Origin of the sequence: Oerskovia douganii, assembly GCF_015142735.1 — a bacterium.
GTDB lineage: Bacteria > Actinomycetota > Actinomycetes > Actinomycetales > Cellulomonadaceae > Oerskovia > Oerskovia douganii.
Window position 1 is genome coordinate 7,066 of record NZ_JACSPN010000013.1, and the last position, 47,936, is coordinate 55,001.

General features: G+C 73.8%; 40 protein-coding genes, 1 tRNA gene and 1 pseudogene. 26 read left to right on the top strand and 16 right to left on the bottom strand.

From position 1 onward, the window contains the following. Positions 1 to 30 precede the first annotated feature (30 nt). A complete protein-coding gene (locus H9623_RS10825) occupies positions 31 to 1,749 on the bottom strand; it encodes a DEAD/DEAH box helicase (protein ID WP_193720061.1) in 1,719 nt (572 codons plus the stop codon). A 457-nt stretch (positions 1,750 to 2,206) separates the two neighbouring features. Here H9623_RS10825 and H9623_RS10830 point away from each other — a divergent pair, with 457 nt between their 5' ends. Then, complete coding sequence (locus H9623_RS10830) at positions 2,207 to 2,944, top strand: ferritin-like fold-containing protein (protein ID WP_193720062.1); 738 nt, start codon at positions 2,207 to 2,209, stop codon at positions 2,942 to 2,944. A 130-nt stretch (positions 2,945 to 3,074) separates the two neighbouring features. On the opposite strand, the gene H9623_RS10835 is transcribed toward H9623_RS10830, so the two are convergent. From H9623_RS10835 to H9623_RS10850, 4 genes are all read right to left on the bottom strand, one after another. Continuing rightward, a complete protein-coding gene (locus H9623_RS10835; RefSeq protein ID WP_193720063.1) occupies positions 3,075 to 3,839 on the bottom strand; it encodes an SAM-dependent methyltransferase in 765 nt (254 codons plus the stop codon). A gap of 115 nt (positions 3,840 to 3,954) precedes the next feature. Then, positions 3,955 to 4,788, bottom strand: a complete 834-nt coding sequence (locus tag H9623_RS10840) for an MBL fold metallo-hydrolase (RefSeq protein ID WP_193720064.1) — start codon at positions 4,786 to 4,788, stop codon at positions 3,955 to 3,957. A 142-nt stretch (positions 4,789 to 4,930) separates the two neighbouring features. Next, complete coding sequence (locus tag H9623_RS10845) at positions 4,931 to 5,155, bottom strand: DUF3107 domain-containing protein (protein ID WP_193720065.1); 225 nt, start codon at positions 5,153 to 5,155, stop codon at positions 4,931 to 4,933. A 144-nt stretch (positions 5,156 to 5,299) separates the two neighbouring features. Next, a complete protein-coding gene (locus tag H9623_RS10850; protein WP_193720066.1) occupies positions 5,300 to 5,983 on the bottom strand; it encodes a TetR/AcrR family transcriptional regulator in 684 nt (227 codons plus the stop codon). A 57-nt stretch (positions 5,984 to 6,040) separates the two neighbouring features. Here H9623_RS10850 and H9623_RS10855 point away from each other — a divergent pair, with 57 nt between their 5' ends. The 3 genes from H9623_RS10855 to H9623_RS10865 all read left to right on the top strand — a co-directional run bounded on the left by H9623_RS10855 (position 6,041) and on the right by H9623_RS10865 (position 14,241). Beyond that, positions 6,041 to 7,081, top strand: a complete 1,041-nt coding sequence (locus tag H9623_RS10855; RefSeq protein ID WP_321575394.1) for a DUF3152 domain-containing protein — start codon at positions 6,041 to 6,043, stop codon at positions 7,079 to 7,081. Positions 7,082 to 7,180: 99 nt separating this feature from the next. Continuing rightward, complete coding sequence (locus H9623_RS10860) at positions 7,181 to 10,618, top strand: ATP-dependent helicase (protein WP_227748533.1); 3,438 nt, start codon at positions 7,181 to 7,183, stop codon at positions 10,616 to 10,618. A gap of 119 nt (positions 10,619 to 10,737) precedes the next feature. Continuing rightward, positions 10,738 to 14,241 (top strand): ATP-dependent DNA helicase, encoded by a 3,504-nt coding sequence (locus tag H9623_RS10865; RefSeq protein ID WP_193720140.1) that lies wholly within the window; start codon positions 10,738 to 10,740, stop codon positions 14,239 to 14,241. 41 nt (positions 14,242 to 14,282) lie between these two features. On the opposite strand, the gene H9623_RS10870 is transcribed toward H9623_RS10865, so the two are convergent. Next, positions 14,283 to 15,206 (bottom strand): phosphotransferase, encoded by a 924-nt coding sequence (locus H9623_RS10870; RefSeq protein ID WP_193720067.1) that lies wholly within the window; start codon positions 15,204 to 15,206, stop codon positions 14,283 to 14,285. Positions 15,207 to 15,315: 109 nt separating this feature from the next. Here H9623_RS10870 and nudC point away from each other — a divergent pair, with 109 nt between their 5' ends. Both nudC and H9623_RS10880 read left to right on the top strand, forming a co-directional pair. Then, positions 15,316 to 16,407: an NAD(+) diphosphatase gene (gene nudC / locus H9623_RS10875; protein ID WP_321575396.1), complete on the top strand. Its 1,092-nt coding sequence runs from the start codon at positions 15,316 to 15,318 to the stop codon at positions 16,405 to 16,407. 92 nt (positions 16,408 to 16,499) lie between these two features. After that, positions 16,500 to 17,552, top strand: a complete 1,053-nt coding sequence (locus tag H9623_RS10880; protein ID WP_193720068.1) for a DUF2776 family protein — start codon at positions 16,500 to 16,502, stop codon at positions 17,550 to 17,552. Between the two features lie 136 nt (positions 17,553 to 17,688). Here the strand turns inward: H9623_RS10880 and H9623_RS10885 are convergent, their stop codons facing one another. Then, positions 17,689 to 17,955 carry a mycoredoxin gene (locus H9623_RS10885; RefSeq protein ID WP_068625587.1) on the bottom strand — a complete coding sequence of 89 codons (267 nt, stop codon included), beginning with the start codon at positions 17,953 to 17,955 and terminating at the stop codon, positions 17,689 to 17,691. Between the two features lie 209 nt (positions 17,956 to 18,164). Here H9623_RS10885 and H9623_RS10890 point away from each other — a divergent pair, with 209 nt between their 5' ends. Together H9623_RS10890 and H9623_RS20010 are read left to right on the top strand one after the other, a co-directional pair. Further along, positions 18,165 to 20,186 (top strand): ATP-dependent DNA helicase UvrD2, encoded by a 2,022-nt coding sequence (locus tag H9623_RS10890; RefSeq protein ID WP_193720069.1) that lies wholly within the window; start codon positions 18,165 to 18,167, stop codon positions 20,184 to 20,186. A 463-nt stretch (positions 20,187 to 20,649) separates the two neighbouring features. After that, positions 20,650 to 21,087: a WhiB family transcriptional regulator gene (locus tag H9623_RS20010; protein WP_193720070.1), complete on the top strand. Its 438-nt coding sequence runs from the start codon at positions 20,650 to 20,652 to the stop codon at positions 21,085 to 21,087. Here H9623_RS20010 and H9623_RS10900 read toward each other — a convergent pair. Then, a complete protein-coding gene (locus H9623_RS10900) occupies positions 21,073 to 22,167 on the bottom strand; it encodes a ThiF family adenylyltransferase (RefSeq protein WP_193720071.1) in 1,095 nt (364 codons plus the stop codon). The two genes, H9623_RS20010 and H9623_RS10900, sit on opposite strands and share 15 nt — an antisense overlap. Positions 22,168 to 22,322: 155 nt before the next feature. On the opposite strand from H9623_RS10900, the pseudogene H9623_RS10905 reads away from it, so the two are divergent. Continuing rightward, a pseudogene (locus H9623_RS10905) lies at positions 22,323 to 22,916 on the top strand (SprT-like domain-containing protein); the annotation flags it as partial. Between the two features lie 167 nt (positions 22,917 to 23,083). On the opposite strand, the gene H9623_RS10910 reads toward H9623_RS10905, so the two are convergent. After that, entirely contained in the window at positions 23,084 to 24,613 is a 1,530-nt protein-coding gene (locus H9623_RS10910; protein WP_193720073.1) for a zinc-dependent metalloprotease, read from the bottom strand. 69 nt (positions 24,614 to 24,682) lie between these two features. On the opposite strand from H9623_RS10910, the gene H9623_RS10915 reads away from it, so the two are divergent. Both H9623_RS10915 and H9623_RS10920 read left to right on the top strand, forming a co-directional pair. Continuing rightward, entirely contained in the window at positions 24,683 to 25,768 is a 1,086-nt protein-coding gene (locus H9623_RS10915) for a Rossmann-fold NAD(P)-binding domain-containing protein (protein WP_193720074.1), read from the top strand. 152 nt (positions 25,769 to 25,920) lie between these two features. Continuing rightward, positions 25,921 to 27,063, top strand: coding sequence for a YlbL family protein (locus H9623_RS10920; protein WP_321575397.1), 1,143 nt, complete (start codon positions 25,921 to 25,923; stop codon positions 27,061 to 27,063). 144 nt (positions 27,064 to 27,207) lie between these two features. Here H9623_RS10920 and H9623_RS10925 read toward each other — a convergent pair whose 3' ends face one another. Next, positions 27,208 to 27,822, bottom strand: a complete 615-nt coding sequence (locus H9623_RS10925; protein ID WP_227748523.1) for a PPA1309 family protein — start codon at positions 27,820 to 27,822, stop codon at positions 27,208 to 27,210. 228 nt (positions 27,823 to 28,050) lie between these two features. On the opposite strand from H9623_RS10925, the gene H9623_RS10930 reads away from it, so the two are divergent. The 3 genes from H9623_RS10930 (at position 28,051) to H9623_RS10940 (ending at position 32,432) form a co-directional block, all read left to right on the top strand. Beyond that, positions 28,051 to 31,080: a UPF0182 family membrane protein gene (locus H9623_RS10930; protein WP_193720075.1), complete on the top strand. Its 3,030-nt coding sequence runs from the start codon at positions 28,051 to 28,053 to the stop codon at positions 31,078 to 31,080. 153 nt (positions 31,081 to 31,233) lie between these two features. Further along, on the top strand, positions 31,234 to 32,277 hold the full coding sequence (locus tag H9623_RS10935) for an aldose 1-epimerase (RefSeq protein ID WP_193720076.1): 1,044 nt from the start codon (positions 31,234 to 31,236) through the stop codon (positions 32,275 to 32,277). 81 nt (positions 32,278 to 32,358) lie between these two features. After that, positions 32,359 to 32,432, top strand: a tRNA-Met gene (locus H9623_RS10940). Positions 32,433 to 32,505: 73 nt separating this feature from the next. Here H9623_RS10940 and H9623_RS10945 read toward each other — a convergent pair. Next, positions 32,506 to 33,129, bottom strand: coding sequence for an NADPH-dependent F420 reductase (locus H9623_RS10945; protein WP_193720077.1), 624 nt, complete (start codon positions 33,127 to 33,129; stop codon positions 32,506 to 32,508). A 111-nt stretch (positions 33,130 to 33,240) separates the two neighbouring features. Between H9623_RS10945 and H9623_RS10950 the strand changes: the two genes are divergently transcribed. The 9 genes from H9623_RS10950 to H9623_RS10990 all read left to right on the top strand — a co-directional run bounded on the left by H9623_RS10950 (position 33,241) and on the right by H9623_RS10990 (position 39,685). Further along, positions 33,241 to 33,735, top strand: a complete 495-nt coding sequence (locus H9623_RS10950; protein WP_193720078.1) for a MarR family winged helix-turn-helix transcriptional regulator — start codon at positions 33,241 to 33,243, stop codon at positions 33,733 to 33,735. Positions 33,736 to 33,886: 151 nt separating this feature from the next. Beyond that, positions 33,887 to 34,747 carry an ABC transporter substrate-binding protein gene (locus H9623_RS10955; protein ID WP_193720079.1) on the top strand — a complete coding sequence of 287 codons (861 nt, stop codon included), beginning with the start codon at positions 33,887 to 33,889 and terminating at the stop codon, positions 34,745 to 34,747. 43 nt (positions 34,748 to 34,790) lie between these two features. Beyond that, entirely contained in the window at positions 34,791 to 35,687 is an 897-nt protein-coding gene (locus H9623_RS10960) for an amino acid ABC transporter permease (RefSeq protein WP_193720144.1), read from the top strand. Continuing rightward, positions 35,684 to 36,415, top strand: a complete 732-nt coding sequence (locus H9623_RS10965; protein ID WP_193720080.1) for an amino acid ABC transporter ATP-binding protein — start codon at positions 35,684 to 35,686, stop codon at positions 36,413 to 36,415. Before H9623_RS10960 ends, H9623_RS10965 begins: the two co-directional genes overlap by 4 nt. Before the next feature lie 130 nt (positions 36,416 to 36,545). Beyond that, positions 36,546 to 37,031 (top strand): dsRBD fold-containing protein, encoded by a 486-nt coding sequence (locus H9623_RS10970; protein ID WP_193720081.1) that lies wholly within the window; start codon positions 36,546 to 36,548, stop codon positions 37,029 to 37,031. A gap of 84 nt (positions 37,032 to 37,115) precedes the next feature. Beyond that, positions 37,116 to 38,252: a DUF2235 domain-containing protein gene (locus H9623_RS10975; protein ID WP_193720082.1), complete on the top strand. Its 1,137-nt coding sequence runs from the start codon at positions 37,116 to 37,118 to the stop codon at positions 38,250 to 38,252. 100 nt (positions 38,253 to 38,352) lie between these two features. After that, positions 38,353 to 38,778, top strand: coding sequence for a DUF1761 domain-containing protein (locus tag H9623_RS10980; RefSeq protein ID WP_193720083.1), 426 nt, complete (start codon positions 38,353 to 38,355; stop codon positions 38,776 to 38,778). After that, complete coding sequence (locus H9623_RS10985) at positions 38,769 to 39,047, top strand: acylphosphatase (protein ID WP_321575398.1); 279 nt, start codon at positions 38,769 to 38,771, stop codon at positions 39,045 to 39,047. Before H9623_RS10980 ends, H9623_RS10985 begins: the two co-directional genes overlap by 10 nt. A gap of 11 nt (positions 39,048 to 39,058) precedes the next feature. After that, positions 39,059 to 39,685 carry a DsbA family protein gene (locus H9623_RS10990; RefSeq protein ID WP_193720084.1) on the top strand — a complete coding sequence of 209 codons (627 nt, stop codon included), beginning with the start codon at positions 39,059 to 39,061 and terminating at the stop codon, positions 39,683 to 39,685. Positions 39,686 to 39,782: 97 nt separating this feature from the next. Here the strand turns inward: H9623_RS10990 and H9623_RS10995 are convergent, their stop codons facing one another. Continuing rightward, positions 39,783 to 41,378 carry an MFS transporter gene (locus H9623_RS10995; protein WP_227748524.1) on the bottom strand — a complete coding sequence of 532 codons (1,596 nt, stop codon included), beginning with the start codon at positions 41,376 to 41,378 and terminating at the stop codon, positions 39,783 to 39,785. A 154-nt stretch (positions 41,379 to 41,532) separates the two neighbouring features. Beyond that, complete coding sequence (gene nhaA, locus H9623_RS11000; protein ID WP_321575399.1) at positions 41,533 to 42,975, bottom strand: Na+/H+ antiporter NhaA; 1,443 nt, start codon at positions 42,973 to 42,975, stop codon at positions 41,533 to 41,535. A 132-nt stretch (positions 42,976 to 43,107) separates the two neighbouring features. On the opposite strand from nhaA, the gene H9623_RS11005 reads away from it, so the two are divergent. Then, positions 43,108 to 44,457: a molybdopterin molybdotransferase MoeA gene (locus tag H9623_RS11005; protein ID WP_321575400.1), complete on the top strand. Its 1,350-nt coding sequence runs from the start codon at positions 43,108 to 43,110 to the stop codon at positions 44,455 to 44,457. Beyond that, positions 44,454 to 44,909 (top strand): molybdenum cofactor biosynthesis protein MoaE, encoded by a 456-nt coding sequence (locus tag H9623_RS11010; protein WP_456093953.1) that lies wholly within the window; start codon positions 44,454 to 44,456, stop codon positions 44,907 to 44,909. Before H9623_RS11005 ends, H9623_RS11010 begins: the two co-directional genes overlap by 4 nt. A 39-nt stretch (positions 44,910 to 44,948) precedes the next feature. Here H9623_RS11010 and H9623_RS11015 read toward each other — a convergent pair whose 3' ends face one another. From H9623_RS11015 to H9623_RS11025, 3 genes are all read right to left on the bottom strand, one after another. Next, a complete protein-coding gene (locus H9623_RS11015) occupies positions 44,949 to 45,185 on the bottom strand; it encodes a hypothetical protein (RefSeq protein WP_193720085.1) in 237 nt (78 codons plus the stop codon). A gap of 95 nt (positions 45,186 to 45,280) precedes the next feature. Beyond that, a complete protein-coding gene (moaA, locus tag H9623_RS11020) occupies positions 45,281 to 46,399 on the bottom strand; it encodes a GTP 3',8-cyclase MoaA (RefSeq protein WP_193720086.1) in 1,119 nt (372 codons plus the stop codon). A 47-nt stretch (positions 46,400 to 46,446) separates the two neighbouring features. Next, on the bottom strand, positions 46,447 to 46,857 hold the full coding sequence (locus H9623_RS11025) for a winged helix-turn-helix transcriptional regulator (protein WP_321575401.1): 411 nt from the start codon (positions 46,855 to 46,857) through the stop codon (positions 46,447 to 46,449). A gap of 127 nt (positions 46,858 to 46,984) precedes the next feature. Here H9623_RS11025 and H9623_RS11030 point away from each other — a divergent pair, with 127 nt between their 5' ends. Continuing rightward, on the top strand, positions 46,985 to 47,866 hold the full coding sequence (locus H9623_RS11030; RefSeq protein ID WP_193720087.1) for an SDR family oxidoreductase: 882 nt from the start codon (positions 46,985 to 46,987) through the stop codon (positions 47,864 to 47,866). The last annotated feature ends 70 nt before the right edge of the window (positions 47,867 to 47,936 follow it).

The following is a 47,936-nucleotide window of genomic DNA, read 5'->3' on the forward strand; positions in this document are numbered from 1 at the left end:
CCGCCCCCCCGTCAGGTGGTGCTCAGGGGATCACTCGGTGGGAGCCGGTGCCCCCGACGCCCCGGTGCCCGACGCGCCACCGTGCGTGCGGCGACGGTTGCGCTGGCGGCGCGGACGCGACGGAGCGCCCTCGACCGGGCCGCCCGCGGCGGGAGCCTCGGTGCGGCCGGGCTGCGCCTCGGCGGTGGAGGCCGTCGCGCCCGAACGCTGTGCGCCCTCGCGGCCGCCCGAGCGGGCTGCGTCGCGCGAGCCGGAGCGCCCGCTGTCGCGGCCGCCCGAGCGGCCTGCGTCGCGCGAGCCCGAGCGCCCCGCGTCGCGTCCGCCGCGTGCCGACGACGGCGAGCCGCCGCGCTTGCCGGTCTCGCCCAGGTCCTCGAGCTTCTCGGCGTCCAGGCCCGCACGGGTCTGCGCGGACTTGGGCAGGCGGCCCTTGGTGCCCTCGGGGATGTTGAGATCCGTGTACAGGTGCGGCGACGTCGAGTACGTCTCGACGGGCTCCGGGATGTCCAGGTCCAGCGCCTTGTTGATGAGCGACCAGCGAGGCACGTCGTCCCAGTCGACGAACGTGACGGCCGTGCCCTTGTTGCCCGCGCGGCCCGTGCGGCCCGTGCGGTGCAGGTAGGTCTTCTCGTCCTCGGGGCACTGGTAGTTCACGACGTGCGTGACGTCGTCGACGTCGATGCCGCGGGCCGCGACGTCGGTCGCGACCAGCACGTCGATCTTGCCCGAGCGGAACGCGCGCAGCGCCTGCTCGCGGGCACCCTGGCCCAGGTCGCCGTGGATCGCGCCTGACGCGAAGCCGCGGTCGGCGAGCTCGTCGGCGACCTTGGCGGCCGTGCGCTTGGTGCGCGCGAACACGATGGTCAGGCCGCGGCCCTCCGACTGGAGGATGCGCGCGAGGACCTCGACCTTGTCGAGGGCGTGCGCACGGTAGACGACCTGCTTGATGTTCTTGACGGTCTGGCCGCCGTCGTCCGGGTCGTTGGCCCGGATGTGCGTCGGCTGCGTCATGTAGCGGCGGGCCATCGAGACGACCGCGCCCGGCATGGTCGCCGAGAACAGCATGGTGTGGCGAGCCGCGGGCGTGCGCGAGAGGAGCTTCTCGACGTCGGGCAGGAAGCCCAGGTCGAGCATCTCGTCGGCCTCGTCGAGCACGACGCAGCGAGCGCGCGTGAGGTTGAGGTGCCCCTGGTTCATGAGGTCGATCATGCGGCCGGGGGTCCCGACGACGACCTCGACGCCCGCGTTGAGCGTCGCGATCTGCGGCTCGTACGCGCGCCCGCCGTAGAGCTGGATGATGCGGACGCTGCGCTTGGCCGACGCGGCCTCGAGGTCGCCCGCGACCTGCACCGCGAGCTCGCGGGTCGGGACGATCACGAGAGCCTGCGGCTTGCCGGGGGCGGGAAGCTGGTCGAAGCCCTCCTCGCCCGGGGCGACGACGCGGTGCAGCAGCGGCACGCCGAAGCCGAGCGTCTTGCCGGTGCCGGTCTTGGCCTGGCCGATGATGTCGTGGCCCGACATCGCGACCGGCAGGGTCATGGCCTGGATGGGGAAGGGATGGGTGATGCCGGCGTCGGCCAGCGCCTCGACGATCTCCGGGCGGACGCCGAAGTCCGCGAAGGAGACGTCCTTGGCCTGGATGGTCGACGAGAGGGTGCCCTGGGCGTCGTCGGCAGGGAGGTCGGCAGAGGTCTCGGCAGGGCTGAGGTCGAGCTCGGTCGGCTCGATCGGTGTTTCGGTGGTGGTCACTGGTGCCTCGTGGTTCTGATGTCTGGCGCGAGGCGCCGCACGTGCGTGATCGACCCGACGGTTCGGCGGGTCCACGATGCTCCGGGAAGTCCCAGGCAGGTACGGTCTCTCGCGCCTAGTGGCCGGCAGCCGATCGTGGGTATTCGCCGCGAAGACGTCGTCGGGGGTCGTCGGCCGTGAGGCGCGAACCCCGGTTCCGCCCGCGCGCACCGACCGAGGTCGGCGTCGTGCAGTGTCGTTCGCAAGTCTTTCGGCACGGGGTGGGGCTCTGGGAGCGCCCACCGGGGGCCGGGGGATTCGGACGACCGGGCAACCGATGTACCCATCCATACTATCGGACGGCGCCCTCAGGGCGGGACGACGCGCGGTGGGGGGACGGTCGCGCCGCGATCCGCGTCGCTGTGGAGGTCGCTGTGGAGCACGCCGCGCGCTCGGGGGGCTCGACTATCCTGGCCGGATGAGCGAGCCCCAGCACCAGGACCTGACCGACGGTACGGAGAGGCTCGCGACCCACCGCGACGTGATCGGTCTCCTGGGGCTCATCGCCTATACCGAGCTGTCGACGTTCGGGCGCCTCGCGGCCGACGCGGCGAACGCCCCGACCCTCGCGCAGCGCCACCAGCTCTCGCGGCACGCCGGCAAGATGCTCGCCCGCCACGAGCGCGTGCTCGAGCGCATCGCCGACCTGGGCGGTGACCCCGAGGCCGAGATGGGCGCGTTCGACGGCATCTTCGACGACTTCGAGAGCCGTACCCCGGCGAGCACCTGGTGGGAGGGGGTGCTCAAGGGCTACGTCGGGCACGGTGTCGCCGACGACTTCTGCCGGCTCGCGGCCGACGGGCTCGACGACGACTCGCGCGACCTGGTCCTGGAGATCCTGTCCGACGGTGTGGACTCCGAGCGCTCGGCCACCGTCATCGCCGACGCCGCGGCGGCCGACCCCGTGCTCGCCTCGCGTCTCGCGCTGTGGGGGCGACGCCTCGTGGGAGAGGCCCTCGGTCTGGTGCAGACGCTGCTCGCGGAGCGTGACGGGCTCAGCCGCCTCCTCGCGGACGGCGCGAGCCACCGCACCGACGCGGGGACACCCGGTGCGGCCGACGCGACGGGCAGCGCAGCGGACCGGCAGGCCTGGGTGTTCTCGCAGCTCACGGCCGAGCACACGCGCCGCATGGCGCGGCTGGGCCTCGCGGCCTGAGCGGTCGGCTCGGACCGGGGGCTCCCCTCGGGACGACGCGCCCATTCGTCCGTGAACCCGCTCAGGGCACGCCTTCCACGTGACGGCGTGCCCGGCCCGGCATCGATGACGGTGGCCGGGAGACGGATCTTCAGGGACTCGTGACGGTGGCCCGGCCCGGGTGCAGGACCAGCGTGACGAACCCGAGTCCGCCGCGGTATCCCTTGAGCCAGCCGTCGCGGTGCTTCTCGACCTCGGAGAGCACCGCGTGCGCCTCGGGGTGGTCCGGGTTCTCGACCGCCCAGCGGGCGGGTGCCCCCGTCCACGCCCACTCGTAGTCGTCCCACTCCTCCTGCGTGCTGACGTGCCCGTGCACGGTCACCCACCCGTGCCGCGTCGCGAGGTCGACCGTGCCGGGCAGGTCGAGGTACTCGTCCGCCGAGAGGCCCCCGAGGCCGTCGAGGACCGCCGCTGTCGGAGGGGCGGGCCAGAAGCAGTCGCCGAGCAGGAGCAGTCCGTCGGCGGCGAGGTGGCTGCGGGCGGCCTCGAGCGTGGGGCCCAGGCCCCCGAACGCGTACGCCGCGCCCACGCTGAGCACCGCGTCGAACGGCGCCTGGCTCACGTACTCCCGGACGTCGCCCTGGACCAGCGTCAGCCGGTCCGCCACGCCCACGGCAGCCGCCTTGGCCCGCGTCTCCTCGAACCCGACGTCGGAGGTGTCCACCCCCACCGCGGTGAGGCCGGGTTCCCGGCCCAGCGCCCGCAGCAGCCACGTGCCGTCGCCGCACCCGAGGTCGAGAACGCTGCGTCGGCCCCCGGTGGTCCGGTCGAGCAGGCTCTCGACGCGGGCATCGCTCAGCGGAGACGCGATCGGGTGCTCGGAGTGTGCCAGGCGCACGAGTGTGGATCGTCCCATCCCCGGACCCTATGCGAGGAGCACCGGTCGGCACCGGGATCTCTCGCGGTGCGAGCAGGACGACGACCTTCACCGGGACGCCGGGGCATCGTCGGGCGTCGCGGCACCGGAGCCTCTAGCCGGGCAGCTCGTGCTCTCTGCGTCGTGCGACGCTCTGCGCCTGCCCCTCGTGGATGTCGCTCACCCATTCCCAGCCGGGCCTGGCCGACGGGCCGATCCGCGGGTCGTCGGGAGCGGTCCCGTCGCGCAGGGCACGGACGTACGCCCGGTCCAGGTCGATCCGCGCACGTACCTGATCGGCTCCGCAGACGGACCCGTGGCCGGGAACGAGGACGGTGACGTCGTCCGCCACGCCCTCGAGCGCCCTGAGGCCCACGAGGTACTCCTCGATCGGATCGTCGGTCGCTCCGAAGTCGTCGAGCATGGGGACGAAGAGGTCGGAGAGCATGTCGCCGGCGACGAGGACGCCGCGCGCCTCGATCAGCAGGGCCGCATGACCCGGAGCGTGGGCCGGATGCTCGACGATGCGGACGTCCGGGCCGTCCCACGGGATCTGCACGGTTCCGACGGGCAGGCCGGTGACGAGGCCGTACCCGTCCAGCGGTGTCTCGTCTGCGATCTCCGGTGGCAGGCCCTCGGCGGCGCGCTCCCTCCAGTCCGGCTGCGAACGCACGTCGCGCAGGACGGCCGCGCAGCGGGCCGTCCCGTAGCGGGGGGCGTCGCCGAGCCCCGGGTGCCAGAGCACGTGGTCCCAGTCGGGATGTGTCGAGAACCCGGCCACGACCGGCAGGCCCAGCTCGCGCAGGTCGTCGGCCAGGCAGGTCATCTCGGAGCGCGTCAGCCCCGGGTCGACGACCAGGACGCCGCCCCGGCCCTGTACGACGACGGTGTTGTTCTGGAGCAGCTCGCTCTGATGAACCAGTACGCCCTGGGCTACCTGCGTCAGCATGGGGTGCTTCCTCTCGCTCGTCCGACACCTGGTCTGACCGTGGTGCGCGGCAGAACTCATCGCCGGGCGGACGACGAGGGCGGGGCCCCGGCTGAGTCAGCCGGGGCCCCGCCCGTGTCCTGCGCGCGTCGTCCGCGGGACGTCAGAGAGAGCCGAAGCCCACCCGACGCTGCTCCTCGGTGCCGATCTCGACGTAGCCGATCGACGCCGTCGGGACGATGACGCGGCGCCCGCGCGAGTCGAGCAGCTCGAGGGCCGGTCCACCGGCCAGCGCGGCCGAGACCGCTGCCGCGACGGCGTCCTTGGTCTCGTCCGTCTCGACCACGAGCTCGCGGGCCAGGTTCTGCACACCGATGGTGACTTCCACGTGATTCTCCTTCGCGAGCGTCGCCCGCGGGGTGATCCCGCCGGCCACTTGTCGACAACTCCTCCGATACTAACGAGATTCCCGGACGCCCCGGGCGCTCCCTCGCTGGTGGCGGGGGTGCGAGGGGGTGCAGGAGCGGGAGAGTCAGGCCTCGCGGCGGATCATCCCGTGGACGCCGCGCCACGCGAGGGCCGGGACGAGTCGGGTGAGCTCGTCGCTCGTGACGTCGCTGTCGGCCCGGGCGGCTTCTCCCGCGGCGTTGCGGGCGATCGCGGTGCACGTGCGTGCGACGACGATCGCCTCGTGCTCGGTGAGCGTCGTCAGCCGGCCGAGCACGACCGCGAACTCACGGGCGTTGACCTCGTCGGGCTCGAGCACGCGAGCCCGGACCCCCGGGTCGCGCATGACGTCCGACTCGAACAGCAGGCCGGCGGAAGGGCCGGCGCTGCGCGCGTACTCGACGTAGGCCCGCACGATGCCCTCGATCACGGCGAGCCCGTCCAGCGCGAGCGCGTCCTCGTCCGCGGACGACGTCCCCGGTGCCGGGGCGCGGAACGGGGCGAGGACGGTGCGGACCGTGCGGACGAGGGCCGCGCCCTGCTCGTCGACGAGGGCCAGGTACAGGTCGAGCTTGGACGGGAAGTGCCGGTAGAGGACAGGCTTGCTGACGCCCGCCCCCTCGGCGATGTCGTCCATGGTGATGTGGTGGTAGCCGTGGTCGGAGAACAGGCGTTCGGCGATCGTGAGGAGCTGCGCGCGCCGTTCGCCGCGAGGCATCCGTGCGCGCCCGGTACTGGTGGTTCTCGGCTTCTCTGCTACCCCCGACATGCCGCGATAGTACGGGTCCCGGGGAGGCGAGGTGACCGAGGGTGCGATCATGGACACGTGAATTCCCAGGGAGCGCCCGTCGACGGTTCGCAGGCGCACCCGCAGGCGTCCCCGGGGGAGGGGGAAGGGCCAGGTCAGACGCCCTTTCCCGGCCCGACGGCGGCGCACACCTCCCGAGGTCCGCGCGACGGGGCGCGTCCCGGCCGTGCGCTGCGGCGGCGGCGCAGGGCGCGTCGCGGGGCGGGCGCCGCGCTCGTCGTGGTCGGTGTCCTGGGCGGGCTCGTGGCGGGTGTCCTCGGGGCGGGAGCCCCGACGGGTCCTACGCCGCCCGCACCCTCGGGTGCGACGGAGGCCGGTGGAGGCGACGGCGTCGGGCCCGCGGACGCCCCGCTCGACGCCGCGACGGAGCCGTCCGTGGACGGTGCCACGGGCGCGGACGGGGCGACGGAGGCTCGGTCCGAGGACGTCGCGAGCCGGTCGGTCCGCGACCCGCAGCTCGGCGTCGACGGCTCAGGGGTGCTGCCGCTCACGCTCGAGCGGGTCGTCGAGGACGGGTCTGGTCTGGTCGGGCGCGAGGTGGTGACGGACCTCGGGGGAGTCCTGGCGGTCGTGCCGGCCGAGGTGCCCGCGCCGGGGGCGGGGACGGTCCGGACGGTGCGCGTCGAGGTCGAGCAGGGACTGCCCGTGGACGGTGAGACGTTCGCGGACGCCGTGCTCGCGACCCTGAACGACCCGCGCGGGTGGGGCCCGGTCGACGGCGTGACGTTCGCGCGGACGGGCGGGGACACGGACGTCCGCGTGGTCCTGGCAAGTCCCGCGACGACCGACCGGCTGTGCGCGCCGCTCGACACCGGGGGCGTGTACTCGTGCGGCGTGACGGGCGTGGCGGTCCTCAACTTCAGGCGCTGGGTCGAGGGCGCGTCGGACTTCGGCGGCGACCTGGAGCTGTACCGCCACTACCTGGTGAACCACGAGGTGGGGCACGTGCTGGGGCACGGGCACGTGGGCTGCCCGGCGCCCGGTGCGCTCGCGCCCGTCATGGTCCAGCAGTCCATGTCGACCGAGGGATGCCTGCCCAACGGGTGGCCGACGCTGTAGCCCTCGCTGCGCGGCCCGGGCGCCCGGCCCCGGCGCCCGGCGTGGCGCCCGGCGGGGTCCCGTCGGAGTGTGGGTGCCTCGTGATGAGATCTTCGGGTGCTGCACCACCCCGACCTCCGTCTCGTCCTGCCGGACACCGCCTCCGCGGCGCCGGTCCGGCTCGACGCGACCCAGCGTGCCGCGCTCGACGCGGCTCGCACGGCGCCCGCCACGCTCGTCGTCGGGGCTCCGGGCACGGGCAAGACGACCGTGGCGATCGAGGTGGCCGCCCAGGCGCTGAGCGAGGGGGCGGACCCGGCGCGGGTCCTGGTGATCGCGGCGTCGCGGCGCTCCGCGGCCGAGGTGCGCGACAGGCTGTCGGCACGAGCGGACCGGACGGTCAGCGCCCCCATGGTGCGTACGGCTGCCGCCGCGGCGTTCGCGGTGCTGCGGGCGCGGGCCGCGGCGGTCGGCGAGCCGCCGCCCACCCTGATCTCCGGACCCGAGCAGGACCTCCTCCTGGCCGAGCTCCTCGCGGGGCACCTGGACGGGGAGGGCGTCCCGCTGCGCCTGCCGGACGGGCTGCCGGAGGAGGTCCTTGCCCTGCGCGGCCTGCGCCAGGAGCTGCGCGACCTGCTGATGCGTGCGGCCGAGCGTGGCCTGACGCCCGCTGACCTCGACGACCTGGGCGCGCAGCACGACCGCCCCGAGTGGAGGACGGCCGCGCAGGTCTACCAGGAGTACCTCGACGTGACGGCGCTGCGCGTCGGCACCCCGGACCTGGGCTCGCGCTACGACCCCGCGGTCGTGGTCGACGAGGCCGCCGAGGCGCTGCTCGCCTGGGAGGACGAGGTCACCGGCGCGCCCCGGCCCACGTGGGACCTCGTCGTCGTGGACGACTACCAAGAGGCCACCATCGCGACCGCGCGCTTCCTGCGCGTGGTGCACGACGACGGCGCTCGCCTCGTGCTGCTCGCGGACCCGGACACCGCGGTCCAGACGTTCCGTGGTGCGAGCCCGGCCCTGGTCGGGCGGGCGGCGGCGCCCGTGCGACGGCGTGCCGCGGCGGGCGAGTTCGACGCGCGCGTCGAGGTCCTGGGCACGGCGTGGCGACAGGAGGGGGAGCTGCGCGACGTCACCCGGACCGTGACGACCCAGATCGGGACCGTGGCGGGTGCGGTCCACCGTGGGGCCGGGGCCTCGCCCGTTCCCGCGCCGGAGGACGGCGTGCCGCGCGGGGCGTCGGTCGCACTGCTCGGCAGCGGTGCGGAGGAGGCCGCGTACGTGGCCCGCGAGCTGCGCGCCGAGCACCTGCTGCACGGCACGCCCTGGGGCCGCATGGCCGTGGTCTGCCGTGCCGGGGCACAGCTCGCGACCCTGCGGCGCGCGCTCATCGCGGCCTCGGTGCCCGTCGGCATCCTCGGCTCGGACGTCCCGCTGCGCGAGGAGCCCGCGGTCACGCCGCTGCTCGCGATCATGCGGGTCGCGGTGGGCCTGCCGCCCGCCGGGTACTCCCGCGGGCTCGACGGCGTGCGCGGCACCGCCGGGATCGACGACGCCGTGACCCGCGACGTCGGCGACCCCGCCGAGACCCTGATCGAGCGTGAGCCGGCCACGACGGGCGCCGGGTTCGACGAGCTCGACCCCGTGACCGCAGCGGCGCTCGTGACCTCGCCCGTGGGCGGGCTCGACGTGGTGTCGTTGCGCCGCCTCCGGCGGGCGCTGCGGGCGGAGGAGCTCGGCTCGGGCGGCGGGAGGACCTCCGACGCGCTGCTGGTCGAGGTCCTGCTCGACGAGTCGCGCGCCGCGACGCTGCCCGCGAGCGTGCGTCGTGGCGCCGTGTCCGTCGCCCGGGTCGTCGCCGCCGGCCGCGAGGCGGTGCTGGCCCCCGACGCGACCGCGCAGACCGTGCTCTGGGCGATCTGGTCCGCGACCGGGCTCTCGGACCGGTGGCGCGACGCCGCACTGGGCGGGGGAGCCGTCGGGGCGCGGGCGGACCGGGACCTCGACGCGGTCCTCGCCCTCTTCCGTGCCGCGGAGACGTTCGTCGACCGCATGCCGGGAGCGCCGCCGTCGGCGTTCGTGGAGTACCTCGAGTCCCAGGACCTGCCCGCGGACTCGCTCGCGGCCCGGGCCGCGGGCACGGACTCGGTCGCGGCGCTCACCCCCGCAGGCGCGGCCGGGCGGGAGTGGGACGTCGTGGTCGTGGCCGGGGTCCAGGACGGTGTGTGGCCGGACCTGCGGCTGCGTGACTCGCTCCTCGGCTCAGAGGCGCTCGTCGAGCTCCTCGCGGGGCGCTCGCAGGACGCGCACGGCCTGGGACCGGACGCCCGTCGTACCGTGCTCACGGACGAGCTCCGGTCGTTCGCGGTCGCGACCTCGCGCGCGACGCGCCGCCTGCTCGTGACGGCCGTGAGCGACGTCGACGAGGTCCCCTCGCCGTTCGTCGACCTCGTGTGCCCGCCGGCGGGGCCGGACGACGCCGACGGGACCGGCGGCGCGCCCGGCACCGACGACGGGGACGGGCCCGCGGGCCCCGACGAGGAGCGCGACCCGCGCCGCGTCGAGTTCGGGCAGCCGCTCGACCTGCGCGGGCTCGTGGCCTCGGTGCGCAGCCTGCTCGTCGAGGAGATCGTGCGCGGGGACGGTGCCCCGCGAGGCGCGGGGGACCCGGTCGGCGCCTCGCGTCCCGAGGCCCTCGCCGAGCTGCTCGCCGACCTGGCGCTCGCGGGCGTCGGTGAGGCGCGCCCCGAGTCCTGGTACGGCGTCAACCCCGTCTCGAGCACCGAGCCCCTGTGGGGGCCCGAGGACACGGTCATGATCTCGCCGTCCAAGGTCGAGTCGGTGAGCAGGTGCGCGCTGCGCTGGGCCGTGGAGAGCGCCGGTGGCACGGCCCCCGACGCGACCGCGCAGTCGCTCGGCACCCTGGTCCACTCGATCGCGCAGGAGGCGCCGCGGGGGACGCACTCGGAGCTCGCGGCCGAGCTGGACCGCCGCTGGCCGGAGCTCGCGCTCACGCCGGGCTGGCCCGCGACGCAGACCCGCCACAAGGCCGAGGACATGGTCGGCCGGCTCGCGGGGTACCTCCAGGCCGCGGGCGAGCCGCTGCTCGTCGAGGCGCCGTTCGAGCTCGAGATCGGCCGCGCCGTGCTGCGCGGGGTCATCGACCGGGTGGAGGACGCCGGGGACGGTGCCGTGCGCGTCGCGGACCTCAAGACCGGCAAGACCAAGCCGTCGGTCGCGGAGGCCGTGACGAACCCCCAGCTCGGCACGTACCAGCTCGCCGTAGAGGGCGACGTCCTCGACCTGCCCGAGGGCACGCGCAGCGCGGGCGCTCAGCTCGTGTTCGTGGGCGACGGCAAGGACGCCGGGCTGCGGACCCAGCCGGCGCTGGAGCCCGAGCCCGACGGGTCGAGCTGGGCACGCGAGCTCGTCGAGGACGTCGCGGACACCATGGCCGACTCGGTGTTCACGGCCCGGGAGAACAAGCTGTGCTCGGTGTGCCCCGTGCGCCGGTCCTGCCCCCTGATGACGGAAGGCCGCCAGGTGATCGCGTGAGCGCCGAGTCGCTGTTCGACGACCTCGACCTCGGGGCGGTCGCGCTCCCGGCCGGAACCGGCGGGGAGGGGCCGCGCGAGCTGCCCGAGCCTCGCTTCTCGGCCGTGCGGATCGCGGAGATGCTGGGTCGGCCGCGGCCCACGGACGAGCAGGTCGCGGTGATCGAGGCGCCCCTCGCGCCCCTGCTGGTCGTGGCGGGGGCCGGGTCGGGCAAGACCGAGACCATGGCCGCACGCGTCGTGTGGCTCATCGCGAACGGGTGGGTCGCCAAGGAGGCCGTGCTGGGGCTGACGTTCACCCGCAAGGCCGCGGGCGAGCTCGCCGAGCGCGTGCAGTCGCGCCTCCTGCAGCTCGACCGCGCGCTGGGCGATGACGGGGCGGCGCTGTCGATGCTGGACCGGCCCGCGATCTCGACCTACAACTCGTACGCGGCCTCGCTCGTGGGGGACCACGCGCTGCGCATCGGGATCGAGCCGGGCGCCCGGCTGCTCTCGGAGGCCAGCCAGTGGCAGCTCGCGGCGGAGGTCGTCGAGAGCTGGGCCGGTGACCTCCAGACCGACGCCGCGTTCTCCACGGTCGTCGGTGCCGTGCTCTCGCTGTCCGGGGCGCTGAGCGAGCACCTGCTGAGCCCCGACGAGGCGCGCGCGGGCATCACGGGCATCGTCGACACCATCCTGGCGACGCCGCTGGGTGGCAAGCGCACCGAGCACTACGCGGAGGTCAAGCGGCTCCTCGGGTCGCTCGGCGAGCGCCACCGGCTGCTCGACGTCGTCGAGTCGTACCAGGAGCGCAAGCGGACCTCGGACTCGCTCGACTTCGGGGACCAGGTCGCGATCGCGGCACGCCTCGCGCGGACCGTCCCGGCGGTCGGTGCGGGGGAGCGGGCGCGGTACGGGGTCGTGCTGCTCGACGAGTACCAGGACACGTCGTACGCCCAGGTCGAGCTGCTGTGCGCACTGTTCGGCGGGCACCCGGTCACGGCCGTGGGCGACCCGAACCAGTCGATCTACGGCTGGCGCGGCGCGAGCGCGTCGGGCCTGGCGCGGTTCCCCGAGCGGTTCCGCTCGACGGGGCCCGGCAGCACCGGGGCGCCCGCGGACGTGCAGTACCTCAGCACGTCGTGGCGCAACGACCGGGCCGTCCTGGCCGCGGCCAACGTCACGGCCGCGCCGCTGCGCGAGGGGGCCACGCGCGTGCCCGTTCCACAGCTCGACGAGCGTCCCGGGGCGGGGCGGGGCGTCGTGACCGGCGTCTACGCGGCGACGCTCGAGGAGGAGGCCGCCGCGGTCGCGGACTTCGTCGCCGAGCGGTGGCGCCCGCGCACGCGCCGTCAGGAGCGCGTGACCGCGGCCGTGCTGTGCCGTGCGCGCTCGCAGTTCCTCCCGATGGAGGTCGCGCTGCGGGCCAAGGGGCTGCCGGTCGAGGTCGTGGGCCTGGGCGGCCTGCTCTCGACCCCGGAGGTCGTGGACCTCGTCGCGCTCCTGGAGGTCGCGCACGATCCGTCGCGCGGCGACTCGCTCATGCGCATCCTCACGGGGCCGCGGCTGAACCTGGGGGCGGCTGACCTGCACGCGCTGAGCAGCTGGGCGGCGGACCTGGCGCGCCGGGACGCGGCGCGCCGCCCGTCGGCCGACGTCTCGTCCGGCAGCCTGCCCGACGGCGGAGCGTCGGCCGGTCCGTCGGGTGCGGCGGGGCCGGGGGAGGCGGAGCTGCCTGGCGTGGCCGCGGACGGGACGCTCACCGTGGTCGAGGGCGACGTCGTCGACCACCGGTCGATCGTCGACGCGCTCGACGACCTGCCGGCCCCGGGGCGCCCCGCACGCGACGGGCGCGTGCTCACAGAGGCCGGGCACGCGCGGCTCGCCGCGCTGTCGACCGTCCTGCGGGACCTGCGCGGGCAGACGTACCTGTCGTTGCCGGAGCTCGTCACGCAGGCCGAGCGGGCGCTCGGGCTCGACATCGAGGTGACCACCGCCGCGACCCTCGCCGCCGGCGGGTACGGCGAGGAGGTCGGCGACCGCGGTCGCGCGCACCTCGACGCGTTCCGTGACGTCGCCGCGACGTTCTCGCAGTCCGCGGACCTGCCGACGCTCGGCGCGTTCCTCGCGTGGCTCGGCACGGCGGGGTCGCAGGAGCGCGGCCTCGACCTGCCCGTGCGCGAACCCGACCCCGACGCGGTGCAGATCATCACGGTGCACGCCTCGAAGGGGCTCGAGTGGGACGTCGTCGCGGTGCCCGGCATGGTCGACGGGATCTTCCCCAGCACGGCCGTGGGCGACAAGGGGCCGACCGACAGCGGCTGGTTCACCGGGCTGGGCAACCTGCCCTACCCGCTGCGCGGCGACGCCGAGGACCTGCCCGTCTTCCGCTACGAGGTCGCGGAGGACGCCAAGGACCTGGACGGTCGCCGCAAGGAGTTCCTCGCGGCGAGCGGTGAGCACCAGGTCGACGAGGAGCGCCGCCTCGCCTACGTCGCGTTCACGCGCGCCCGTGCCGAGCTGCTGCTCGCGGGGTCGTGGTGGCGCGACGCGACCAGGCCGCGCACGCCCTCGCCGTTCCTCGTCGAGCTGGCCGAGGCCGGGATCATCAGCGACGCCGACTGGGCCGGCATGCCCGAGAAGGACGAGACCAACCCGCGCGACGAGCTGGTCCACGAGGCCGAGTGGCCGCGCGGGGAGCCGGGGGCGCCGGGGGCCGACGGGTCCGGCACCGGTCCCGGGGAGGCGGGGGCCGCGACCGAGGGGTCCACCGCACCGACCGGCGTGGGGGCTTCTGCACCGCCCCCCGAGCCGCGCGCTCGTGCGGTCGTGCGGGCCGCGGCGGACCGGGTCCGTGAACGGATCGGCGCCCGCGCGCCGCACCCGGCCGCTGCCGGTCCCGGCCGCGACACGGGTGCGGTCGCGGAGGGTCGGGTGCCGCTGCTCGACGCGTCGGGCACGGACCTGCGCGAGCTCGCACGCATCCTGCTCGAGGAGCGCGACCGCCGTGACGCCCGCAGCAGCGAGATCTCGTTCCCGGCGCACATCTCGGCGTCCGGGCTCGTGCGTCTGGCTGCGGACCGGGGCGAGTACGCGCTGCACCTGCGGCGCCCCGTACCTGCGCAGCCCACGGTGCACGCGCGACGCGGCACGCAGTTCCACCTGTGGGCCGAGCAGTACTTCACGTCGTCGTCGCTGCTCGACGTCGACGACCTGCCCGGTGCCGACGACGAGGACATCTCGCCGGACCTGGACCTCGACGCGCTCCAGCAGACGTTCCTCGCCTCGGAGTGGGCGGGACGTACTCCGCTCGCCGTGGAGGTCGACGTCGAGACCCCGGTCGGCGGGATCATGTTCCGCTCGCGCATCGACGCGGTCTTCCCCGAGAGCCCCGAGCACGCGCACGGCGCGCAGGACGCCGTGGTGGTCGTGGACTGGAAGACGGGCAAGGCCCCGCGTGACGCCGAGGCCCGGCGCACGCGCGAGGTCCAGCTCGCGGTCTACCGGCTCGCGTGGTCGCGCTGGTCCGGGCTGCCGGTCGAGAAGGTCAACGCGGCGTTCTACTACCTGGGCTCGGACGAGACCGTGCGCCCCGAGCGACTGCTCGACGCCGCGGAGCTGGAAGCGCTGGTGGCTGGTTCCTGACGCGGTGGGCACCCGCACCTGCGGCGGGCCCGGCGGTCGTCCTACCCCGCGCTCTCCCCGCTCGTCACCTCGTCGAGGTCGATCAGCATGTCGACGGCGTCGTCGATCACGTCCTGGAACCCGTGCCGCACGCCGTGCAGCAGCCACCTGGCGAGCGCCAGCTCGCCCGCGAGCAGCGCGCGGTCCGTCAGGTGCGGGTCGGTGAGCTCGGTGCGGCGGAGCTGATACGCCTCCATGATCGAGTCGATCGCCTCGGGCGGTGCCGCGACGAGGAGCCAGGCGAGGTCGTCGGCCGGGTCGGCGACGCGGGCCTCGGCCCAGTCGGTCATGGCCACGACGCGCCCGCGGGCGACGAGCACCTGCTCGGTGCCCAGGTCGCCGTGCACGACGACGGGCTGGTACTTCCACAGCGACACGTCCTCGAGCGCGGCCTCCCACCGGCGCAGCAGGCGGGCGGGCACCTTCCCGGTCTTGGCGGCCTCGTCGACCTCGGCGAGGCGTCGGTCGCGGTACTCGGAGGCGGTGTAGACGGGCAGGCCGGCGTTCTCGACGACGGAGTGCGGCAGCTCGTGCACCGCGGCGAGCACGCGTCCCAGGTCTGCGGCGAGCCCGGGGCCGGGACGCAGCGTGTCGAGGTCGAGCGGCACCCCGCCGTACCGGTGGTGCACGACCGCGCGCCCGCCCTCGGGGAGCAGGGCGTAGCCCAGGACGTCGGGCACCGTGAAGGACAGGACGCCCGTGGTCACGTAGTGGCGCAGCGAGTCCAGCAGAGCGGTCTCTGCTTCGAGGGCCGCGCCGGCCGCCAGGGTCCGGGGCGCGCGGACGACCCATTCCTGACCGTCGCCGTCGGTGACGATCGCGACGTCGTCGTCCCCCGTCGCCTCGGACGGTCGCACGGACCGGACGTCGAGGCCGGGGACGGCCGCGGTGGCGAGCGCGGCGAGGTTGAGCGGTGAGCGTGGCACACGTCCACGGTAGTCGGTACGGGGCGGGCGCCGTCACCCGGACCGGGGCGTGTCCACCACGCGGACCTGCCGCGTGCCCCGAGCGCCTCGCGTGACCTACGGTCGACTGGTGACCGACCAGACCTCGCCCGCCGCGACGGACCCCGCCGCACCAGCCCCCGACCCCGCCTCGACGCCGACCGAGGGGCCCGCCACCCCGAGCGCGTTCGCCGCGCACCTGCCGCTCGCGCACTCGATGCTCGACCGTGCGGCGCACCGCCGCACCGAGGAGGGCCTGTTCGCGACGCTCCGCGCCGACCCGTCGACGCGCGTGGTCCTGCTGCACCGCGGTCGCCTCGCGGTCGGGCCGGACGGGCTCGCGCTCGCCACGCCGCAGGAGGTCGCTGCCGTCCCCGAGCCCCACGCGGCCTCGGGCGACCACAGCAACACGCCGCGCTGGGTCTTCCTGGGCGAGGACCCGCCGTCGGGCACGTCCTTCCTGGCGCTTCTCCTGCCCGACGACGCCGACGACCTGGACCTCGACATCGAGGGCGTGGACCCCAAGGGGCCGCTGTCGGTGCTGGTGCGCACGCACCGCTGGGCGGGCCTGCGCGAGCTGGCCTCCCGGTTGGGGCCGCGCGACACGGGGCTCGCGACCGAGGCCGTGGCCCTCGCGGCCTGGCACGCGGCCAACGAGCGCTGCCCGCGCTGCGGCGAGCCGACCGTGCCCGTCGCGGCGGGCTGGGTGCGGCGGTGCGTCGCGCAGGACGTCGAGCACTACCCGCGCACGGACCCGGCGGTCATCATGGCGGTCGTGGACCCGGGGTCTGGGCCGGGCGACGACCGGCTCCTGCTGGGCCACGCCGCGCACTGGCCCGAGGGCCGGTTCTCGACGCTTGCGGGCTACGTCGAGCCCGGCGAGGGGCTCGAGCAGGCCGTGCGACGCGAGGTCGCGGAGGAGGTCGGAGTCACGGTGGGAGAGGTCGTCTACCGCGCGAGCCAGCCGTGGCCCTTCCCGGCCTCGCTCATGCTGGGTTTCACGGCGACCGCGCTCACGACGGACCTCACGCCCGACGGCGAGGAGGTCACCGACGCGCGCTGGTTCACCCGGGCGGAGCTCACGGACGCCACGGAGCGCGGCGACGTGAAGCTGCCGAGCAGGTCGTCGATCGCGCGGGCGCTCATCGAGGAGTGGTTCGGGGGGCCGCTCGCGGGGGAGTGACCTACCACGGGGACGCGGGGAGTGCCCGACGGGCCGATCCTCCGTGCGCTGCCTACGGTGGGACGACCGGCTCGTCCATCCGAGGAGTGAGCATGAACCCGTCGATCAGCGTGCTCTTCCGTGCGATCCCGTTGGTGATGGGTGCGGTGTGCCTCGCGTTCGGGCTCTACGTCCTGTCGGGCGGCGACGACGCGAACCACTTCGTCGCGGGCCACGTCAACGTGGCACTGACTGCGATCTGCATCGCGCTCTTCACGACCGCGGCGACGATCATCCGCCAGCTCGTCCACCGGTACGGTCGGCTCTGGGCCGTCGCGCTACCGGTGCTCGGGTACACGGTGGCCCTCGCGACCATGGTCTGGGGCATCACGATCGTCGGACGAGGCGACGACCCGCAGTTCGTCGTCGCCGGGCACGTCGTGCTCGGCATCGGCTTCATCACGGGGTGCGTGAGCACCGTGGCGACGGCGTCCACCAAGTTCGTGCTCATCCAGAAGAGCACCGCCCTCCCGGTCGGGGGCGGTGCCCCGCCCGGTGCCTACCCGCGCGGGACGGGAACCCTGCTGATCGCGATCCCGGCCCTGTTCGCGGTGGCCGGTCTCGTCGTCGCCGCGACGCTCTACGCGCGGGGCGGCGACGCGGCCCTCGTCGCGGGCAACGTCATGGTCGGCCTGTCGCTGATCTGTTCCGCGCTCGTCGCCCTCGTCGCCCTCGCCGCGAGCATCGTGCGCCAGGTCCGCAACGAGTTCGGCGACGCCGAGCGCTACCGCTGGTCGTGGTGGGTCGTCGCGATGGGTACCGTCAACGTGGTCCTCGGGCTCGTGGTGCTCTTCGGCTCGGACGACTCGGCGCGCCTGGCCCCGGGGACCGTGCTGATCGGTCTGGGCCTCATCTGCTTCAGCATCCTGTCCAAGGTGCTGCTGCTCGCGCTCGTGTGGCGCCAGGTCTTCGCGCTCGCCAACCGGATCCCGATCATCCCGGTGGCGACGGCGCTCGCGTGCCTGTTCTTCGCAGCGTTCCTCTTCGAGGCGACCATGACCGAGCCCGGCTTCTTCGTCGGGGCGCACGTCCTGGTGGGGCTCGGAGCGGTCTGCTTCACGCTCTTCTCGATCGTGTCGATCCTCGAGGCGGGGACCTCGAGGTAGCCGTCCGGCGGGACCCGGGACCTGGGTGCCGGGTGCAGGACGAGCGCCACACCGCGGCAGAAGGCCCCCGACTCCGGTCCCGGGCCTTCTGCACCGACGTGCCGCGCGGTGCGCGCACGCCCGTCACGGCGACGGGTCAGGCCGCGAGGCGCTCCTTGACCTGCGCGAGCGACGGGTTGGTCGCCGCGGTCCCGTCCGGGAAGACGACGGTCGGCACGGTCTGGTTGCCACCGTTGACCTGCTCGACGTAGGCCGCGCTCTCCGGGTGCTCCTCGATGTTGACCTCGGTGTACCCGATGCCCGCGGAGTCGAGCTGGGTCTTCAGGCGACGGCAGTAGCCGCACCAGCTCGTCGAGTACATGACGATCGATCCGGCGTCGGGGGTGGTCGGGGCCGTGGCCATCGGTGCTCCTTCGTTCGCGGGACCCGGGGCGTGTGCACGGGCCGACAGCCCGCCGGGCCGCGAGGCCAGGGTGCTGTCGTCGTGGCCAACGCCCGCGTGAGGTGGGTTGTTCCCGGCAGGCACCCGTGCACGCCCCCGCGGCACGGAGCAGCGCCCGGCCCCGTGGAGGGTGGCGTCCGGTGTCGGCGGCGGCTGAGAGAATCGACGTGATGCCGAACGAGTCAGCGGACCAGATCCTCGAAGCCCTCGACCCCGACCAGCGTGATGTCGCCCTCGCGCTGCACGGGCCCGTCTGCGTGCTCGCCGGTGCCGGCACCGGCAAGACGCGAGCCATCACGCACCGCATCGCCTACGGCGTGCGCACGGGCGTGTACACGCCCACGAGCGTGCTCGCCGTGACGTTCACGGCCCGCGCCGCGGGCGAGATGCGAACGCGTCTGCGCGAGCTCGGTGCGACGGGCGTGCAGGCCCGGACGTTCCACGCCGCCGCGCTGCGCCAGCTCAGCTACTTCTGGCCCAAGGTCGTGGGCGGTGCCCCGCCGCGCATCCTCGAGTACAAGGCGCCCGTGGTGGGTGAGGCGGCGCGCCGCCTGGGACTCGGCGTGGACCGGATCGCGGTCCGCGACCTGTCCTCCGAGGTCGAGTGGGCCAAGGTCTCGCTCGTCACGGCCGACGACTACGTGAGGGCGTGCGCCGCGATCGACCGGCCGGCGCCCGCGGGCTACGACCACCAGACCGTCGCGCGGCTCATCACGTCGTACGAGGAGGTCAAGACCGAGCGGTCGGTCATCGACTTCGAGGACGTCCTGCTGATGCTCGGTGACATGCTCTCCTCGCAGGGGGCCATGGCCGACGAGGTGCGCCGTCAGTACCGCCACTTCGTGGTCGACGAGTACCAGGACGTGTCCCCGCTCCAGCAGTTCGTGCTCGACCAGTGGCTGGGCGGCCGCAAGGAGCTGTGCGTGGTCGGTGACCCGTCGCAGACCATCTACTCGTTCACGGGTGCCACCCCCCACCACCTGCTCACGTTCCCCACGAAGTTCCCCGGGGCGCAGGTCGTCCGGCTCGTGCGGGACTACCGCTCCACGCCCCAGGTCGTGACGCTCGCGAACCAGCTCCTGGCCCGAGCGGGTCGTCGCGGAGGAGCCCACCAGGCGCTCGAGCTCGTCGCGCAACGGCCGTCGGGCCCGCCCGTCGCGTACGTCGCGTACGACGACGACGAGTCCGAGGCCAAGGGCATCGCCGCGCAGATCGGTCGGCTCCTGGCGGCGGGGACGCGGGCGAGCGAGATCGCGATCCTGTACCGCACCAACGCGCAGTCGGAGGCGTTCGAGCAGGCGCTCGCGGACGCGGGCATCGCCTATCTCGTGCGAGGCGGTGAAAGGTTCTTCCAGCGCAAGGAGGTGCGCGACGCGATCGTGCTGCTGCGGGGGGCGGCACGCTCGGCGGACCCGGAGGTCCCCATGCCGGAGACGGTCCGCGACGTCCTGATCACGGCGGGCTGGGCGAACGAGCCCCCCTCGGCGCGGGGGGCGGCGCGCGAGCGCTGGGAGTCCATGCAGGCTCTGGTCGCCCTGGCCGACGACGTCGCGCGGGTCGCTCCGCAGGACGCGCCGCCCACGGTGGTCTCGTTCGTCGCCGAGCTCGACGAGCGTGCGTCGGCGCAGCACGCGCCCACGGTGGAGGGCGTGACGCTCGCGTCGCTGCACGCCGCGAAGGGGCTGGAGTGGGACGCGGTGTTCCTCGCCGGCATGAGCGAGGGGCTCATGCCCATCTCGCTCGCGGAGACGGACGAGGCGGTCGCGGAGGAGCGGCGCCTGCTGTACGTGGGCATCACGCGTGCGCGCGAGCACCTGCAGGTGTCGTTCGGGCGGTCGCGCAACCCGGGGGGACGTGCGACCCGGCGCCGCACGCGCTTCCTCGACGGTCTGTGGCCGGACGACGAGCAGTCGCGTGCCCCCCGTCGCAGCCGCGCCAACCAGAACAAGGTCCGTCTGACGGGCGAGTACGACCAGGCGCTGTTCGAGCAGCTGCGCGAGTGGCGTCTGTCGGTCGCGCAGGAGACGGACAAGCCGGCGTTCACGATCCTGGTGGACACGACGCTCGCGGCGATCGCCGAGACCCGCCCGGCCTCGGTGCCGGACCTGGCGAGGATCAACGGGATCGGCCCGGCCAAGATCGAGAAGTACGGCGAGACGTTGCTGGACATCGTGGCGCGTTCCGCGGGCTGATCCGGGTGCTCGCGGGGGCCTCGTCGGGTCGCGAGGAAACTCGTCGAAAGAAGTTCGTTAAATAAGTTGTGCCCCCTTCCGAGGGCGGCATATGGTTCAGGAGTCCTTGTAGGAGAGACGCGCGCCGAGAGGCGGGCGTTCGACGGAGATGGGAGGTGGGCTTGGTGAAGCAGATCCTGACGGCGAGCCCGACACATGTGTCGGCCGATCCGATCAACCGCGCACGGCGCGGCGGATCCCTCGTCATCCGCCCCGTTCCCGACTCCGCACTGAGGACGTCCCCGGTCTAGCACCGGCGCACACCCTTCTCAGGCCGCGGAGTCCACCTGGACCCGCGGCCTTCGTGTTTCTCCGAATGCGATCGTCTTCCCGGTCAGCCGTCCATCACCCCGGACGCGAGCACCAACTGCGGGTCCTGTGACAAAGAAGTTCACACGCAATCAGGACATCACTGGAGGACATCGTGCGGCTCACCGCGCTGCTCGACAACATCACTGCCCAGGGCGGATCCGGGCCCTGGACTCCCCACCAACCCCTCACCACCCCTCTCGGTTCATCGGACGCCGCGGAGTTCGACCGGCTGCTCGCCGGGATCCTTCCCTGCCGCACGAACGACCCCGAGCTCTGGTTCGCCGAGCAGTCGACGCAGGTCGAGCAGGCCAAGGCCCTGTGCCAGGGCTGCCCGCTCGTGGCCGGCTGCCTGGCGGGCGCGATCGAGCGTCAGGAGCCCTGGGGCGTCTGGGGCGGCGAGGTCTTCGTCGACGGAGCCGTCGTCGCCCGCAAGCGTGGGCGTGGTCGGCCGAGCAAGGCCGAGGTCCTCGCCCGCCAGGCGGAGGAGCAGGCCGCCCGTGCGGCGGCCGGCGAGCCGGAGGCCTCGGTCTCCGCGTCATCGGCGGCCTGACGTGGCTGCCGCGACCGTCAGGTCCGAGCACCCGCACCGCGGGTGGCTCACCACCTCGCGCAGCCTCGGTACGGCATCGGGAACAGCGATCTCGATGCAGGCCGTGGCTGCGCGGGGTGTCAGCCCGTCCAGGTGCGCGAGCACCTGGCTCGCGGTGATCGCCGCGCCGACCGCTGCCAGCGTGGTCTCCTCGACGTCGAGCGGCTCCCGCTGAGGTTCCCGGAGCTGGTCCGCGAGCTGCGGCCACTGCGGGTCGAGGTCGGCGCGATGCCCCTCGACGCACCGGACGCACGGCGTCCGCCCTGGTCGGACGAACGGTCCGACCACCATGTCAGCCTCTCGCACCACGACCGGTAGGTGCGGGGTGCCGTCCCCCGTGAGCCGCCCGTACCGCTCGGGTCGTAGTGCACGGTGCTCGACGACGACCACCACGTCGGGCCGAGCAGGGTGGGGGGACACCCAGCGCGAGCTCTCGACCGTCCGGCACCGCACCTCGGGAGCGAGGTCCGCCAGCAGACGTACCGCGGACTCGCCGCGCGGCCGCCCCACGTCGCGGGCGCGATAGCCGCCGAGCCCGACGTCCGTCGCCTGGACCGGTGCGGCGTCGTCGAGCAGGAGCGTGCCCACGCCCGCCGTGGCGAGCACGACCGCCACCCCCGCCCCCAACCGTCCCAGCCCCTCGATCCCGACGCTCGCCCGTGCGCGGAGCGTGAGCGTCGCCCGCCCGTCGCCGTCGGGGCGCAGGAGCGCGAGCGTCGGGGCGTCGGCCCCGCCTCGCGCGGTGGCGGTGATGGCGTGGGAGTCCCGCCCGGGCGGCCCGACGACGAGGAGCGCCTCGTGCAGGTGCCGCACGATGGCCTGCTGGCGCCCGGGCGAGATGCCGTACCGGGGCGGCGGGGCGTGCAGGAGCGGGCGGGCGGAACGGTGGTGGTCGAGGAGCCACGTCGCCTCGTGCTCGCCGAGCCCGCTCAGGATCACGCTCCACCTCGTGTCCGTGCCGTACTGCAGCTCGCCCGGTCCGCGGCGGAGCACGACAGTGCCGGGACGCAGGCGGACGGGAAAGGTGGGCGGGTCGTCCATGGGCTCTCCTCGGCTGGTCGCTGTCCGACCAGTCTGGAGCGCGGTGGTCCGTCGCGACGGTTCTCCACAGCACCGTGATCCGTCGCCAGGACTTGACCAGTTCTCGACGATTTCTCGCACGCATGTGGGGCAAATCTCGGCGTGGTCTATGGCATATGTCACGTCGACCCACTACCGTCTGTGCCGTGGCCTACGAAGCCGAGCGGGGCGCCGCGCAGAGCGCCGAGACATACGTCGAGGTGCGCCGGAGCCGTCGACGCAAGAGCACGGTCAGCGCCTACCGCGACGGGGAACGCACGATCGTGTCGATCCCCGCGCGCTTCACGCGCGCCCAGGAGCGCGAGTGGGTCCAACGGATGCTGGACCGGCTCGCCGACAAGGAGCGCCGTCGTCGGCCGTCCGACGACCAGCTCGTCGCCCGGGCGACCGAGCTGTCGGCCAAGTACCTCGACGGCAGGGCGCGTCCCACCAGCGTGCGCTGGTCGAGCAACCAAGGACGCCGCTGGGGGTCGTGCACCCTGATCGACGGCAGCATCCGTATCTCGACCCGCGTGCAGGGCATGCCCGAGTGGGTGCTCGACTACGTGCTGCTGCACGAGCTCGCGCACCTGCTGCACGCCGGGCACGGCCCCGGGTTCTGGGCGCTGCTCGAGGCGTACCCCCGCACGGAGCGGGCCAAGGGCTTCCTCGAGGGGGTGTCGTTCAGCCGCGACGGCGGGTCGGCGGAGACCCCCGACTCTCCCGACGACGTCCAGGACGCCCCGCCGCACGTCGAGATCGAGGCGCACCCGACGGTCCCCGCGGAGCCGGGCGCCTCGACGGCCCCGTCCCAGGAACCCGCTGCCGAACCCACGCCCGACCGGCACGCCGTGCCGGCCAGGCGGGTCGTGCAGGGCCCGGAGAGGGAACCCGCCCGCTAGTCGCGGGCCGGAGCGCCGGGCTCGGTGCCCTCGGTCGGTCCGCCCTCGGCGTCGCGGTCGGTGTCGCCGTCCGACGGCTCTGCGTCGGGAGCGTCCCCGGCGTCGGCCGCCTCGCTGAAGATGTCGGCGAGGGCCTTGTCCAGCTCGCTCTGCTCCTCCGTGACCTCGGCCCGGCGGGTCTGGTAGCCGGCCGGGTCGTCGAGGTCGAGCGGGCTGGGCAGCAGGTCCGGGTGGTCCCACACGTGGTCGCGCGCATCGGGTCCGCCCTGTGCCGCGATCAGGGCCCAGAGCGTCGCCGCGTCGCGCGAGCGGCGGGGACGCAGCTCCAGCCCCACGAGCGTCGAGAAGATCTGCTCGGCCGGCCCACCCGCGGCCCGCCGACGGCGCAGCATCTCGCGCAGCGGCACGGCGTGGGGCAGGTGGGGGAGCGCGGCCTGGGCGCTGACCTCGTCGACCCAGCCCTCGACCAGGGCGAGGGCGGTCTCGAGGCGCAGCAGCGTCGCCTTCTGCTCGTCCGTGTTCTGCAGCCCGAACACGCCGCCCGACAGGGCCTGCTGGAGCGCCCCGGTGTCGGTCACGTCGATGTCGGAGAGCTGGGACTCGAGCGCCTCGAGGTCGATCGTGATGCCCCGGGCGTAGGCCTCGACCAGCCCGAGCAGGTGGGCGCGGAGCCAGCTCACGTGCGTGAAGAGGCGGGCGTGCGCCGCCTCGCGCAGCGCGAGGAAGTACCGGACCTCCTCGACGGGAGCGTCGAGGCCCTCGGCGAAGGCAGCGACGTTCGTGGGCAGGAGGGCCGTCGCGGGCTCGTCGAGCAGAGGCAGACCGATGTCCGTGCTCCCGAAGACCTCGCGCGACATGGTTCCCGTGGCCTGGCCGATCTGCATGCCGAAGACGGCGGACCCGAGGCGTCGCATCATCTGCGCGGGGTCGAAGTCCATCCCGAGGGCTCCCGCGGGGAGCCCGGGGATGGCGAACCCGGCGTCGGGCCCGTCGCCCCCGCCCGGGAGCTGGTCGCGCAGCACGGTCGACAGGGCGTCCGCGACCGACGCGGCGACGGGCGCCGCGAGCGCGTTCCAGGCCGGGAGCGTCTTCTCGACCCACTCCGAACGGCTCCAGGCATAGCGCTTGCCGCCTGCGGGCGGGAGGTCCGTCACGGCGTCGAGCCACAGCTCGGCCACCGACAGGGCCTCGGTCGCCGCGCGGACCTCCGTGGGCGTGAGGGACGGGTCGCCCTCGGCGACGGCGACCTGCCGAGCGATGTCGTGGGCCACGTCGGTGTTCACCGGGCCGTCGCCCGAGGTCGCGAGGAGGCGCTGCACCTGCGCGAGGACGTGCTTCATGGTGGCAGGATCGTTGCTCAGGCCGCTGCCGGCAGCCAGCGCGGCAGGGTCGAGGCCGCGGGCCCGCAGCTCGCGCAGGGCCTCGTCGGCGTCCGCGCCGAACATGGAACGCAGGAGCTCTTCCCACTGCGCGTCGGGCTGGTCGCCCGCGCCGGAGGCGAACTCGTCGGGCGGTTGGCTGCTCATCGGGGTCTCCTCGGGATAGCGTCAGGAATCACCGTAACCACATTCACGGACGGACGAGGGGGCCGAGGCATGTCGGAGGGCCTGGTTCGCTCACGGCGCAGCGCCGACGAGGTGATCGTCGTCGTGGGCGAGGGGCGTGTCGCCGCGGTCCTGCGCGAGGCGCTGGGCGGGCGCGGGCCCGAGAACGCGCCGGCCGAGGCGAACGACCTGTCGGCCCCGTGGCTCGACGGTGCCCGGGTTCTCGTGGTGGTGGCTCCCGCCGGCGAGTTCGGCGTCAAGGTGGTCAAGGGCGTGCCACGGCAGGCGCACCTCGTCGAGCAGGCGCGGCGCGTCGCGCGGGCCGCGGTGCAGCACGGCGTCGAGCAGGTGGTGGCCGTGACGTCCGCGACGGTGCACGGGGCGAGCGCCGACCGTCCGGACATCGAGGACGGCGACCCGGTCTCGCCCGACGCGGCGGGGTTCGTCGCCGACCTGGTCGCGTTCGAGGAGGCGCTCGTCGAGGAGCTCGGCGACGCGTCGGCCGGTGCCCCTCCCACGTCTCCCGGCGACGCGCCGACGGGACGGTCGCAGGTCCGGCTCGCGGTCCTGCGCCCCGCGATGGTCGTCGGGCCGGGCGTCGACACGATCCTGACCCGGCACTTCGAGGCCCCGCGGCTCCTCACGGTCAAGGGCAGCGACCGGCCCTGGCAGCTGCTGCACACCGACGACCTCGCGTCGGCCGTCCGCGTCGCCGCCGCCCGGGGCCTGTCGGGGGCGTTCACGGTCGGGCCCCTCGTGGACGGCGAGCCGGACGTCGTGCTGCCCGCCGAGCTCGCCGAGCGGACCGGGCTCGCGACCGTGACGCTGCCCGCGGCGACCGCGTTCGGCGCCGCCGAACGGTTGCACCGCGTGGGGGTCCTGCCCTCCCCGGCGAGCGACCTCGCGTACGTGGTGCACCCGTGGACGGTCACCGCGCGCGGCCTGCACGCGGCCGGCTGGGAGCCCGTGTGGTCGAGCGCGCAGGGCGTCGACGTCCTCATGACGGAGGTACGCGGGCGGATCGCGCTGGTCGGGCGCCGGGTGGGGGGCCGGGACGCGGCGGCGCTCGGCGCGGCGGGGGCCGCGGTCGCGCTCCTGGGCACGGCGGCGATCTGGCGCCAGGCCCGACGGCGGTGACGCGCCCGTGCGCGAGGTCCCGGGTCCGTGGGGCCCCGGACGGCGCGCGACGGGTGACCCGATCGCCTGCGGGAGCGGCGCCATCGGGCCGGAGCAGGTTCCTCCCGGCGGACCGCCAGCGAACGTCCAGGATTCTCGGGGATGATAGCGACGTGACAGAACCGTTCGCCCCCCGAGAACCGCACGACCCCGCGGTCGGCGCCGACCCGTTCGGCCCGGCGCCGGACGACGAGGACTACACGCCGCCGCCCGTGACGCGCCGCTCGCTCACGCTCGGCATCTCCGTGCTGGCCACGACCCTCCTGGTCGCGGGCCTCGCCGTCATGCCCGCGCCCTACGTCGTGCGCTCGCCGGGCCCCACCCAGGACACGCTCGGCGCGCAGCACGACCAGGACCTCATCCAGATCGAGGGCGCCGAGACCTACGACTCGACCGGCGAGCTCCTGCTCACGACCGTGTCGGTCGCGGGCGGTCCGGGCTACCCCGCGAACTTCGTGCAGGTCATCGACGGGTGGGCCGAGCAGTCGCACTCGGTGCGGCCCGTCGAGGAGACGTTCCCGCGCGACGTGACCCAGGAGCAGTCCGAGCAGGAGAGCCAGCAGGAGATGGTCTCCTCGCAGGAGACCGCGACCGTCGCCGCGCTGACCGAGCTGGGTTACGAGGTGCCCGCGACGCTCACGATCCAGGGCGCCGCCCAGGGCACGGGCGCGGAGGGCGTCGTCGAGGCCGGCGACGTCATCACGACCGTCAACGGCAAGGACGTCGTGACGTACCAGGACCTCATCGACGAGCTCGCGACCGTCACGCCGGGCGACGACGTCGTCCTGGGGGTCGAGCGCGGCGGCGAGACCGAGGACCTGACGATCACGACGCAGGAGGCCGACGGCAAGGCGATCCTCGGGGTCTTCATCGACCCGGCGTTCGATCTGCCGATCGACGTGAAGATCCAGATCGAGGACATCGGCGGCCCCAGCGCGGGCACCATGTTCGCGCTCGGCATCATCGACCGGCTCACGCCCGAGGACGAGGCGAACGGCGAGGTCATCGCCGGGACCGGGACCATGAGCGTCGAGGGGGACGTGGGGCCCATCGGCGGCATCCAGCAGAAGCTCTACGGTGCCCTGCGGGACGGTGCCTCGTGGTTCCTCGCGCCCGAGGCGAACTGTGCCGAGGTCGTCGGGAACGTGCCCGAGGGCCTGCACGTCGTCAAGGTCTCGACGCTCGACGAGGCCCGCGACGCGATGGTCGCGATCGGCGAGGGCAAGGGCGAGAGCCTGCCGACCTGCACGCCCTGAACGTCCCGGCGGTGCCGGGGAGCGGGCACGACGCGAGGGGCCGGACTACGTGGTCGTCCGGCCCCTCACCCGTCATGCACGTCGGCACTGTGCGCCTGCGCGCGCCGGTGCCGCCCGGGGTGGCAGGCGCCCCGGGGTGACGGGTTACTCGAACGTCGCGCGCAACCCCTCGATCAGGCCGGGGACCAGGTCCGGGCCGAACGCGACGTCGCCACCGTCGTCGGTACGCGTGCGCACCGCGCACCAGGGCGTGCCGTCGCGCAGGACCCCGACCGCGAGGCGCACGTCCTGACGGTCCGGGTGCGAGGACAGGTAGGCGAGCGCGGCCGCGGGGTCGCTCGGCAGCCCCTCCTCGGCCGAGGGCGGGAGGATGACGCGCTCGGCGACGATCGCGGCGCCGTCGACCGTGTCCGGCCAGGAGATCCCGGCGAGCAGGTCCTCGAGCGTGTCGACGTCGGGCAGACCCTCCTGCTCGACCGAGACCAGGTGGTCGGGGATGCCGCGCGCCGCGGTCACGACCTCGGGCGGGAGGCGGTCGGCCAGGCTCGGGTCGGCGGCCATCGCGTCGGCCGTGCGGACCAGCGCGAAGACGCGCGGGGGAGCGTCCCAGCCGTCGGCCGCGACGTGCGCCTCGACGTCGCGCACGGCGTCGGCGAGGGCGAGCTGGGCGAGGGGGACGATCGGTGCGGGGGCGTCGTCGGCGGCACCGGACGTGCTCGGTGCGGGCTGGTCGGGTGCGGGGGAGGTGGTGTCTGCCATGTCCCCAGCATGTCAGGCCCGACGGCGTCGGGGCAGTCGGCAGGTCCCGTCCGGGGACGTGTGGGAACCTGGAACCGCTGTGGGCCGTTGACGAGATGGACGGCCTGTGGCCTGACCCTGTCGAGACTGTGGACCGCCTTTGAATCCGGTGGTCACCGGGCCCGGCCGGGACTGGCACCGACGCCCGACGACCTGACGCTCGACCGAACGCAAAGAGGTAAGCCCACCGTGTCATTCGCCGCAGCGCCGAAACGCCCCGCAGGGCGCGAGGCCGGCTCTCACCGACGACGCAGCCCGCTCGGCATTGCCGTTGCCGTCGTGGCCGCTCTCGTCCTCCTCCTGTTCCTGCTCGCGCAGTTCTGGACCGAGGTCCTCTGGTTCACCCAGCTGGGCTTCGAGGACGTCCTGTGGACCGAGTGGGGGACCCGCGCGGCGCTGTTCGTCGGGGGCTTCCTGGTGATGGGAGGGCTCGTCTTCCTGTCGCTCTCGCTCGCGTACAGGTCGCGCCCCATCTACGCGCCCTCGACGCCCGAGCAGGCCACCCTCGACCAGTACCGCGAGGCCATCGAGCCGTTGCGCAAGGTCGTGACGATCGCGGGCCCCGCGCTCATCGGCTTCTTCGCGGGGGCGGCCGCGTCCTCGCAGTGGAGCACGGTGCTGCTGGCCCTGAACTCGGTGCCGTTCGGGACCAAGGACCCGCAGTGGGGCCTGGACATCTCGTTCTTCGTCTTCACGCTGCCCGTGCTGCGCTTCGCCGTCGGCTTCCTCATGGCGGCCGTCGTCATCGCCGGCATCGGCGCGCTCGCGACCCACTACCTGTACGGCGGGCTGCGCATCGGCGGCGGTCCCGGCAGCGGGCCGCGCACCACGCAGGCTGCACGCGTGCAGCTCTCGGTCACGGCCGCGGTGCTCATGCTGCTCATCGGCGCCAACTACTGGCTCGACCGGTACTCGCTCCTGACCACGACGGGTGACAAGTTCGACGGTGCCTCGTACGCCGACGTCAACGCCGTGATCCCGTCGAAGGCGATCCTGACCGGCGTCGCGATCCTGGTGGCGCTGCTGTTCGTCGTGACCGCGATCCGCGGGAACTGGCGCATGCCCGCGATCGGCGTGGGCCTCATGGTCGTCTCCGCGATCGCGATCGGCGGGATCTACCCGGCCGTCGTCCAGCGTTTCCAGGTCAACCCGAACGCGCAGGAGTTCGAGGCCGAGTACATCCAGCGGAACATCGACGCGACCAAGACCGCGTTCGGGCTGGACGGCGTCGAGGCGTCCAACTACGACGCGAAGACCCAGGCCGAGGCCGGGGCGCTGCGCGCGGACGCCGACACCACGGCGTCCATCCGCCTGCTCGACCCGCAGATCGTCAGCCCGACGTTCCGCCAGCTCCAGCAGAACAAGCAGTACTACAACTTCCAGGAGACCCTCTCGGTCGACCGGTACATGATCGACGGTCAGAGCCGCGACACCGTGATCGCGGTCCGTGAGCTCAACCTCGAGGGCCTGGGCGCGAGCCAGCGCAACTGGGTCAACGACCACACGGTCTACACGCACGGGTACGGCGTGGTGGCCGCGTACGGCAACCAGATCGGCCCGGGCGGCCAGCCCGCGTTCTACGAGGGCGACATCCCGTCGGTCGGTTCGCTGCCCGAGTACGAGCCGCGCATCTACTTCAGCCCGGACTCGACCCAGTACTCGATCGTCGGGGCCCCGGACGGCACCAAGCCGTGGGAGTTCGACTACCCGGACGACGAGGCCGGTGGCCAGGTCAACAACACGTTCGGTGCCGAGGACGGGGCCGTCGCGGGCCCGAGCGTCGGGTCGTTCGGCAACAAGCTGCTCTACGCCCTGAAGTTCGGCTCGGAGCAGATCCTGTTCTCGGACCGTGTCACGGACGAGTCGCAGATCCTCTACGACCGGTCGCCGCGCGACCGCGTCGCCAAGGTCGCGCCGTACCTGACGCTCGACGGCAAGGTGTACCCCGCCGTCGTGGACGGTCGGGTCAAGTGGATCGTCGACGGCTACACCACGACGAACTCCTACCCGTACTCGGCCTCGCGCCCGCTCGACGAGGCGACCCAGGACACCCTGACGGTCAACTCGCAGTCGGTCGCGGCGCTCGCGCCGCAGCAGGTCAACTACATCCGCAACTCGGTCAAGGCCACGGTCGACGCCTACGACGGTTCGGTCGACCTGTACGCGTGGGACACCGAGGACCCCATCCTCCAGGCGTGGGACAACGTGTTCCCGACGTCGCTCAAGCCGATCTCCGAGATCAGCGGCGACCTCATGAGCCACCTGCGCTACCCCGAGGACATGTTCAAGGTCCAGCGCGCGCTGCTCACGAGCTACCACGTGGACGACGCCCGCGAGTTCTTCTCCGGTCAGGACTTCTGGAACGTCCCGCGCGACCCCACGGTCCGCGGGACCGGCACCAAGCCGTACCAGCCGCCGTACTACCTGACGCTGCAGATGCCCGGTCAGGAGGACCCCGCGTTCTCCCTCATGACGACGTTCATCCCGGGTGGCAACTCCGACCGAGAGATCCTGACCGGGTTCCTCGCGGTGGACGCGGAGGCCGGGAGCACCGCCGGCGTCAAGGCCGAGTCGTACGGCAAGCTCAGGCTCCTCGAGCTGCCGCGCAACGCCACGGTCCCCGGACCGGGGCAGGTGCAGAACACGTTCGACTCGGACCCCACGGTGTCCAACGAGCTGAACATCCTCAGCCGCGGCAACTCGACCGTGATCCACGGCAACCTGCTCACGCTCCCGGTGGGCGGCGGTCTGCTCTACGTGCAGCCCGTGTACGTCCAGGCGTCGGAGGGGACCAAGTTCCCGCTCCTGCGCAAGGTGCTGGTCAGCTTCGGCGACCAGGTCGGGTTCGCCGACACGCTCGACGAGGCGCTCAACCAGGTCTTCGGCGGCGAGTCGGGTGCCAATGCCGGGGATGCCGGTGGCGAGGTCCTGCCGGAGATCCCGACGGACGAGACGGTCACGCCTCCCGACGAGGGCACCGGCGACACCGGCACCGACCCGGGGACGGGCACGACGACGCCCGGCACCGGTACGGAGAACCCCGAGGCGCGCGCGCAGCTCGACCAGGCGCTCCAGGCCGCCAACCAGGCGATCAAGGACGGCCAGACGGCTCTCGCCGACGGTGACTTCGCCGCCTACGGCGAGGCGCAGGAACGTCTGCAGTCCGCGCTCGAGACGGCGATCGCGGCCGAGGAGTCGCTGGGCACCGCGACCCCGTGACACGGGTGACCTGGTGGTCGCCCCTGGGGTGACCAGGGGTCGACGACGGACGCCGCTCCTGACCTGAGGGTCGGGGGCGGCGTCCGTCGTCTCGGGCAGGGGCGGGGTCGGTCAGGTTGTCATTTGCGGTGCGGCAGGCAAACATGGGGCCTCATGACCAGTGCAACCGTTTGCAGCAACGCTTACATCGTCGAGGGAACGCTCGGCGCGCTGCCGACGGTGACGCTCGCCCACCCGTCGGGCGCCGAGCTCGTGGTCGCCCTGCGCGGTGCGACGGTCCTGGCCTGGAGGGCGCCCTGGGGGCCGCGCTCCGCGCCGCAGGGCATCGCCGACCTCGTCGACGGCTACACGAGCGAGCGCGCGCTGCTCGCCCAGGACGCGACGCGGTCCGGGCTGATGTTCCCGTTCACCAACCGCGTCGCGGACGGCACCTTCGTGTTCGACGGCGTCACGCACCACGTCCCGCCCGTCGCCCCGGGAGAGCCCCAGACCATGCACGGGTTCGCGCGGCTCCTCGACTGGGAGATCATGGCCGAGGCGGCAGGGTCCGGCGACCAGGGGTCGGGCGTCGCGGACCCGGTCGTCCTGACCCTCGGGGTCGGTATCGGGGCCGCCGACGTCGCCGGCTACCCGTTCGACCTCGAGACCCGCATCCGCTTCGAGCTGACCGAGAGGACCCTCGACGTCACCTGGTCCTTCAGCAACGTGGGTCTCCGAGCGGCCCCGGTCGCCGCGGGGTGGCACCCGTACCTTCGGGTCCCCGGCCACGACACGGTCGACGGCCTGGAGCTGCACGTCCCCGCCCGCGCGACGGTCGCGACGGACGCCCGCATGATCCCGCTCGACGGCGAGGCGGCCCGGGTGGCGCGTGGCGCCGTCGGGCCGGTGCCGCTCGACGGGACGTGCCTCGACACCGCGTTCACGGACCTCGTCCCCGACGCCGACGGGCGGGCGCGCACCCGCGTCCTCGACCCGGCGACGGGCGCCGGCCTCGAGGCGTGGCAGGAGCGCGGCGCCATGCACGTCTACACGGGCGACGGGCTCGGCGAGCGGGCACGTGCCGCCATCGCCCTCGAACCCGTCGAGACCCTCACGAACGCGTTCAACCGCGCAGACTGTGCCCAGGACGTGCGGCTCGAGCCGGGCGAGGAGCGGGTGTTCCGGTTCGGGCTCGGGGTCGTCGAGCCGCGGCCCTGACGCGCCGGGCCGCGCCCGGCGCGTCGGCGAGGCGCCCGATTTGGCGCCTCGGCCCAACTCACGTAAGGTGGTGTTCACCGACGCGGGGTGGAGCAGCTCGGTAGCTCGCTGGGCTCATAACCCAGAGGTCGCAGGTTCAAATCCTGCCCCCGCTACTCAGGAAGGCCCGGTTCAGCAGGAATGCTGAACCGGGCCTTCGTCATTCCCCGTCGGGGACGGGGTGCTGCGTCAGTCGGCGAGCGTGAAGCCGGTCGTCCACTGGGTGGCGCCGGAGCCGGCGAGGGTCATCTGCACGAACCCGAGGGCCTCGAGCTCGCGGGCCCGCTTGAGGGAGCCGGCGTCGACGCCCTTGAGGCCGCCCGCGCGGACGAGGTCGACGAGCGTCGCCTTGGCGTCGTTGTCGTCGCCTGCGACCAGGACCGTGGTCGACTGGTCGGCGACCTTGCCGCTCGCGAGGGTCGAGGCGAAGTTCGTGTTGAACGCCTTGACGACCTTGGTGGTCGGGGCGAGCGCGGCGATCTGGGCGGCGGCCGAGGAGTCGGCGGGCACGACGAGGGAGTCGAACGTCGCGAAGTCGACGGGGTTGGTCGGGTCGACCAGGACCTTGCCGTCGAGCCGGCCGGCGTACTGCGCCAGGACCTCGGGCACGGCCGGGTAGGGGAGGGCGAGGACGACGAGCTCGCCCGTGATCTCGTCGCCGACGACGCCCGAGGTGAACGACTCGCCCGAGCCGAGGGCTGCGGCCTTCTCGGCGTCGCGCGCCAGCACCTGGACCTGGGCGCCGGCGTCGAGGCCGATGCGTGCCACTCCTGCTGCGATGTTCCCTGCGCCGATGATCGTGATGCTGGTCATGAGGTCCTCCGGGTCTGCGACGCCGGCCGGAGCCCGTCGCGATTGGTTGTTGATACAACTAACGTAGACCCGCTTAGTTGTCGTGTCAACCATTGCCGGTAGACTGGTCCCATGACCGACGACGTGCGATGGCTCTCCCCCCGCGAGCTGCGGACCTGGATGCGCCTCCAGGCCGTCTCCGAGCTCCTCCCCGGGGTGCTCGACGCCCAGCTCCAGCGCGACGCGCAGCTCACCCACTTCGAGTACCTCGTGCTCGCGATGCTCTCCGAGGCGGAGGGCCGCACGCTGCGCATGACGGACCTCGCGCTCAAGACCAACGCGACCCTGCCGCGGCTCTCGCACGTCGTGAAGCGCCTCGAGGGGCGCGGGTACGTCGAGCGCACGCCCTGCCCCGAGGACCGTCGTGCGACGCTCGCAGTCCTGACCGACGCGGGCTGGCAGAAGGTCGTCGCGACGGCCCCCGGCCACGTCGGGACGGTGCGTGAGCACATCATCGACCGCCTCACCCCGGAGCAGGTCGACCAGCTCGACCAGATCGCGCGCTCGATCCTCGAGTCGCTCGACACCGAAGGGCGCCTCGACGCTCTCCACCTGCCCGAGGACTGAGCCGGTGTGACGCGATCCACCGTCTCACGGTCGCGAGCACCCGGGTCTCACCGCTCGGGACCGGCGTAGAGTCGGTGCGGGTCCCGGCAGCACGCGCACCCGCGGCAGCCGGCGCCCCCTCGCCGCCCTCCCTGACCCCCGGAAGGTCCTCATGCGCCGCCTGAACGCCGTGCTGCCCGTCGCAGCCGTCTCGACCGCCCTGCTCCTCGCGGGCTGCTCTACCGACGACTCCTCGACCGACGCCGGCTCGGCCGGGACCGGGGCCTCGGCACAGTGCGAGCCGGGCGCCCTGCCCACGCGCACGGACGGCACGCTGACGGTCGCGGCCGGCGACGCGTACTCGCCCTGGTACATCGGCGAGCACGACAGCGGCGAGGGCTTCGAGTCCGCGCTCGTCTACGAGGTCGCCGACCGCCTGGGCTACGCCGCCGACGACGTCGAGTGGAAGCACGTGACGTTCGAGCAGATCGTCAGCCCCAGCATCAAGGACTTCGACTTCGCGGCGTGGCAGACGTCCATCTCGGACGAGCGTCGCCAGGCCGTCGACTTCTCCAGCCCGTACCTCACGACCCGCCAGGGCGTGATCGTGCAGGAGGCCGGCCCGTACGCGGGCGCCACCACGCTCGACGAGCTCAAGGACCTGCGCATCGGCGTCACGGCGGCCCAGACGAGCCTCACGCTCGCCAAGGCCGCGTTCGGGGAGGACGCGAACCTCGTCCCGTTCAACGGTGCCGGTGACGGCATGACGGCCCTGCAGTCCGGCACGATCGACGTGATGATCATGGACGTCGACCAGGGCGTCGCGGCCTCGACCGAGTACTTCCCCGACTCCGTGGTCGTGGGCACGCTGCCGGACCAGGGCACGGTCGAGCAGTACGGTCTGGTCCTCGACCTGGGCTCGGTCCTCACGGACTGCGTCTCGGCCGCGGTCGACTCGCTCGAGGAGGACGGCACGCTCGCCGAGCTGCGCACGACGTGGCTCAAGTCGGACGACATCCCCGAGCTGGGCTGAGGTGAGCGGGGGCGCGCCGGGCGTCGCACCGGCGGACGACGGCTTGCCCGACGACGGCGCTCGCCCCGCGAGCGCGGGCTGGACCCCGTCACCGCTCGCGGTGGCGAGGGACTCCTACCGGCGTGCGCGACGCCGTCGGGCCGCGTGGGTCTCCGCGCTCTCGACCGTGCTCGTGGTCGTGGTGCTGTACGTCGTGGTGACCACGGCCCCCGGCTGGGAGCGCACGCGCGACGCGTTCTTCTCCCCGCAGAGCGCGTGGGACTCGCTGCCCGCGATCGCCGAGGGCCTGTGGCTCAACCTGCGCGTGTGGGTCGTGGCGTCGGTGATCGGCGTCGTGCTCGGGATGACGCTCGCCGTGATCCGCACGAGCCGCGTCCCGGCCCTGTTCCCGCTGCGCGCGTTCGCGGTCGCGTACGTCGACGTGTTCCGCGGTGTGCCGCTGCTCCTGGTGCTCCTGCTCGTCGGGTTCGGCCTGCCGGCGCTGCGCCTCGAGTGGTTGCCGACCTCCGGGGCCTTCCTCGGCGCGCTCGCGATCATCCTCACGTACACCGCCTACCTGGCCGAGGTGTTCCGGGCCGGGATCGAGTCGGTGCACCCCTCGCAGGTCTCGGCCGCCCGCTCGCTCGGGCTGACGCGGGCCCAGACGACCCGCAGGGTCGTCCTGCCCCAGGCCGTGCGGCACGTGACGGCACCGCTCGCGAGCAACCTCGTCTCGCTCCAGAAGGACTCGGGGCTCATCTCGATCCTGGGCGCGGTGGACGCGATCCGGGCCGCGCAGATCGCGGCCTCGGGCAGCTACAACTTCACGCCCTACGTCGTGGCGGGCGTCCTGTTCCTGCTCGTCTCGATCCCGCTCACGCGCGTGGTCGACGTCTACTCGGCACGCCAGGGCTGGCGCGGGTCGCTCGCGACCGTGAGCGGCGCGGGGGCCATCCGATGAGCCACCTGCTGTCGCTGCGCGGGATCCGCAAGACGTACGGCGAGCGCCTGGTCCTCGACGGGATCGACCTCGACGTCGACGAGCACCGCTGCGTCGTGCTCGTCGGGGCGTCGGGCTCGGGCAAGTCGACGCTGCTGCGCGTCGTGAACCTCCTCGAGGAGATCGACGACGGCGAGATCCTGCTCGACGGGCAGGACGTGGCCGACCCGCGCCTGGACGCGAACGCCGTCCGGGCCCGCATGGGGCTCGTCTTCCAGTCGTACAACCTGTTCCCGCACATGAAGGTCATGGACAACGTGACCCTCGCGCCCCGCCTCGTGCACAAGCGCGGTCGCGCCGAGGCGGAGGCCGCCGCCGAGGCCATGCTGCGCCGTGTCGGCCTCGCGCACCGCATGACGGCCTACCCCGACCAGCTCAGCGGCGGCGAGCAGCAGCGGGCCGCGATCGCGCGGGCGCTCGTGTCCTCGCCCGAGCTCCTGCTCCTCGACGAGGTCACCTCGGCGCTCGACCCCGAGCTCGTGGGCGAGGTCCTCGACCTGCTCGCCGACCTGCGGGCGGAGGGCGTGACCATGCTCGTCGCGACCCACGAGATGGGCTTCGCGCGCGAGGTCGCCGACGAGGTCGCGTTCCTGCACCAGGGTCGCGTGCACGAGCGCGGCACGCCCCAGCAGGTCCTCAGGGACCCGCAGCGCGAACGCACCCGGGAGTTCCTGCGCCGGCTGCGCTGATCCGGGCCGCCGGCTGCGTCGAGCCGGGTCGCCCGGGCCGGGCGACCCCGTACGGCCGTCACGCGGTGCGCTTTCGCGGGCGGCCCGCCGAGCGCATGATGGAAGAAGGTCCTCAGCCAGGAGGTGCGCGATGAAGGCAGCGGTGGGAGACAGGATCATCCGAGCCTCAGGGGTGGTCGGCGGCGCGGTCCGCGACGGCATGGTCGTCGAGGTGCAGCACGAGGACGGCTCGCCGCCCTACCTGGTCGAGTGGGCCGACACGGGGGAACGCTCTCTCGTGTTCCCCGGCCCCGACACCATGGTCCGTGCGCCCGTCGAGGGGGCCGAGGCGCACGAGGTCACGGTTCCCGTGCACTCGAAGTCGTGGCACGTCCAGGTCAGCCTCGTGGAGAGCGAAGGACGCACGACGGCGGAGGCCATCCTGGTCGGAGACGTCCCGGCCGAGCTCCATGCCGTGGGCAGGGCTCGCAAGGACCCCGGCGACACCGGCATCGAGGCCATCGGCGACCACGTCGCCGCGGCCCGCGCGCTGCGCGCCCTGGCCGACCGGCTGCTCGGCATCGCGGAGGCGGAGATCGAGGGGTCCACCGGGGTGCCCGCGCACGTGCACCACTGACCGGCAGGACGCATCAGCCCGCGACGGCCGACTCTCCCTCCAGGTAGGCCCGCCGACGACGGCGGGGTGGTTCGAGGAGGAGCCATGAAGCGCCTGGTGCTGTGCTGCGACGGGACGTGGAACTCACCGGTCAGGGCGAGCGTGTCGAACATCGAGAAGATCGCCCGGTCCGTCCACACGGGGATCGGGCCCGACGGCATCCAGCAGATGGTCTTCTCGGTCGAAGGGGTCGGCGCCCGCGGCTACCCGGTCGACGCCCTGCTGGGCGGTGCCTTCGGGTACGGGCTGAGCCGCAACGTCGTCGCCGGGTACCGCGACCTCGCGCTCAACTACGAGCCCGACGACGAGATCTACGTGTTCGGCTTCAGCCGGGGCGCGTACACCGCGCGGAGCGTCGCCGGCATGATCGCGAGCGTCGGGCTGCTGACGGCGGACGCCCTCGCGCAGCGCCGGGCCGGGAACCTGCTGGCGGAGGCCGAGGACCTGTACCGCGACCACTCGCCGGGGCGGCGCGCCCGCCTCGCGGCGTTCCACGAGCACTGCTACCCGCAGGTCCCCATCACGTTCCTCGGCGTGTTCGACACCGTGGGCGCCCTGGGCGTTCCCGGTCTCACCCGCCGCCGGAGCAGGTTCCACGACGTGCGCCTGTCGGGCTCGGTCCAGTGCGCGCGGCAGGCGCTCGCGATCGACGAGCGGCGCCTCACGTTCGAGCCGTGCCTGTGGGACGTCCCGGCCGACGACGACCGGCCCGGCGGCGTCAAGCAGGTCTGGTTCCCGGGCGCCCACAGCGACGTGGGAGGGGGGAACGCGTCGTCGGGCCTGTCCGACGTCGCGCTGCTGTGGATGATGGGGGAGGCCGCGGCGTGGGGGCTCACCTTCTCCCCGGACCGGGTCCTCGACCAGCTCGACGACGCCCCCGAGGTCGTCGCCCGGTTCACGCCGCGCCTCGCGTACCGGCTGCTCAACACCGCGAAACGCCTCAAGCACCGACCACGGTTCAAGGGCACCCGGCGCCTCCTCGCCGGCGTCCCCCTCGCGCAGGGCTACATCGACGACGTCCTGCTGTCCGACGTCGCGCTCGCCCTCGCCGCCGACCCCTCGTCCCCCTACGCCAAGCACGCGGTCAACATCGCCTGGTGGAAGGAGTCGGCCGGTGACGCGCTCGCCGTCGAACCCGTCCTGACGTTCACCGACGCGCCCCGCAGGCTCGTCCTGACCTGACGAGCGGCGACCTCGACCCGGCGTGGCTAGCCTGGAAGACGGTGACGCGCCCCGCCGCGGGCAGGTGGGCGCCACGCCACGCACGCGGGAGGAGCGGGACATGGCATGGCTGGACGCGATCGGCGACCTCAACTGGTGGGCCGTGCTCGTGGCCACCCTGTCCGCGTTCGCCGTCGGCTACCTGTACTACTCGACCGGGGCGCTCGGACGGCAGTGGGCGAACCTCGTCGGGCTCACCGCGGAGGAGATGAACGCGGTCGACGGCGTCTGGCCCCGCTTCGCCGCCACCGCGGCCACCTCGCTGCTCACCGCGATCCTCCTCGGCGCGCTCTTCCTCGCGACCGGCGTCCACGGCCTCTGGGAGGGACTGGTGCTCGGCGCGGTCGTCGGGCTCGTCTTCCGGGCCGGCGGGCACGTGATCCACCACGGCTTCGCGCGCCTGCCCACCCGCCTCACCCTGATCGACGGCCTGCACGACGTGATCGCGCTCGCCGTCATGGGCGCGATCCTCGGGCTGTGGCAGTAGGCGTGACGGGCGACGGCCCGCGGGACCGCCGGGACGAGGGTGCGCTGCGCGCGCTCGTGCACGGCCACGTCCAGGGCGTCGGCTTCCGGTGGGCGACGCGTCGCCGGGCCGGCGCGCTGGGCCTGGAGTGCGACGCGCAGAACCTCCCCGACGGGACCGTGCTCGTGACGGCCCGCGGGCCGGTGGACACCGTCGCCGAGCTGCTCGCCTGGCTCCGTGGCGGGTCGACGCCCGGGCACGTGACGCGCGTCGACGTCGACGAGGTGTGAGTCTGGGGCGCATGACGCAGAGCACGGCGGACCCCGACGGTACGCCCGGCAGGACCGGCTCGCCGGGCGGTCCCGTCGGGCTCGCGGCAGCCCTCGTCCCTCCGGGCGCCCACGTCCTCGGCGACCCGGCGGCGCCGGTGACGATCGTCGAGTTCGGTGACCTCGAGTGCCCGTACTGCCACGACGCGGCGCCCGTCCTGCGCGCGGTCGTCGAGGAGTCCGGAGGCACGGTCCGGCTCGTCTTCCGCCACTTCCCGCTGTTCGAGGTCCACCCCTACGCGCTCACGGCGGCGCTCGCTGCCGAGGCCGCCGGGGCCCAGGGGCGCTTCTGGGAGATGCACGACCTGCTGTTCGCGCACCAGGACCGGCTCGACGACGTCGGCCTGGCCCACTGGGCGCAGACGCTCGGCCTCGACGGCGCGAGCGTCGTCGGTGAGGCCGCGCAGGAGCACGGCGACGCCGTCGAGCGGGACTACCTGGCCGGGACGGCTCTCGGCGTGCGGGGCACTCCCACGCTGTTCGTCGACGGCGAGCGCTACCGCGGGCGGGTGACCGAGGACGGGGTCCGGGCCGCGGTGGCCGCCGCGCTCGCGGGCGAGCACCGGGGGCCGCGACCGTCACCCGGTCAGGGCGCCTGAGCCTCCTCCGGGGCTGCGGGCCCGTCCCCGCGCCGACGGGCCCGTCCCCGTGCCGACGGGTTTGCTCGCGCGCCGGGGGCGGGGGGGGGCGTCGGCGTCAGGCGAGGCTCGTCCCGTCGAGCGACGACCTCGGTTCCTGGTCGGGCAGCCGCACCATGCGGAACGAGGTGACGAGCCCGAGCAGCGCAGCGAGCAGGGGCACCAGCAGGGCGAGCTGGAGCGAGCGGTCGCGGGCGTCGTCGTTGATCGCGAGCACCTCGGCCTCGACCGCGGGGGGCTGTCCCGTGATCTGCTCGGCGAGCTGGGTGTTGCTCATGATCTCGGCGTCGTCCTCGAGCGCCGCGACGATCTGCTGCTGCTGCGCCGGGGGGATGACCTGGCTGGACCCCGTCATCTGGGTGAACAGGAGCGAGAGGGAGGCGAGCATGATCCCGCCGGCCATCGCGAGGCCGAACGAGAGCCCGAACGACCCGGCGGCCGAGTTGACGCCCGCGGCCTCGCTGACACGTTCCTCGTCGACGGGGGCGAGCGTGTAGTTGTTGAGCTGCGAGACGAGCAGCCCCAGGCCGCAGCCGGTGACGACGAGCGGCAGGACCAGGTACCAGCCGCTGTCGACCCGGGGGACGAAGGGGATGATGATCGCGATCCCGAGGCAGGCCAGCAGGAAGCCCGCCCGGATGATCACGGCGGGGCGCCGGCGCCCGGCCCTCCTGCCCGCGACGACCGCCGCGGCGAACATCGTCAGCGAGAGGGGGGACAGGGCCAGGCCCGCCTGGAGCGCGTCGTACTCGAGGGTCATCTGGAGGAACAGGGGCAGGGCGATCATCGCCCCGCCCAGGGTGACCTGCTGCAGCATCTGCCCCGTGACGCCCGTCGTGAAGGTCGGGTGCCGGAACAGGTCCGGGTCGAGCAGGGGGACCTCGCGCCGGCGCGCGCGTCGTACGAGCCACCGCGCGAGCAGCACGAGCGCGACGACGCCGACGAGCATGAGCAGCCCGACGTACTCGCCGCCCTCCTGCCAGACGAGGATCCCGAGCACCACGCCCCCCATGCCGACCACGGACAGGGCGGCACCGACGACGTCGACCTGGCGGGACCCGGTGTAGGGGACGTCCCGCACCAGGCGGATCTGGCTCAGGACGACGACGATGATGAGCACCTCGAGCCCGAACCCGACCCGCCACGACAGGTAGGTCGTGACGAACCCGCCGAGCAGCGGCCCGATCGCCGCGGCGATCGCGGCCGACGCGCCGACGAGCGCGTACGCCTTCTTCTGGTCGGCCCCCGAGAAGTTGCCGTGGATCAGCGACTGCATCGCCGGCAGGAGCAACGAGGCCCCGAGCCCTCCGACGACCGCCCAGAACACGATGATGGCGGTGAGGCTCTGAGCCAACGTCATGGCCAGCGCCCCGGCGGCGTAGGCGAGCAGGCCCAGGACGTAGGCCCGCTTGCGCCCCATCAGGTCGCCGACCTTGCTGTTGATCAGGATGAACGCGGCCGAGACGAGCGCTTCGAGCGCGATGGCGGACTGCACGCCGCTGGCGGTCGTGTCCAGGTCCCTGATGACTGCGGAGATCGACACGTTCATCAGGGACGTGTCCACGACCAGCACGAACATCGCCGCCGCGAGCAGCAGCATCAGCCGCCGGTTCCCCCGCCCAGCGGGGGCGTTGCCTTCCGGTCCCGTACCCATGGCGTGCGCCTCGGCTCTGGCTGGGCCGCCTGTCCGGGCAGGCGGCGTGGGCTCGAGGTCAAGGCCTTGGCCTCGAGGTCAGCCTAGGTACCCGGCTCCCTCCGCGCGCGCGGAGGGAGCCGGGTCGCCGGCGCCGGTTCCCCTCCTCGGTCCGCTACGCGCCGGCGTCCGCCGCTGCCTCCGGTGACCGCCACGGCCGGGGCGGCAGCCCCGGGGGCGGTCCCGTGGACTCGGGCGAGCACAGCGGCAGGCGTTCGCCCAGGATGCGCAGCGTCACCGAGCCCAGGACCGCCGCGACCAGCGACCCCACGAGGATGCCGATCTTCGCCTGCTCGATCAGCACCTCGTCGTCGAACGCGAGCTCGGCGATGAACAGCGAGATGGTGAACCCGATCCCGGCGAGCATCGCGCCGCCCAGCAGGTGCGAGTAGCGTACGCGCCCGGGCAGGTCTCCCAGGTTCAGCCGCAGCGCGAGGGCGGAGGCGCCGAAGATCCCGACGGCGTTGCCCACCACGAGCGCGACCGCGACGCCGATCGTCAGCCGGGACGTCATCGCGGCCGACAGCGACTCGGCGTCGAGCTGCACGCCCGCGTTGGCCAGGCCGAAGACGGGGACCACGACGTACGCGCTCCACGGGTGCAGGACGCGCTGGAGACGGTCGCTCGCGGGGACCGCTGCGCGCGCCGCGAGCTCGGTCAGGTGCTCGCGCTCCGCCGTCGTCTCCTCGCGCAGCCGCTGGGCGTAGCCCGGGACGTCGTCGACCTGGTCGCGCCGGGCCCGGCGCGAGGGGACGAGCAGCCCGACGAGCACGCCCGCGAGGGTCGCGTGGACCCCCGAGGAGTAGACCGCGAGCCACAGCGCCAGGCCCACGCCCACGTACGGCGCGAGGCGCCAGACCCCGAGCCAGCGCATCACGAGGATCGCGGCCACGAGCACGCCCGCGATCGCCAGCCCGGGGAGCCACACGCCGTCGTTGTAGAACACGGCCATGACCGTGATGGCCCCGATGTCGTCGACGACCGCGAGCGTCAGCAGGAACAGCCGGAGCCGGTCGGGGCAGCGCGGGCCGAACAGCGCGAGGACCCCGACGAGGAACGCCGTGTCGGTCGACATCACGATGCCCCAGCCGTGCTGCGCGTCGGTGCCGGCGTTGAACGCCAGGAAGACGAGGGCGGGCACCAGGAGGCCGCCCAGCGCGCCCAGCGCGGGGACCGCGACCGTCCGACGGTTGCGGAGCTCGCCGCTCGTGACCTCGCGGTTGATCTCGAGCCCGATGACCAGGAAGAAGATCGCCATGGCGGCGTCGTTGACCCAGTGGTGCAGGTCCATGTCGAGCGACCACCCGCCCAGGTGCAACCCGGCCGTGGTGGCCCACAGGTCGTCGTACGCGCCCGACCACGGCGAGTTCGCCCACACGAGCGCGACCACGGTCGCGGCGAGCAGCAGGACCGCGCCGCCGGCCTCGGTCGAGAGGAACTGCCGGACCGCGGGCGCGACGGGCCGCACGGGGAAGCGCAGCGGAGGACCGGGCCGCTGGTCGAGCGTCGGCAGCAGCGGGCGGTTCCCGGCGGGCGGGGTGGGCGGCTCGGGCGTCACCGCTCCACGGTCGCAGCGCGTCGCGCACGGCGCAACGGGCGGGACGCCCGCGCCCCCGGCCCGCGGATCGTGACAGGCTTGCCCCGAGGCCGTCCGGCGGGCGGCCGGTCCGTGCGCAGGCGAGGAGACGACGTGACGGCAGACCAGGTAGCGCCCGGGAGGACGACCCCCGGCCCGACGGCGCCGCCCCCGACGGGGCGTCCTGGCGCCCCCTCGGGAGAGCACCGGCAGGCGGCGGGGGCCGTCCGCGTGAGCGTCGAGCAGCACCGTCGCGAGGTCGAGGCGCTGCTCTGGCCCCCGTTCGCGGGGCGTGGCACCGACCGGGTGGCGCTCGCCGACGCGCTCGACCGCGTGCTCTCGGCGGACCTGCTCGCTCCGGTCGACCTGCCCTCGTTCCGCAGCTCGCAGATGGACGGTTACGCGGTGCGGTCCGCCGACGTGGCCCCGGCTACGGACGGGGCGCCGGTCGTGCTGCCCGTCGTCGCCGAGGTCCCCGCGGGCCCCGGGACCCCCGCGGCCCTGGCCCCGGGAACGGTGGCCAGGATCATGACCGGAGCCGTCGTGCCGGAGGGGAGCGACGCCGTCGTGCCCGTCGAGGACACCGACGCCGTGCGCTTCGGGGCGTACCCGGCCGGACCTGCGCGCGGGGCCGTCGGGACCCACGTGGGGGTGCTGGCGCCGCGGGCCGCCGGGGAGTTCGTGCGGGACGTCGGGTCGGACGTGCGCGGCGGCGACCTGGTGCTGCCCGCCGGGACGCTGCTGGGGCCGCACCACCTCGCGGCCGCGGCGTCGTGCGGCGTGGCCTCCCTCGACGTCCGGGCGCGGGTGCGGGTCGCGGTGGTCTCGACCGGGACCGAGGTGGTCGAACCCGGCCGGGCGGCGGCCACCGGGCAGGTGTACGACGCGAACCTGCACGGGCTCGCGGCCGCCGCACGACGTGCTGGAGCCGACGTCGTCCTGACGGGGCGGACAGGGGACGACCCCCGCGAGCTGGCCGCGCTCCTGGCACGCGCCGCAGAGGAGGCCGACCTGGTCCTCACGTCGGGCGGCGTGAGCCAGGGCGCCTACGAGGTCGTCAAGGACACCCTCGGGGACGGCGTGACCTTCCGGTCCGTCGCGATGCAGCCGGGCGGCCCTCAGGGCTTCGGGACCTACGAGGGCACGCCCATCCTCACGTTCCCGGGCAACCCCGTGAGCGCCCAGGTGTCGTTCGTCGTCTTCGCTCGCCCCGTCCTCGAACGGGCGGCGGGACGTCCCGCCCGCGAGGTCGAGACACGCACCGTGACCGGCGCGATCGACTCCCCGCCCACCAAGCAGCAGATGCTGCGCGGACGGCTCGGGCCCGGCGGGACGGTCGAGGTCGTCGGCGGTGCGGGCTCCCACCTCGTGGCGACCATGGCCGCGGCCGACGCGCTGGTCGAGGTCCCCGAGGACGTCGGACGTGTCGAGGCAGGGGAGAGCGTGCGGGTGGTGAGGCTGTGAGCGAGACCCCGAGAGAAGAGGACGAGATGACGGCGGACGACGTGTCCCGCGTGACGGTCGACGTGCTCGACGACTCCCTGGTGCGCGACGTGGAGGCGGCGGTGTCCTCGCGCGAGTGCGGCGCCGTCGTGACCTTCCGGGGCGTCGTGCGCGACGTCGACGGCGGACGCGACGTCACGGGCCTCGACTACGAGGCGCACCCCGACGCGACCGAGGTCCTGCGGCGGTGCTGCGCGGACGTCGCGGCCGAGACCGGGCTGCGTGTGGCCGCGGTCCACCGGTACGGCGTGCTGACGGTCGGGGACGTGGCCCTCGTCGCGAGCGTCGCCTCGGGGCACAGGGCGGAGGCGTTCGCGGCCTGCTCGCTCCTCGTCGAGCGCATCAAGGCCGAGGTGCCCATCTGGAAGCGCCAGCACTTCACCGACGGTGACTCGGAGTGGGTCGGGTTGTAGGGGCGCGGGCGTCGTCGACCGCACCCCGGCGAGGTGGCGTCAGACGCGGGGGTTGTCCTTCAGGAGGCCGAACCCGATGCCGACCAGCGCGCCCAGGATCAGGCCCGGTCCCGCGAGCACGACCGCACCCACCGCGACGCCGAGCACGGTCCCCAGGACGGTGCTCGGTCCGGCCGTGAGGCGGCTGGGGCCGGGGCGGTGGACGGGGAGGGCGTCCGTCCGGGTAGGGGGCTCGGTGGAGGTATGGCTGTCGCGGGGAAGGTCGAGGAGGGACACGCCTCCATCGTAGGGCTCGGGGCGTCGTCAGGCGCGGGATGCTGCGGCTCAGGGCACCCCGCCGACGATGATCTTGGACACGTCCCGGGTGCCGCTCAGCCCCCGATCGCCCCCATGCTGCGCTCGGTGCGTGCGAAGGCCTCGGGGTCGTCGGCCGGACCGCCGATCGCTCCCGTGTCCGGTGCCCCGCGGTCGAGGCCGTGCGCGAACGGCTTGGCCCACATGGCCCCCTGCCAGGCGGCGACGATCGCGGCGTCGGTGGCGGCGTCGTCGTGCCCCTCGGTGCGCAGGAGGGCGCGCAGGTCGACCTCTTCGTTCCCGAACAGGCACGAGCGCACGGTCCCCTCCGCGGTGAGGCGGGTCCGGTCGCAGTCGCCGCAGAACGACCGGGTGACCGACGCGATGATGCCCACGGTCGCGGGGCCGCCGTCGACGGCCCACTCCTCGGCGGGCGCCGACGGGTCCTCGCGCCCCACGGGGGTCAGGTCGAAGCGGGCGCCCAGGACGTCGAGCAGGCGCTCGGCCGAGACGAGCTGGTCCCGGTCCCAGTTCTGGTCCGCGTCGAGCGGCATCTGCTCGATGAACCGCAGCCGGCACCCGTGCTCGACGGCCCACGCGAGGAGGTCTGCCGCTCCCGCGAGGGTCTCCGGCATGAGGACCGCGTTGAGCTTGACGGGGGACAGGCCCGCGCCGAGGGCCCCCTGGATGCCCGCGAGCACCTGGGGGAGCCGGTCGCGGCGCGTGAGCTCGGCGAAGTGGCGACGGTCGATGCTGTCGAGCGAGACGTTGACGCGGTCGAGCCCGGCGTCGACGAGCTCGTCGACGCGCTTGTCGAGCCCGATCGCGTTGGTCGTCATCGAGATCCGCACGCCCGGGGCGGCCGCGCGCGTGCGTCGGACGATCTCCGCGAGGTCGGGGCGCATGAGCGGCTCGCCACCCGTGAACCGCACGTCCCGGATGCCCGCCCGGTAGCCGATCCCGACGAGCCGGCCGATCTCCGCAGGGGTCAGCAGGTCCTCGCGGGGGATCGCCGGGAGCCCCTCGGCGGGCATGCAGTACGTGCAGCGCAGCGAGCACTTCTCCGTGACGGACACGCGCAGGTCGTGCGCGACGCGTCCGTAGCGGTCGACGAGCGCCTCGGTGTCCGGGCGTCCCAGGGTGCTCGGTGCCCCGGTCGGGCGCACGCGGGGGAGCCCGAGGGCGACGGCAGTCATGCTCGCGAGTCTACGCAGCGGGGGCCGGGCGGCGCGTGGCGGCAGTGCTAGCGCGCGGTGCGTGCGTCGTACGCCTGCTGGGCGGCGGCGACCTGGGGGACGGCCGCCTCGAGGACGTCCAGGAGCCCGACGAGCTTGTCCGCGACGGCCCGGCCGAGGTCGGTGAGCGAGTACTCGACGTGCGGCGGGATGGTCGCGCGGACCTCGCGCACGACCAGGCCGTCCCGTTCGAGCCCCTGGAGGGTCTGGGCCAGCATCTTCTCGCTCACGCCGTCGATGCGTCGGCGCAGGGCGTTGAAGCGGACGGCCCCGTCGCGCAGGCCGGCGACGGTCAGGACACCCCAGCGGCCGGTCACGGTCTCGAGCGCGTGGCGGGACGTGCAGCCGCGCTGGAACACGTCGGCGATCATCTCGTCGGACGGTCCCGTCGGGTCGGTCGCGGGCTGGAGGGTGGTCACGGGATCAGCCTAGCGTGCAGGCCGATCGTGAGCACTGTGACTTCGGTTGCACTGCGGATCGGATTGCACTTACGAAAAGTTAGTGCCAGGCTGTCGCGGTACCCACCACCCCTTCCAGGAGGACCACATGATCGCCGTCACCGCCGCCACCGGACACCTCGGACGCCTCGTCGTCGACTCGCTCCTCGAGCGCGGCGTCGCCCCCGAGGGGATCGTCGCGGCCGTCCGCACCCCGGCCAAGGCCGCCGACCTCGCCGAGCGCGGCGTCGTCGTCCGCGAGGCCGACTACTCGCGACCCGAGACCCTCGCCCCTGCGTTCGACGGGGTCGACGTGCTCCTCCTGGTCTCTGGCTCCGAGGTGGGGCAGCGGGTCCAGCAGCACGCGAACGTCGTCGAGGCCGCCCAGGCCGCCGGTGTCCGCCACCTCGTCTACACGAGCGTGTCGCAGGCCACGACGTCCACGCTGGTCCTGGCTCCCGAGCACAAGGCGACCGAGGAACTGATCGAGGCGTCGGGCCTGACCGCGACGATCCTGCGCAACGGCTGGTACACCGAGAACTACCTCGGCACGGTCGAGCAGGCGCGCGAGACCGGCGTGGTGCTCGGCAGCGTCGGCGACGGCCTCGTCGCGTCGGCGAGCCGCAAGGACTACGCGGAAGCGGCCGCTGCGGTCCTCGTCGCGGCGGACGCGGACCCCTCGCTCGAGGGTGCTCTCCACGAACTCTCTGGCGACGTCGCGTGGGACCACCCGTTCCTGGCCGCGACCATCGGCGAGATCGTGGGCCGCGAGGTCGTCTACCAGGACGTGACCCCCGAGGTCCACACCCAGGCCCTGCTCGACGTGGGCCTCGACGAGGGGACCGCGGGCTTCGTCGTCGCGCTCGACGCGGGAACGCGTGCCGGCCTGCTCGGCCAGACGTCGGGTGAGCTGTCGCGCCTCATCGGGCGCCCGACGACGCCGCTCGCCGAGGGTCTGAAGGCTGCGGTGAGCGTGACGTCGGCCGCGTGACGCCGGGTTGCTGCCGACCTCTCGCCGGGCCGGGGGGGGGGGGGGGGGGGGGGGGGGGGGGGGGGGGGGG

Coding starts and splice junctions, on each gene's coding strand:
- H9623_RS10995 (WP_227748524.1), bottom strand. CDS start 41,378: ATGGGTACGGGACCGGAAGGCAACGCCCCCGCTGGGCGGGGGAACCGG.
- H9623_RS10955 (WP_193720079.1), top strand. CDS start 33,887: ATGCGCCGCCTGAACGCCGTGCTGCCCGTCGCAGCCGTCTCGACCGCC.
- H9623_RS10925 (WP_227748523.1), bottom strand. CDS start 27,822: ATGGCAGACACCACCTCCCCCGCACCCGACCAGCCCGCACCGAGCACG.
- H9623_RS10830 (WP_193720062.1), top strand. CDS start 2,207: ATGAGCGAGCCCCAGCACCAGGACCTGACCGACGGTACGGAGAGGCTC.
- H9623_RS10970 (WP_193720081.1), top strand. CDS start 36,546: ATGAAGGCAGCGGTGGGAGACAGGATCATCCGAGCCTCAGGGGTGGTC.
- H9623_RS10980 (WP_193720083.1), top strand. CDS start 38,353: ATGGCATGGCTGGACGCGATCGGCGACCTCAACTGGTGGGCCGTGCTC.
- H9623_RS10965 (WP_193720080.1), top strand. CDS start 35,684: ATGAGCCACCTGCTGTCGCTGCGCGGGATCCGCAAGACGTACGGCGAG.
- H9623_RS10865 (WP_193720140.1), top strand. CDS start 10,738: ATGCTGGGTCGGCCGCGGCCCACGGACGAGCAGGTCGCGGTGATCGAG.
- moaA (WP_193720086.1), bottom strand. CDS start 46,399: ATGACTGCCGTCGCCCTCGGGCTCCCCCGCGTGCGCCCGACCGGGGCA.
- H9623_RS10890 (WP_193720069.1), top strand. CDS start 18,165: ATGCCGAACGAGTCAGCGGACCAGATCCTCGAAGCCCTCGACCCCGAC.
- H9623_RS10950 (WP_193720078.1), top strand. CDS start 33,241: ATGACCGACGACGTGCGATGGCTCTCCCCCCGCGAGCTGCGGACCTGG.
- H9623_RS10945 (WP_193720077.1), bottom strand. CDS start 33,129: ATGACCAGCATCACGATCATCGGCGCAGGGAACATCGCAGCAGGAGTG.
- H9623_RS10915 (WP_193720074.1), top strand. CDS start 24,683: ATGTCGGAGGGCCTGGTTCGCTCACGGCGCAGCGCCGACGAGGTGATC.
- H9623_RS11030 (WP_193720087.1), top strand. CDS start 46,985: ATGATCGCCGTCACCGCCGCCACCGGACACCTCGGACGCCTCGTCGTC.
- H9623_RS10840 (WP_193720064.1), bottom strand. CDS start 4,788: ATGCTGACGCAGGTAGCCCAGGGCGTACTGGTTCATCAGAGCGAGCTG.
- H9623_RS10885 (WP_068625587.1), bottom strand. CDS start 17,955: ATGGCCACGGCCCCGACCACCCCCGACGCCGGATCGATCGTCATGTAC.
- H9623_RS10835 (WP_193720063.1), bottom strand. CDS start 3,839: ATGGGACGATCCACACTCGTGCGCCTGGCACACTCCGAGCACCCGATC.
- H9623_RS10935 (WP_193720076.1), top strand. CDS start 31,234: ATGACCAGTGCAACCGTTTGCAGCAACGCTTACATCGTCGAGGGAACG.
- H9623_RS10910 (WP_193720073.1), bottom strand. CDS start 24,613: ATGAGCAGCCAACCGCCCGACGAGTTCGCCTCCGGCGCGGGCGACCAG.
- H9623_RS10900 (WP_193720071.1), bottom strand. CDS start 22,167: ATGGACGACCCGCCCACCTTTCCCGTCCGCCTGCGTCCCGGCACTGTC.
- H9623_RS10990 (WP_193720084.1), top strand. CDS start 39,059: ATGACGCAGAGCACGGCGGACCCCGACGGTACGCCCGGCAGGACCGGC.
- H9623_RS10880 (WP_193720068.1), top strand. CDS start 16,500: ATGAACCCGTCGATCAGCGTGCTCTTCCGTGCGATCCCGTTGGTGATG.
- H9623_RS10850 (WP_193720066.1), bottom strand. CDS start 5,983: ATGTCGGGGGTAGCAGAGAAGCCGAGAACCACCAGTACCGGGCGCGCA.
- H9623_RS10975 (WP_193720082.1), top strand. CDS start 37,116: ATGAAGCGCCTGGTGCTGTGCTGCGACGGGACGTGGAACTCACCGGTC.